This window comes from Streptomyces sp. NPDC126497, from assembly GCF_040302425.1.
In the GTDB taxonomy this organism is placed as follows: domain Bacteria; phylum Actinomycetota; class Actinomycetes; order Streptomycetales; family Streptomycetaceae; genus Streptomyces.
The window spans coordinates 1-44,461 of sequence record NZ_JBEORT010000057.1 but is presented as its reverse complement, the minus strand read 5'-3'; the positions used below and the strand labels follow the sequence as shown (position 1 = coordinate 44,461).

39 protein-coding genes, 1 tRNA gene and 2 pseudogenes are annotated in these 44,461 nt (G+C 71.7%); 36 read left to right on the top strand and 6 right to left on the bottom strand.

The genetic code is table 11. The annotated features are described in order from the left end of the window. Nucleotides 1-96 precede the first annotated feature (96 nt). The 5 genes and pseudogenes from ABTY20_RS22645 to ABTY20_RS22625 form a co-directional block, all read left to right on the top strand. Nucleotides 97-381: pseudogene (locus tag ABTY20_RS22645) on the top strand (type II secretion system F family protein); the annotation flags it as partial. Beyond that, entirely contained in the window at nucleotides 378-1,166 is a 789-nt protein-coding gene (locus ABTY20_RS22640) for a type II secretion system F family protein (protein WP_351998831.1), read from the top strand. The pseudogene ABTY20_RS22645 and the gene ABTY20_RS22640, both read left to right, overlap by 4 nt. A gap of 66 nt (nucleotides 1,167-1,232) precedes the next feature. Beyond that, nucleotides 1,233-1,442 carry a DUF4244 domain-containing protein gene (locus ABTY20_RS22635; protein ID WP_351998830.1) on the top strand — a complete coding sequence of 70 codons (210 nt, stop codon included), beginning with the start codon at nucleotides 1,233-1,235 and terminating at the stop codon, nucleotides 1,440-1,442. Beyond that, a complete protein-coding gene (locus ABTY20_RS22630) occupies nucleotides 1,429-1,794 on the top strand; it encodes a TadE family type IV pilus minor pilin (protein ID WP_351998829.1) in 366 nt (121 codons plus the stop codon). The genes ABTY20_RS22635 and ABTY20_RS22630 overlap by 14 nt, the downstream gene beginning before the upstream one ends. Continuing rightward, nucleotides 1,791-2,102: pseudogene (locus ABTY20_RS22625) on the top strand (Rv3654c family TadE-like protein); the annotation flags it as partial. The gene ABTY20_RS22630 and the pseudogene ABTY20_RS22625, both read left to right, overlap by 4 nt. Nucleotides 2,103-2,142: 40 nt before the next feature. Here ABTY20_RS22625 and ABTY20_RS22620 read toward each other — a convergent pair. Then, nucleotides 2,143-4,716, bottom strand: coding sequence for a DEAD/DEAH box helicase (locus ABTY20_RS22620; RefSeq protein ID WP_351998828.1), 2,574 nt, complete (start codon nucleotides 4,714-4,716; stop codon nucleotides 2,143-2,145). Nucleotides 4,717-4,795: 79 nt separating this feature from the next. Here ABTY20_RS22620 and bldG point away from each other — a divergent pair, with 79 nt between their 5' ends. From bldG to ABTY20_RS22565, 11 genes are all read left to right on the top strand, one after another. Continuing rightward, nucleotides 4,796-5,137, top strand: coding sequence for an anti-sigma factor antagonist BldG (bldG, locus tag ABTY20_RS22615; RefSeq protein WP_003991900.1), 342 nt, complete (start codon nucleotides 4,796-4,798; stop codon nucleotides 5,135-5,137). A 112-nt stretch (nucleotides 5,138-5,249) separates the two neighbouring features. Continuing rightward, nucleotides 5,250-5,687 (top strand): ATP-binding protein, encoded by a 438-nt coding sequence (locus ABTY20_RS22610; RefSeq protein ID WP_351998827.1) that lies wholly within the window; start codon nucleotides 5,250-5,252, stop codon nucleotides 5,685-5,687. A gap of 332 nt (nucleotides 5,688-6,019) precedes the next feature. Further along, on the top strand, nucleotides 6,020-8,425 hold the full coding sequence (locus ABTY20_RS22605; protein WP_351998826.1) for a sodium-translocating pyrophosphatase: 2,406 nt from the start codon (nucleotides 6,020-6,022) through the stop codon (nucleotides 8,423-8,425). Between the two features lie 192 nt (nucleotides 8,426-8,617). Next, on the top strand, nucleotides 8,618-9,208 hold the full coding sequence (locus tag ABTY20_RS22600; protein ID WP_351998825.1) for a small secreted protein: 591 nt from the start codon (nucleotides 8,618-8,620) through the stop codon (nucleotides 9,206-9,208). Between the two features lie 36 nt (nucleotides 9,209-9,244). Then, nucleotides 9,245-10,774, top strand: a complete 1,530-nt coding sequence (locus ABTY20_RS22595) for a DUF7059 domain-containing protein (protein WP_351998824.1) — start codon at nucleotides 9,245-9,247, stop codon at nucleotides 10,772-10,774. A gap of 270 nt (nucleotides 10,775-11,044) precedes the next feature. Then, nucleotides 11,045-11,242, top strand: coding sequence for a hypothetical protein (locus tag ABTY20_RS22590; RefSeq protein WP_351998823.1), 198 nt, complete (start codon nucleotides 11,045-11,047; stop codon nucleotides 11,240-11,242). Nucleotides 11,243-11,487: 245 nt separating this feature from the next. Next, entirely contained in the window at nucleotides 11,488-14,337 is a 2,850-nt protein-coding gene (gene topA, locus ABTY20_RS22585; protein ID WP_351998822.1) for a type I DNA topoisomerase, read from the top strand. A 170-nt stretch (nucleotides 14,338-14,507) separates the two neighbouring features. Next, complete coding sequence (gene tmk, locus ABTY20_RS22580; RefSeq protein ID WP_351998821.1) at nucleotides 14,508-17,666, top strand: dTMP kinase; 3,159 nt, start codon at nucleotides 14,508-14,510, stop codon at nucleotides 17,664-17,666. An 88-nt stretch (nucleotides 17,667-17,754) separates the two neighbouring features. Next, a complete protein-coding gene (locus ABTY20_RS22575; protein ID WP_351998820.1) occupies nucleotides 17,755-18,960 on the top strand; it encodes a DNA polymerase III subunit delta' in 1,206 nt (401 codons plus the stop codon). 122 nt (nucleotides 18,961-19,082) lie between these two features. Beyond that, a complete protein-coding gene (locus ABTY20_RS22570; protein ID WP_351998819.1) occupies nucleotides 19,083-20,672 on the top strand; it encodes an alpha/beta hydrolase in 1,590 nt (529 codons plus the stop codon). Between the two features lie 118 nt (nucleotides 20,673-20,790). After that, nucleotides 20,791-20,864: transfer RNA gene (locus ABTY20_RS22565), tRNA-Thr, on the top strand. Nucleotides 20,865-20,998: 134 nt separating this feature from the next. Here the strand turns inward: ABTY20_RS22565 and ABTY20_RS22560 are convergent. Together ABTY20_RS22560 and ABTY20_RS22555 are read right to left on the bottom strand one after the other, a co-directional pair. Further along, on the bottom strand, nucleotides 20,999-21,235 hold the full coding sequence (locus ABTY20_RS22560) for a MerR family transcriptional regulator (protein WP_351998818.1): 237 nt from the start codon (nucleotides 21,233-21,235) through the stop codon (nucleotides 20,999-21,001). Then, nucleotides 21,232-21,981 (bottom strand): hypothetical protein, encoded by a 750-nt coding sequence (locus tag ABTY20_RS22555; RefSeq protein ID WP_351998817.1) that lies wholly within the window; start codon nucleotides 21,979-21,981, stop codon nucleotides 21,232-21,234. Before ABTY20_RS22555 ends, ABTY20_RS22560 begins: the two co-directional genes overlap by 4 nt. A gap of 408 nt (nucleotides 21,982-22,389) precedes the next feature. Between ABTY20_RS22555 and ABTY20_RS22550 the strand changes: the two genes are divergently transcribed. Then, entirely contained in the window at nucleotides 22,390-23,142 is a 753-nt protein-coding gene (locus ABTY20_RS22550) for a response regulator transcription factor (protein ID WP_351998816.1), read from the top strand. 261 nt (nucleotides 23,143-23,403) lie between these two features. Here the strand turns inward: ABTY20_RS22550 and ABTY20_RS22545 are convergent, their stop codons facing one another. Next, nucleotides 23,404-24,360 carry a ScbA/BarX family gamma-butyrolactone biosynthesis protein gene (locus ABTY20_RS22545; RefSeq protein ID WP_351998815.1) on the bottom strand — a complete coding sequence of 319 codons (957 nt, stop codon included), beginning with the start codon at nucleotides 24,358-24,360 and terminating at the stop codon, nucleotides 23,404-23,406. Nucleotides 24,361-24,580: 220 nt separating this feature from the next. On the opposite strand from ABTY20_RS22545, the gene ABTY20_RS22540 reads away from it, so the two are divergent. Beyond that, nucleotides 24,581-25,222 carry a ScbR family autoregulator-binding transcription factor gene (locus ABTY20_RS22540; RefSeq protein WP_351998814.1) on the top strand — a complete coding sequence of 214 codons (642 nt, stop codon included), beginning with the start codon at nucleotides 24,581-24,583 and terminating at the stop codon, nucleotides 25,220-25,222. A 28-nt stretch (nucleotides 25,223-25,250) separates the two neighbouring features. On the opposite strand, the gene ABTY20_RS22535 is transcribed toward ABTY20_RS22540, so the two are convergent. Next, entirely contained in the window at nucleotides 25,251-25,883 is a 633-nt protein-coding gene (locus ABTY20_RS22535) for a TetR family transcriptional regulator (protein ID WP_351998813.1), read from the bottom strand. Nucleotides 25,884-26,511: 628 nt separating this feature from the next. Here ABTY20_RS22535 and metK point away from each other — a divergent pair. Genes metK through metF form a run of 3 tightly spaced genes read left to right on the top strand, consistent with a single transcriptional unit; the run spans nucleotide 26,512 to nucleotide 29,682 of the window. Beyond that, nucleotides 26,512-27,735, top strand: a complete 1,224-nt coding sequence (gene metK, locus ABTY20_RS22530; protein ID WP_351998812.1) for a methionine adenosyltransferase — start codon at nucleotides 26,512-26,514, stop codon at nucleotides 27,733-27,735. Between the two features lie 34 nt (nucleotides 27,736-27,769). Next, on the top strand, nucleotides 27,770-28,753 hold the full coding sequence (locus ABTY20_RS22525) for a carbohydrate kinase family protein (protein WP_351998811.1): 984 nt from the start codon (nucleotides 27,770-27,772) through the stop codon (nucleotides 28,751-28,753). Beyond that, nucleotides 28,750-29,682 carry a methylenetetrahydrofolate reductase [NAD(P)H] gene (metF, locus tag ABTY20_RS22520; RefSeq protein WP_351998810.1) on the top strand — a complete coding sequence of 311 codons (933 nt, stop codon included), beginning with the start codon at nucleotides 28,750-28,752 and terminating at the stop codon, nucleotides 29,680-29,682. Before ABTY20_RS22525 ends, metF begins: the two co-directional genes overlap by 4 nt. A 21-nt stretch (nucleotides 29,683-29,703) precedes the next feature. Here metF and ABTY20_RS22515 read toward each other — a convergent pair whose 3' ends face one another. Continuing rightward, nucleotides 29,704-30,573, bottom strand: coding sequence for a MarR family winged helix-turn-helix transcriptional regulator (locus ABTY20_RS22515; protein ID WP_351998809.1), 870 nt, complete (start codon nucleotides 30,571-30,573; stop codon nucleotides 29,704-29,706). Nucleotides 30,574-30,751: 178 nt separating this feature from the next. Here ABTY20_RS22515 and ABTY20_RS22510 point away from each other — a divergent pair, with 178 nt between their 5' ends. The 15 genes from ABTY20_RS22510 to ABTY20_RS22440 all read left to right on the top strand — a co-directional run. Further along, nucleotides 30,752-32,194: an MFS transporter gene (locus tag ABTY20_RS22510; RefSeq protein WP_351998808.1), complete on the top strand. Its 1,443-nt coding sequence runs from the start codon at nucleotides 30,752-30,754 to the stop codon at nucleotides 32,192-32,194. 486 nt (nucleotides 32,195-32,680) lie between these two features. Then, nucleotides 32,681-33,700: a methyltransferase gene (locus ABTY20_RS22505; RefSeq protein WP_351998807.1), complete on the top strand. Its 1,020-nt coding sequence runs from the start codon at nucleotides 32,681-32,683 to the stop codon at nucleotides 33,698-33,700. Nucleotides 33,701-33,904: 204 nt separating this feature from the next. Next, a complete protein-coding gene (locus ABTY20_RS22500) occupies nucleotides 33,905-34,276 on the top strand; it encodes a dehydrogenase (protein ID WP_351998806.1) in 372 nt (123 codons plus the stop codon). Continuing rightward, a complete protein-coding gene (locus tag ABTY20_RS22495; RefSeq protein ID WP_351998805.1) occupies nucleotides 34,273-34,854 on the top strand; it encodes a nuclear transport factor 2 family protein in 582 nt (193 codons plus the stop codon). Before ABTY20_RS22500 ends, ABTY20_RS22495 begins: the two co-directional genes overlap by 4 nt. After that, nucleotides 34,851-35,318, top strand: coding sequence for an ester cyclase (locus ABTY20_RS22490; RefSeq protein WP_351998804.1), 468 nt, complete (start codon nucleotides 34,851-34,853; stop codon nucleotides 35,316-35,318). The genes ABTY20_RS22495 and ABTY20_RS22490 overlap by 4 nt, the downstream gene beginning before the upstream one ends. 157 nt (nucleotides 35,319-35,475) lie before the next feature. Next, nucleotides 35,476-35,838 (top strand): nitroreductase family deazaflavin-dependent oxidoreductase, encoded by a 363-nt coding sequence (locus ABTY20_RS22485; protein WP_502991863.1) that lies wholly within the window; start codon nucleotides 35,476-35,478, stop codon nucleotides 35,836-35,838. Nucleotides 35,839-35,853: 15 nt separating this feature from the next. After that, nucleotides 35,854-36,438, top strand: a complete 585-nt coding sequence (locus ABTY20_RS22480; RefSeq protein ID WP_502991861.1) for an NADPH-dependent FMN reductase — start codon at nucleotides 35,854-35,856, stop codon at nucleotides 36,436-36,438. A 55-nt stretch (nucleotides 36,439-36,493) separates the two neighbouring features. Then, on the top strand, nucleotides 36,494-37,813 hold the full coding sequence (locus ABTY20_RS22475; protein WP_351998801.1) for a cation:proton antiporter: 1,320 nt from the start codon (nucleotides 36,494-36,496) through the stop codon (nucleotides 37,811-37,813). 130 nt (nucleotides 37,814-37,943) lie between these two features. Beyond that, nucleotides 37,944-38,600 (top strand): hemerythrin domain-containing protein, encoded by a 657-nt coding sequence (locus ABTY20_RS22470; protein ID WP_351998800.1) that lies wholly within the window; start codon nucleotides 37,944-37,946, stop codon nucleotides 38,598-38,600. A 92-nt stretch (nucleotides 38,601-38,692) separates the two neighbouring features. Next, on the top strand, nucleotides 38,693-39,598 hold the full coding sequence (locus ABTY20_RS22465; protein WP_351998799.1) for a MarR family winged helix-turn-helix transcriptional regulator: 906 nt from the start codon (nucleotides 38,693-38,695) through the stop codon (nucleotides 39,596-39,598). 268 nt (nucleotides 39,599-39,866) lie between these two features. Further along, nucleotides 39,867-41,057 carry an acyltransferase family protein gene (locus ABTY20_RS22460; protein ID WP_351998798.1) on the top strand — a complete coding sequence of 397 codons (1,191 nt, stop codon included), beginning with the start codon at nucleotides 39,867-39,869 and terminating at the stop codon, nucleotides 41,055-41,057. 90 nt (nucleotides 41,058-41,147) lie between these two features. Next, nucleotides 41,148-41,978, top strand: coding sequence for an SAM-dependent methyltransferase (locus tag ABTY20_RS22455; RefSeq protein ID WP_351998797.1), 831 nt, complete (start codon nucleotides 41,148-41,150; stop codon nucleotides 41,976-41,978). Between the two features lie 39 nt (nucleotides 41,979-42,017). After that, nucleotides 42,018-43,703: an NAD(P)/FAD-dependent oxidoreductase gene (locus tag ABTY20_RS22450; RefSeq protein WP_351998796.1), complete on the top strand. Its 1,686-nt coding sequence runs from the start codon at nucleotides 42,018-42,020 to the stop codon at nucleotides 43,701-43,703. A gap of 105 nt (nucleotides 43,704-43,808) precedes the next feature. Continuing rightward, entirely contained in the window at nucleotides 43,809-44,357 is a 549-nt protein-coding gene (locus tag ABTY20_RS22445; protein ID WP_351998795.1) for a flavin reductase family protein, read from the top strand. A gap of 1 nt (nucleotide 44,358) precedes the next feature. Beyond that, nucleotides 44,359-44,461, top strand: a 103-nt coding sequence (locus tag ABTY20_RS22440) for a biotin carboxylase N-terminal domain-containing protein (RefSeq protein ID WP_133888840.1), incomplete at its 3' end; no start/stop codon positions are given.

The window sequence follows — 44,461 nt, the reverse complement described above, 5'->3', positions numbered from 1 at the left end:
ACGTCACGGGCGACTCCTTCAAGCTGGCCCGGGACGCGGCCGCCCGGCCGCAGGCCGAGTACATCGTCTTCTGCGGTGTGCACTTCATGGCGGAGACTCGCGGCCGGACTCGACCGGCTGGAAGCGGCGCTGCGTGCCGAACGGGACCAGCGGGCCGACCTGCGTGCCCAGCTGGCCGGCGCCCGTGCGACGGCGGTGCTGCTCGCCGGGCTGCCGGCCGTGGGCCTGGCGCTCGGGGCGGCGCTCGGCGCCGACCCGCTGCACATCCTGCTCCACACACCGTCCGGACTGGTCTGTCTGGTGGCCGGCGGGGCCCTGGAGGGCCTGGGGCTGTGGTGGGCGCTGCGGATCATGCGGGGCGCCGAGGGGGTGACGGCATGAGCGGGGACCTGGTCCACCGGCTGACGGTGGCGTTGGGGGCGGTGTTCGTACTCGTCCGGCTGGCGGGGTGGTGGGGCCGGGCGCGGCACGAGCGAAGAGTGCGTCGGCGGCTGGCCGAGGTGCTGGCCCTGGAACGGACGGCGAGTGCCGCGCGTCCCGCGCTGCCGCGCGCCGTGCGGAGCTGGCTGCCGTACGCGGGCGTGGCGGGGGCCGGGTGGCTGCTGGCGGGCGGTCTCGCGGGAGCGGCCGTGGGGCCGGCCGCCGCGGCCGGACTGTGGTGGTGGCGCCGGCGGCGGAGCGACGCCGCCCCGTACGCGCGGAGGACGGACACCGCCGGAGCGGAGCGTCAACTACCGCTCGCCGCCGACCTGCTGTCCGCCTGCATCGCGGCGGGCGCCGGCCCGGTGCTCGCCGCGCAGGCCGTCGGCGAGGCCCTGGGCGGACCGGTCGGGGAGGCCCTGGCGCGGGGCGCGGCGGAGGTACGGCTCGGCGGTGAACCGGCCGCGGCATGGCACCGGCTGGCATCGGTACCGGGCGCCCGTCCCCTGGCCCGGCTGCTGGAGCGGGCCGATGTGTCCGGGGTTCCCCTGGCCGCTCCCGTGGCCCGGCTCGCCGCCGGGGCCCGCGCGGAGTGGGGCCGCGCGGCGACGGCACGGGCCCGGCGGGCGGCCGTCATGGTCAGCGCGCCGGTGGGGCTGTGCTTCCTGCCCGCGTTCATCGCGGTCGGCGTGCTGCCCGTGGTGATCGGACTCGCGGGCGGGGTGCTGGGAGGAGGTGGTGTGTGACGGGAGGCGGCCGACGAAAGCGATGAGGAACCAGGACCGAGAGGACTTCTCCTGATGGGGGTTGAGATGTATCAGACGGTACGGGCACGGCTGTGTGCCCTGGTGTGCAAGGCGCGTGCGGCACGGCGGGACGCCGGGATGGTGACGTCGGAGTACGCGATGGGCATCGTGGCGGCGGTGGCGTTCTCCGTCGTGCTCTACAAGGTGGTCACCAGCGGGCCGGTCGGTGCGGCCCTGCGGAACATCGTGCAGCAGGCGCTCGATGGCCGGATGTGAGCGGCGCGCGGACCGCGGGTTCGTGACGGCGGAGTCGGCCATGGTGCTGCCCGTGCTGGTGATGTTCGCGATGGCGCTGGTCTGGGGGCTGCTCGTGGTGGCGGCGCAGATCCGGTGCGTGGACGCGGCGCGCGCGGGCGCCCGCTCCGCGGCCCGGCAGGACCCTCCCGACGCCGTCGTGGGGGTGACCCGCGAGGCGGCACCGCCCGGCGCGCGCGTCACGGTGGGCCGGGAGGCCGGGCGGGTCCGGGTGGTCGTCGAGGCCAGGCCCCCGGTCCTGCGCGGTCTGCCCTTCGAACTGCGGGAGGAGGCCGTCGCCGAGGTGGAGGAGACGGTGGGGGCGGGAACATGAGGGCCCGGTCCCGGGTGCGGGGCGCGCCGGGTGGCCGGCGGCGCGCACCGCACTCCGACCGGGGCTCGGCGACCGTCTGGAGCATCGGTGCGCTCGCCGTGCTGTGCATGGTGGCCGGAGTCGTCCTCGCCCTGGGGCAGGCGGCTGTGATCCGGCACCGCGCGGCCGGCGGCGCGGACCTGGCGGCGCTCGCGGCGGCGGACCACTGGACCGAGGGCGGTACGGCGGCCTGCGCGCGGGCGGACCGGGTGGCCCGCGCGCAGAACACGCGGCTCGTACGGTGCGCGATCACCGGTGACGTGTCGGACGTGTCGGTGGCGGCGGGCCGGGGGCCGTTCGCGGCGGAGGTCAGAGCCCGGGCGGGGCCTGCGGGCCCTCCGCACCCGGGTCCGGCCCCGGCCGCTCTTCCGGGGTCCCGGTCGTCCCCGCGGCGTCCTCCGCTCCGTCCGCTCCCTCCGCTCTCTCCGGCTTCTCCACCGGAGCGCCCTCCAGCAGCACCGTGAGCAGGCGTACCGCGCCCCGCTTGTGCAGAGGCTCGTTGCCGTTGCCGCACTTGGGGGACTGGACGCAGGAGGGACAGCCGGCGTCGCACTCGCAGGAGGCGATGGCCCGGCGGGTGGCGGTGAGCCAGGCGCGGGCGGTGTGGAAGGCGCGTTCCGCGAAGCCCGCGCCGCCCGGGTGGCCGTCGTAGACGAAGACCGTGGGCAGCAGGGTGTCGGGGTGGAGCGGGATCGAGACCCCGCCGATGTCCCAGCGGTCGCAGGTCGCGAAGAGCGGCAGCATGCCGATCGAGGCGTGCTCGGCGGCGTGCAGGGCGCCGCCGAGGATCTCCGGGCCGATCCGGGCCCGGTCCAGCTGGTCCTCGGTGACCGTCCACCACACCGCGCGGGTGCGCAGCGTACGAGGAGGGAGGTCGAGCTTCGTCTCGCCCAGCACTTCGCCGGTGACGACCCGCCGGCGCAGGAAGGAGACCACCTGGTTGGTGACCTCGACGGAGCCGTAGCACAGGCGGCCGTCACCCCACGGGATCTCGGTGTCGGTCTCCAGCACGGAGACCGACGTCGTGTCCCGGGCCACCGTCGTGTACGTCGGGGTCGCCTGCTCGACCAGGGCGACGGAGTCCTCCAGGTCGAGGGAGCGGACGAGGTAGGTGGTGCCCTGGTGCAGGTGGACCGCGCCCTCGTGGACGCTGGTGTGCGCCGCGCCCGCGTCGACCGTGCCGAGCAGTCTGCCCGTGCCGGCCTCGACGACCTGGACCGGCCGGCCGCCCTGCCCCCGGATGTCGGTCAGGTCGGCGGCCCGTTCCCGGCGGGTCCAGTGCCAGGCCCTGGTCCGCCGGCGCAGCAGCTTCGCGGCCTCCAGCTGCGGGAGGAGTTCTCCGGCGGCCGGACCGAACAGGGCCAGGTCCTCCTCGGTCAGCGGCAGTTCCTCGGCCGCCGCGCACAGGTGCGGAGCGAGCACGTAGGGGTTGTCGGGGTCGAGGACGGTGGACTCCACGGGCCGGTCGAAGAGGGCCTCCGGATGGTGGACGAGGAAGGTGTCCAGGGGGTCGTCGCGGGCGACCAGGACGGCGAGGGCGCCCTGCCCGGACCGCCCCGCGCGCCCGGCCTGCTGCCACAGGGAGGCCCGGGTGCCCGGGTAGCCGGCGATCACCACGGCGTCCAGGCCGGAGACGTCCACGCCGAGTTCGAGGGCGTTCGTCGCGGCGAGGCCGAGGAGCTCACCGGAGTGCAGGGCGCGTTCGAGGGCGCGGCGTTCCTCCGGGAGGTAACCGCCCCGGTACGCCGCCACCCGCCGGACCAGCGAGCGGTCGATCTCGCCGAGGCGTTCCCGGGCGATCACGGAGATCAGCTCCGCGCCGCGCCGGGAGCGTACGAAGGTGACCGAGCGGATGCCCTGCGCGGTGAGGTCGGTCAGCAGGTCGGCGGCCTCCGCGGTGGCCGTGCGGCGGACCGGCGCGCCCTTCTCGCCGTGCAGCTCGGTCAGCGGCGGCTCCCACAGGGCGAACACCAGTTCACCACGCGGTGAGGCGTCGTCGGCCACCTCCGCCACCGGCAGGCCGGTGAGGCGGCGGGCGGCGACCGCGGGCTCGGCGGCGGTCGCGGAGGCCAGCAGGAACACGGGCGAGGCGCCGTAGCGGGCGCACAGGCGCCGCAGCCGGCGCAGCACCTGGGCGACGTGCGAGCCGAAGACGCCCCGGTAGGTGTGGCACTCGTCGACGACGACGTACTTCAGCGCCCTGAGGAAGGAGGACCAGCGGGGGTGGGACGGCAGGATCCCCCGGTGCAGCATGTCCGGATTGGTCAGCACGTAGTTGGCGTACTGGCGGATCCACTCGCGTTCCTCGAACGGGGTGTCGCCGTCGTGGACGGCGGCGCGCACCGAACGGCCCAGTGGTTGTGAAAGTTCCTTCACGGACCGGCACTGGTCCGCCGCGAGGGCCTTCGTGGGGGCGAGGTAGAGGGCGGTCGCGCCGCGGCCGTTCGGAGCCTCGGAGCCGTCCAGGAGCGCGGACAGGACGGGTACGAGGTACGCCAGGGACTTGCCGGACGCGGTGCCGGTGGCGACCACGACGGACTCGCCGTCCAGGGCGTGCTCGGCGGCGCGTGCCTGGTGGGCCCAGGGATGCTCGATCCCCGCGGCCCGCACGGCGGCGAGGACCTCCGGGCGGATCCGGTCCGGCCAGACGGCATGACGGCCCTCCCGCGGGGGCAAGTGCTCCGTATGAGTGATGCGCGAAGCCCGGCTCGGTCCGGACGCGAGCCGGTCCAGGAGCGTGCCCGGGGCCGGCCCGGACGGGGGGTCCGCCGGGGATCGATCGGATCGGTGATTCTTGGCCATCGGCACCGAGTGTGTCACCGGCGTGACGGACAATGGGGCCAAGGCGTCGTGCACGCCTGCCGGTAAGTGATTGAATGCCATCGCGGCTGGCGAACCGTCCCGGGGGCTGAGCCGAGATGCCCCAAGGGCGACCGCTCGATAGCTAGGTGCTGGAGGATCCGTGGACCTGTCCCTGTCGACCGAGACCATGGGCGATCGCACGATCGTCAGGGTCGGTGGCGAAATCGACGTATATACCGCGCCCAAGCTGCGCGAGCAGCTGGTCGAGCTGGTGAACGACGGCAGTTTCCACCTTGTCGTCGACATGGAAGGCGTGGACTTCCTGGACTCCACCGGACTCGGCGTGCTGGTCGGCGGCCTGAAGCGCGTCCGTGCCCATGAGGGCTCACTGCGCCTGGTCTGCAACCAGGAGCGTATTCTCAAGATCTTCCGCATTACCGGCCTCACCAAGGTGTTCCCGATCCACACCTCGGTCGAGGAAGCGGTGGCGGCCACCGACTGACCACCCCGTTCCCGGGCCGCTGCGCCCGGGCGGTGGAAGAGAACCACGAGGAGGGCCGGGCTTTCGGCGGCCCGGCCTCTCCACAGCACGCTCGTAGTCGCGAGGGGGATGCATGGCCACCGTCGAACTCCGCTTCAGCGCGCTGCCCGAACACGTCAGGACCGCCCGGCTCGTGGCGGCGGCGGTGGCGCGCAGGGCCGGAGTGGACGAGGCCGTCCTCGACGAGGTCAGACTCGCCGTCGGCGAGGCGTGCAGCCGTGCCGTGGGACTGCATCGGAACGTCGGGATCTCGGCGCCCGTGAAGGTGCTGCTGATCGAGGAGGAGAAGCAGTTCTCCATCGAGGTCGGCGACGAGGCGCCCCATGCGGTCGCCGGCGGTCGGGCGTCCGGCGCTGCGCCGGGCGGCGCCGACGTGGAGACCGAGGAGGACGAGATGGGCCTCGCGGTCATCAGCGGACTCGTCGACGACGTCGAGGTCAGCGCGGGGAAGCACGGCGGATCGATCCGCATGAGGTGGCCCACCGCGCCGCCGGCCACCCTCCTCGACTGACCGGTTCACCGGACCGGTTCACCCGTACGGCGACTGTTTTCCCGAAGGGCCCCCTGGTGGGGCCCTTCGTCATGTGCGGGTGCCGACGGCCGCGCTTACAGTGGTCTCGTGCGGTTGATCGCGTGAATTCGTTCACGACCTGCCGTGCCCTGGAAATGCGATCACGTAAATGCCCCGAAGGCATTACGGATTTCGGACGAGTGGCCGCCCGGAGATCATTGTGGAAAAGTGCGTGCAAGCTATTTACATTTCACGCGGTCTGTTTTGATCTGGTTCCGGTACCTACAATCCCGTCCACATCTTGAGCTCAGCCCAAGCGTCAAGGAGGACGAATGGCGGAGCTTTCCCTCACACAAGGGTCGGGCCGACCCGCATCCCTCGCAGCCGTCGTACTGACCGACGACAACCGCCTGCTCGTGGTGGTCATCGGCATCGTCGCGCTGGCGGCGCTGGTGGTCGCGGGAGTCCTGGTGCGCCAGGTCCTCGCGGCCGGCGAGGGCACCGACGGCATGAAGAAGATCGCGGCAGCGGTCCAGGAGGGCGCGAACGCCTATCTGGCCCGCCAGTTGCGCACCCTCGGCGTATTCGCCGTGGTCGTGTTCTTCCTGCTCATGCTGCTGCCCGCGGACGACTGGGGTCAGCGTGCCGGGCGATCGGTGTTCTTCTTGATCGGAGCGGCGTTCTCGGCGGCCACCGGATATATCGGTATGTGGCTCGCCGTGCGCAGCAATGTGCGGGTCGCGGCGGCGGCGCGCGAAGCGACTCCGGCCGTGGGCGAGCCGGAAAAGGACCTCACCACCGTCTCGCACAGGGCGATGAAGATCGCTTTCCGTACGGGCGGCGTCGTCGGCATGTTCACCGTCGGCCTCGGCCTGCTGGGCGCCTCCTGCGTGGTGCTGGTGTACGCGGCCGACGCCCCGAAGGTGCTCGAGGGGTTCGGCCTCGGGGCCGCGCTGATCGCGATGTTCATGCGGGTCGGCGGCGGCATCTTCACCAAGGCCGCCGACGTCGGCGCCGACCTGGTCGGCAAGGTCGAGCAGGGCATTCCGGAGGACGATCCGCGCAATGCCGCGACCATCGCCGACAACGTGGGCGACAACGTCGGCGACTGCGCGGGCATGGCGGCCGACCTGTTCGAGTCGTACGCCGTGACCCTGGTGGCCGCGCTGATCCTGGGGTCGGCGGCGTTCGGCGACGCCGGGCTCGCCTTCCCGCTGCTGGTCCCCGCCATCGGTGTCCTCACCGCGATGGCCGGCATCTTCGCGGTGGCCCCGAGGCGCGCCGACCGCAGCGGCATGAGCGCCATCAACCGGGGGTTCTTCGTCTCCGCGCTGATCTCGCTCGTCCTGGTCGCGGTCGCCGTGTTCGTCTACCTCCCGTCGTCGTACGCCGATCTCGACGGCGTCACCGACGAGGCGATCCTGGGCAAGGACGGCGACCCGCGGATCCTCGCGCTCGTCGCGGTGGCCATCGGCATCGTGCTCGCCGCCCTCATCCAGCAGCTCACCGGCTACTTCACCGAGACCACCCGGCGTCCCGTGCGGGACATCGGCAGGACCTCGCTCACCGGCCCGGCCACCGTCGTGCTCTCCGGCATCTCGATCGGTCTGGAATCCGCCGTCTACACCGCCCTGTTGATCGGCCTCGGCGTGTACGGGGCGTTCCTGCTCGGCGGTACGTCGATCATGCTGGCGCTGTTCGCGGTGGCGCTGGCCGGCACCGGACTGCTCACCACGGTCGGTGTGATCGTCGCGATGGACACCTTCGGCCCGGTCTCCGACAACGCGCAGGGCATCGCCGAGATGTCCGGCGACGTCGAGGGCGCGGGCGCCCAGGTGCTCACCGACCTGGACGCGGTCGGCAACACCACCAAGGCCATCACCAAGGGCATCGCGATCGCCACGGCCGTGCTGGCCGCGGCGGCGCTGTTCGGCTCGTACCGGGACGCCATCACCACCGGCGCACGGGACGTGGGCGAGAGGCTCAGCGGTGAGGGCGCGCCGATGAGCCTGATGATGGACATCTCCCAGCCCAACAACCTCGTCGGTCTGATCGCGGGCGCGGCGGTCGTCTTCCTCTTCTCGGGGCTGGCGATCAACGCGGTGTCGCGGTCGGCGGGTTCGGTGGTCTACGAGGTGCGGCGGCAGTTCCGCGAGAAGCCCGGGATCATGGACCACAGCGAGGAACCGGAGTACGGCAAGGTCGTCGACATCTGCACCAAGGACGCCCTGCGCGAACTCGCCACACCCGGGCTGCTCGCCGTGATGGCGCCCATCTTCATCGGGTTCACCCTCGGCGTCGGCGCCCTGGGCGCCTTCCTCGCGGGCGCGATCGGCGCGGGCACCCTGATGGCGGTGTTCCTCGCCAACTCCGGTGGCGCCTGGGACAACGCGAAGAAACTGGTCGAGGACGGCCACCACGGCGGCAAGGGCAGTGAGGCCCATGCGGCCACCGTCATCGGCGACACCGTCGGCGACCCCTTCAAGGACACCGCCGGACCGGCGATCAACCCCCTGCTGAAGGTGATGAACCTGGTGGCGCTGCTCATCGCGCCCGCGGTCATCAAGTTCTCCTACGGCGCGGACAGGAGCGTCGGGATGCGGGTGCTCATCGCGGTCCTGGCGCTGCTGGTGATAGTCGGCGCGGTGTACGCGTCCAAGCGGCGCGGCATCGCCGTGGAGGACGAGGACAACTCCGAGCCGAAGCCCAAATCGGCTGATCCGGCGGTGGTTTCCTAGCGCCGGGAGGCGGACGGCGCGCCGGGGGGGGGGGGTGCGGAGCGTCAAAACGCTCCGCACGCCCGCACCCGTGCGCGCCGTCCACGCCGTGAGCCTTCTCTCCCGTGGTGCAAATGGCTTCAAAAGCCGCCGACCGGACGTCCGGCGGGTGGTCGCAGGCCATCCGGCGTGTATGTTCCGGGGCCGAAGGCCATGGAAGGGACCAATCCGGTGAACAAGAAGCTCGCGGCCGCACTGTCCGGCGGTGCGGTACTGGTACTGGCGCTGACGGGATGCGGCGGCGACGACGGCGACGAGAAGCTGGACGCCTGGGCGAAGCAGGTCTGCGACGCGGTGAAGCCGCAGGCCGCCAAGATCAAGTCGGCCAACGCCGCGATCCAGAAGGAGACCTCGGACAACAGCACGCCGGAGGAGGTCCAGAAGGCCGACTCGAAGGCCTTCCAGGACATGTCCGACGCCTACCGGGCGATCGGCGCCGCCGTGAACAAGGCCGGGGCACCGGACGTCGAGGACGGGGAGAAGAAGCAGAAGGACGCGGTCAAGGAGCTCAACGGCATTTCCGCGTCGTACGCCACGCTGCAGAAGCAGGTCGAGGGTCTCGACACGGACGACCAGGCGGAGTTCGCCGACGGCCTGAAGGACATCGCCGCCGAGCTGGACAAGCTCGGCAGGAGCGGCAGCGACGCCCTCAGCGCGCTGGAGGAGGGCGAGGTCGGCGAGGCGATGTCCCGGCAGGCGAGCTGCCGGACGGCCACCGCGACGGCGGGGTCCACCAAGAGCTGACGCCGCAGGACGCGCCGGGTGGGGACGGCGGCGACAATGGAGGGCGTGAGTGACGCCAGCCTGCCGCCCCTGCCCTCGTCCGACCGCCCCGATGCCGCCGCCCGGCTGCGGGACGCCCTGCTCGGAGCCTCCTTCACCGCCGACGGACTGCTCGAACTGCTCGGCGCCCCCGCGTACGCGGCGCTGGCCCGCAGCGAGACCGTGCCCGCCCTGAGGGCCACCCGCGGGGACACACCGCTGGAGGCGCTCGTGCGGTTGTTCCTGCTCCAACAGCCCGTGCCGCACGCGCACGTGGCGGACGTCCTGCCGGTGGACGTCTGCCTGGAGGCCGGGTGGCTCACCCGGGCCGGGGCGGACGGGCTCACCGCGACCGTGGACGTACGGCCGTACGGCGGGCCGGGCGGCGAGGACTGGTTCGTCGTCTCCGACCTCGGGTGCGCGGTCGGCGGCGCCGGGGGCATCGGCAGCCGCGACGAAGGCGTCGTGCTGGGCGTGGGCGGGGCGTCCACGACCCTGGCCGGCATCACCGTCCGCACGCCCGTGGCCTGTGCGCTCGACGTCGGCACCGGCTCCGGCATCCAGGCGCTGCACGCGGCCCGGCACGCCACGCGGGTGACGGCCACCGACGTGAACCCGCGCGCGCTGCACATCACCGCGCTCACCCTGGCCCTCTCCGGGGTCCCGGCCGCCGATCTGCGCGAGGGCTCGCTGTTCGAGCCGGTCCGGGACGGCGAGCGTTACGACCTGATCGTGTCCAACCCGCCGTTCGTGATCTCGCCGGGAGCCCGGCTCACCTACCGCGACGGCGGGATGGGCGGGGACGATCTGTGCCGCACGATCGTTCAGGAGGCGGGGGAACGGCTGAACGAGGGCGGGTTCGCGCAGTTCCTCGCCAACTGGCAGCACGTCGAGGGGGAGGACTGGCAGGACCGGCTCAGGTCGTGGGTGCCCCGCGGGTGCGACGCCTGGATCGTGCAGCGCGAGGTCCAGGACGTCACCCAGTACGCGGAGTTGTGGCTGCGGGACGCGGGCGACCACCGCGGGGACGCGGCCGCGTACCGGGCGCGGTACGACGCGTGGCTGGACGAGTTCGAGGCGCGCGGGGTGAAGGCGGTCGGCTTCGGCTGGATCACCCTGCGCAAGTCGGGCTCCGCCGCGGAGTCGGTCACGGTGGAGGAGTGGCCGCACCCCGTCGAGCAGCCGCTCGGTGAGACGGTCCGGGCGCACTTCGACCGGATCGACCACCTGCGGACGCACGACGACGCGGCGCTCCTGGAGTCGCGCTTCGCGCTGGCCGCCGAGGTCGTGCAGGAGCAGGTCGGGCTGCCCGGCGCCGAGGACCCGGAGCACGTCGTGCTGCGCCAGAACCGCGGGATGCGCCGGGCCACCAAGGTGGACACGATCGGCGCGGGCTTCGCGGGCGTGTGCGACGGCACCATGAGCGCGGGCCGGATCCTGGACGCCATCGCCCAGCTCCTCGGTGAGGACCCGGTGCTGCTGCGCGACCGCACCCCGGCCCAGATCCGGCTGCTCGTGGAGCAGGGGTTCCTGGAGCCGGTTGACTGACGCGGGCGGTGGTCCCACGGGCGCCCCGGCCCCCTGCGCCGCGTCACCGCCCTCGCACCCCTCCCCTCCCTCCCCTCCGTCACCGCCGTCGTTCCGGCTCTTTCGCGTCGATCCGGAGCCCTCCGCGAGAGGGCCCGCGGGCCGCCTCCGGACGCCCGGTCCGGTCCGTGGCCCTCGCGTTCACCTCCGGTTCGCCCGTCCGCCGCCCGGGGGTGGCAGCGTCCCCCCGGGGCGGGCTGCGACGGACGGGAAAGAGGGCGGCGGGCGACCATGGAGAGCGGACCGGCGATCTTCGCGGGGATGGTGTTCTGCCTGTTCGGGGGCGGACTGCTGGCCTGGACCACGGCCTGCGCGCGCCGGCGGCGTCCCGTCGTCCAGGGTGTGAGCCCGGTCGCATCGGCCACCGTCGCGGGACTCGCCGCGATGATCTCCCTGACCCTCGGCGCGTGGTGCCTGACCCGCCTGTGAGGGGGCGTGGAGCCCGACGGCTCCCAGTAAGCGGTAGATCGCACTCCGCATAAGCGCGGGCGGAGTCTGGACACTCCGGGCGGCAGGAACGGCGGTAGTCGGGTTACCGTTCGAGTGGCCGTTGCGGGCTTTTCCCGTTTGACACGGGGACGGGATGTACCGTCACACTCCGCAGCGTCACCATGACCCGACCCCGGGGAGACCGCCTGGGGAGCCCCAAGCGTCGACCGGAGAGAAGAGCGAAGTTGTCCCCGACCAGCGAGACCGCGAAGGGCGGCCGCCGACTCGTCATCGTCGAGTCGCCTGCCAAGGCGAAGACGATCAAGGGCTATCTCGGCCCCGGCTACATCGTCGAGGCGAGCGTCGGGCACATTCGCGACCTTCCCAACGGCGCCGCCGAGGTGCCGGAGAAGTACACCGGCGAGGTGCGTCGCCTCGGTGTGGACGTCGATCACGACTTCCAGCCGATCTATGTGGTCAACGCGGACAAGCGGGCCCAGGTCAAGAAGTTGAAGGACCTGTTGAAGGAGTCCGACGAACTCTTCCTCGCCACCGATGAGGACCGCGAGGGCGAGGCCATCGCCTGGCACCTGCAGGAAGTGCTCAAGCCGAAGATCCCGGTCAAGCGGATGGTCTTCCACGAGATCACCAAGGACGCGATCCGCGCGGCCGTGGCCAACCCGCGCCAGCTCAACCAGAAGCTGGTCGACGCCCAGGAGACCCGCCGCATCCTCGACCGCCTCTACGGCTACGAGGTCTCGCCGGTCCTGTGGAAGAAGGTCATGCCCCGGCTGTCCGCCGGCCGTGTCCAGTCCGTCGCCACCCGGCTCGTGGTGGAGCGGGAACGCGAGCGCATCGCGTTCCGTTCCGCCGAGTACTGGGACCTGACGGGCACCTTCTCCCCCACCTCCGACTTCGCGCCGGCGGGGGGACCCCCATCGGGCCGCGCCGGCGACGCGTCGGATCCCTCGTCGTTCCTCGCCCGCCTGCAGACCGTCGACGGGCGGCGGGTCGCGCAGGGCCGCGACTTCGACTCCCTGGGACAGCCGAAGAGCGCGAACACCCTCCACCTCGACGAGGCGAACGCCCGCGCCCTGGCCGCCGCCCTGGAGAACACGCGGTTCGCCGTGCGTGCCGTGGAGTCCAAGCCGTACCGCCGCTCGCCGTACGCCCCGTTCCGTACGACGACGCTGCAGCAGGAGGCGAGCCGCAAGCTCGGCTTCGGCGCGAAGGCCACGATGCAGGTCGCGCAGAAGCTGTACGAGAACGGCTACATCACGTACATGCGCACGGACTCGACGACCCTGAGCGAGACGGCGGTCGCCGCCGCCCGGGCGCAGGTCACGCAGTTGTACGGCGCCGACTACCTGCCCCCGCAGCCGCGCACCTACGCGGGCAAGGTCAAGAACGCGCAGGAGGCGCACGAGGCGATCCGCCCCTCGGGCGACCGCTTCCGCACGCCCGCCGAAACGGGCCTGACCGGCGACCAGTTCAAGCTCTACGAGCTGATCTGGAAGCGGACCGTCGCCTCGCAGATGAAGGACGCCACCGGCAACTCGGTCACGGTGAGGATCGGCGGCACGGCGGCCGACGGCCGGGACGTCGAGTTCAGCGCGTCCGGCAAGACGATCACCTTCCACGGCTTCCTGAAGGCCTACGTGGAAGGCGCCGACGACCCGAACGCCGAGCTCGACGACCGCGAGCGCCGGCTGCCGCAGGTCGCCGAGGGCGACGCCCTCACCGCCGAGGAGATCACGGCCGACGGGCACGCCACCAAGCCCCCGGCCCGCTACACCGAGGCCTCGCTGGTCAAGGAGCTGGAGGAGCGGGAGATCGGCCGACCGTCGACGTACGCGTCGATCATCGGCACGATCCTCGACCGCGGCTACGTGTTCAAGAAGGGCACGGCCCTGGTGCCGTCCTTCCTCTCCTTCGCCGTGGTCAACCTGCTGGAGAAGCACTTCGGCCGGCTCGTCGACTACGACTTCACCGCGCGGATGGAGGACGACCTCGACCGCATCGCGCGGGGCGAGGCGCGCGCGGTGCCGTGGCTGAGGCGGTTCTACTTCGGCGAGGGCGCCGGCAACGGGGACGCGGCCGACGCGGGCAACGGCGACGGGGACCACCTCGGCGGTCTCAAGGAACTGGTGACCGACCTGGGCGCGATCGACGCGCGCGAGGTGTCGTCGTTCCCGGTGGGCGACGGCATCGTGCTGCGGGTCGGGCGCTACGGTCCGTACATCGAGCGCGGCGAGAAGGACACCGAGGAGCACCAGCGCGCCGACATCCCGGCCGATCTGGCGCCGGACGAACTGACCCCGGAGCTGGCCGAGAAGCTGCTCGCCGAGCCGAGCGGCGACCACCTCCTGGGCACCGACCCGGTCACCGGGCACGAGATCGTCGCCAAGAAGGGCCGCTACGGCCCGTACGTCACGGAGATCCTCCCCGAGGGCACCCCGAAGACCGGCAAGAACGCGGTCAAGCCGCGTACCGCCTCCCTCTTCAAGTCGATGTCCCTGGACACGGTGACGCTCGACGACGCCCTGAAGCTGATGTCGCTGCCGCGCGTGGTCGGCGCGGACGCCGAGGGCCAGGAGATCACCGCGCAGAACGGCCGCTACGGGCCCTACCTGAAGAAGGGCACCGACTCGCGGTCGCTGCAGTCCGAGGACCAGCTCTTCACGATCACGCTGGAGGAGGCGCTGGCGATCTACGCCCAGCCCAAGCAGCGTGGCCGTGCCGCGGCCAAGCCGCCGCTGAAGGAGCTGGGCACCGACCCGGTCAGCGAGAAGCCGGTCGTGGTGAAGGACGGCCGCTTCGGCCCGTACGTCACCGACGGGGAGACCAACGCGACACTGCGCTCCGGCGACAGCGTCGAGGGGATCACCCCGGAGCGCGGGTTCGAGCTGCTCGCCGAGAAGCGGGCGAAGGGCCCCGCCAAGAAGACCGCGAAGAAGGCGGTCAAGAAGACCGCGGCGAAGAAGGCGCCGGCGAAGAAGACGGCGGCCGCCAAGAAGACCGCGGCGAAGAAGACCACGACGGCGAAGAAGACCGCGGCCAAGAAGGCGACCGCCTCGAACGCCTCGGAGGACTGAGCCCTCGGTGCGCGGGTAGTCGTCGGGGGCCACGGGTCCCCGACGGGGCCCGTGCCGGTCCTTCGCCAAGGGTTCGGAATGCGAACGCCCCGGCACCACTTCGAGATCGGGGCGTGTGCATGTCAGGCGCGTCGCGCCGGGCTGTCGGCTCGGGCCGATAGGCTGAACGCATGACGCGAGCCGAGCAGCCAACGGCCCCTCGACCGGCCCCCGACGACACCCTTGCCGCGGACTCCCGCGAGCGTGCCGTCCGCGCCCTGCTGCGCCGACCGCAGCTGAAACGGCTGTGGAGCGCGCAGCTCGCGGGCGGGGTCGGTGACGTCCTCGCCCTGCTGGTGCTGGTGCTCCTGGCACTTCAGACGGCGGTCGCCGAGGGGGCCTTCGGCGGGGGTTACCGGGGCGCGGCGTTCGCAGTGGCGACCGTTTTCGGGGTGCGCATCCTGGCGACGCTGCTGTTCGGCGCCGTCCTCCTCGGTCCGCTCACGTCGCTCACCTCGCAGGACGGACCGCTGGACCGCCGCTGGACCATGGTCGGCGCCGACGGACTGCGCGCCGCGCTGCTCATCGTGGCGCCGCTGTGGATCGACTGGACCCCCGAGAACGCGCTGGCCGTCCTCCTCGTCACCGCCTTCGTGGCCGGAGTCGCCGAGCGGTTCTGGACGGTGTGCCGGGAGAGCGCCGCGCCCGCGCTGCTGCCCGCCCCGCCCCCGGAGGGCGCGACCGTACGGCCGCTGCCCGACCACATGGACGCGCTGCGCCGCCTGTCGCTGCGCACGGGCTTCGTGGCGATACCGCTCGCGGCCGTCACGCTCGTCGTCGCGGCCCTGCTCAACAACCTGCTCGGCACCGGGCTCGACTGGTTCGGCGAGCACCAGGCGGCCCTCGCCTCGTACGTCGCGGCCGGACTGTTCGCCGCGTCCCTGTCCGTCCTGGCCTTCCTGGAACTGCCCGGCACCCGCACCCCGCGCGCCCGGTCGCCGCTGGAGGGACTGCGCCGCCCGAAGAGCGCCGGCGGCCCCGAGAAGGGCCGCACCGGCGCGCTGCCGCTGCTGGTGCTTGCGTCCGCGTCCGTCGCCGCCGCCGTGTCGGCCGCCGTCGCCGTGTCGGTGCTGCACGCCAAGGACCTGGGCGGCGGCCCCGTGCTGTACGGCCTGCTGGTGGGCGCGCTGACCGGCGGCGTCGTCGTCGGCATCCGTACGGCGCCCGCCCTGCTGCCGGCGCTGTCCCGGCGGCGGATGCTCGCGCTCGCCCTCGCCTTCACGGGCGTCGCGCTGCTGGCGGCCGGTCTCGTGCCGGACGTCACCAGCGTGGTGCTGATCATGGCGCTGGCCGGGGTCGGCGCGGGGCTCGCCGCCAACACCGGGCACACGCTGCTCGACCAGGAGACCGAGGAGCAGCGCCGGGTCCGCACGACCGAGCACCTGCACGCCGTGGTCCGGGTCCTCGTGGCGCTCGGCGCGGTGATCGCCCCGCTGGTCGCCGCGGCCATCGGGCCGCACCGGCTGGAGAACGGCCGGTTCGTGTTCGCGCACGGCGGCGCCGCCTTCACCCTGATGCTGGTCGGCGCGCTGCTGCTGCCGGTGGCCGCCCTGGTGCTGGCCAAGGTCGACGACCGTTCCGGCGTCCCGCTGCGGCAGGACCTGCGCGACGCGCTGCTCGGCGGCGACGACCCGGACCAGACGCCCGCCGCCGCCGGCTTCTTCATCGCCCTGGAGGGCGGCGACGGCGCCGGGAAGTCCACCCAGGCCGAGGCCCTCGCCGAGTGGATCAGGGGCAAGGGCCACGAGGTCGTCCTCACCCGCGAGCCCGGGGCGACGCCGGTCGGCAAGCGCCTGCGGTCCATCCTGCTGGACGTCTCCAGCGCCGGCCTCTCCCACCGCGCGGAGGCGCTGCTGTACGCCGCGGACCGCGCGGAGCACATCGACACCGTCGTACGGCCCGCTCTGGAGCGCGGCGCCGTCGTCATCACCGACCGGTACATCGACTCCTCCGTCGCCTACCAGGGCGCCGGGCGCGACCTGTCGCCGACCGAGATCGCCCGCATCAACCGCTGGGCGACCGACGGACTGGTCCCGCACCTGACGGTGCTGCTGGACGTGGCCCCGGAGACCGCGCGGGAACGCTTCACCGAGGCGCCGGACCGGCTGGAGTCGGAGCCCGCCGAGTTCCACGCGCGCGTGCGGACCGGTTTCCTCACGCTGGCCGCCGCCGACCCCGGCCGCTACCTGGTGGTCGACGCCGGCCAGGAGCCGGAGGCGGTCACCACGGTGATCCGGCACCGCCTCGACCAGGTGCTGCCGCTGTCCGAGGCCGAGATCAGGGCCCGCGAGGAAGCGCGCCGCAAGGCCGAGGAGGAGGCCCGCCGCAGGGCGGAGGAGGAGGCGGCCCGCAAGGCCGAGGAGGAGCGCCTGGAGCGCGAACGCCAGGAGCAGCTCGCCCGGCTGCGCGCCGAGGAGGAGGAGCGCAAGCGGCGCGAGCTGGAGGAGGCGCAGCGGCGCGAGGCGGAACGGCAGGCGGAGGAGGCCCGGCAGCGGGCCGAGGAAGCACGCCGGCGCGCGGAGGAGGAGCGGCAGCGGCTGCTCGCCGAGGAGAGGGCGCGCGCCGAGGAGGAGGCCCGCCGCAAGGCCGAGGAGGAACGTCGCCGCAAGCAGGCCGAGGAGGAGGCGCGGCTGCGCGCCGAGGCCGAGGCACTGCGCCTGGAGAAGCAGCGCGAGGCCGAGGAGGCGCTGCTGCGCGCGGAGCAGGCCCGGCGGCTGGCCGAGCAGGCGGCGGCCGCGGCGGAGACGGGACCGAGGACGACCGTCGTCCCCGATGCCGCGCGGGAGCGGGCGGCCGACGACGCGGTGACCGTGCCGACGCCGGTGGTGACGCCGACGAACGCGTCGGGCGGACCGGTCGACGAGACGGCCGTGCTGCCCCGGGTGCCGGACGAGGACGCCGGGCGGCGGCCCGGTCGCTCCGGGGCGTCCGACGCCGAGGTGACGGCCGAACTGCCGAAGCCGCCGGTGGTGCCGGGCGCGGCCGACGAGACGGCGGTGCTGCCTCCGGTCGGGGACGGCGGTCAGGGGCCCGCGGACCGGCGGGTGCCGTCCGGCTACTTCCGGGACGAGTCCCCGGCGGGCGGCACCGACGCCGGCGACGACCGCACGCGCGAGCTGCCGCGGATCGACCCCGAGGAGTCCCACCGGCAGCGTCCGGACTGGGCCGAGGAGACCCCGCTGGACGACCTGCCGACGCTGGCCGACGAACTGCTGGGCCCGCGCGACGACGGGCACGGCGACGACGACGGGCACGGTGACGAGGACGGGGGCCGGGGACGCCGGCGCTGACCGGCCGGTCCACGGGTGCGGGCGTTGTCGGTGCCCGCCCGCACAATGGATCCGTCAAGGCGGACACGACGGAAGGACGGGCTGACCCATGACCGTGTGGGACGACCTCGTCGGGCAGGAGCGGGTGAGCGAGCAGCTCGCCGCCGCCGCCCGTGACGCCGACGCGCTCGTCACCGCGGCGGCGTCCGGCGCGCCGCCCCCCGAGGCGTCGAGGATGACGCACGCCTGGCTGTTCACGGGCCCGCCCGGCGCGGGACGCAACCAGGCGGCGCGCGCCTTCGCCGCCGCCCTCCAGTGCGTCAGTCCCGACCGCGCCCTCGGCGGGATCCCCGGCTGCGGCTTCTGCGACGGCTGTCACACCGCGTTGATCGGCACCCACGCGGACGTCAGCTCGATCGCCGCCGTCGGTTCGCAGATCCTCGTCGACGACATGCGCGACACCGTCCGCAAGTCGTTCACCGCCCCGGCGAACGGCCGCTGGCAGGTGATCCTCGTCGAGGACGCCGAGCGGTTGAACGAGAAGTCCGCCAACGCCGTCCTCAAGGCCGTCGAGGAGCCCGCCCCCCGCACGGTCTGGCTGCTGTGCGCCCCCTCCCTCGAGGACGTCCTGCCGACGATCCGCTCCCGCTGCCGCCACCTCAACCTGAGCACGCCGTCGGTGGCCGCCGTCGCCGACATGCTCGTGCGGCGCGAGGGCATCGAGCCGGACGTCGCCGCCGCCGTCGCCCGTGCCACCCAGGGCCACGTCGACCGCGCCCGCCGCCTCGCCACCGACCCCGCCGCCCGCGAGCGCCGGGCTGCCGTGCTGAAGCTGCCCCTGCGGATCGAGGACATCGGCGGCGCGCTCAAGGCCGCCCAGGAACTGGTCGACGCCGCCGCCGCGGACGCCAAGCAGCTCGCCGAGGAGAGGGACGGCAAGGAGACCGAGGAGCTGAAGGCGGCGCTCGGCGCGGCCCAGGGCGGCCGGCTGCCGCGCGGCACGGCGAGTGTGGTCAAGGACCTGGAGGACATGCAGAAGCGCCGCAGGACGCGCACGCAGCGGGACAGCCTCGACGTCGCGCTGAGCGACCTGACCAGCTTCTACCGCGACGTCCTCGCCCTCCAGCTCGGCTCCCGGGTCGCCATCGCCAACGGCGACGCCGAGGACGTACTGGAGCGCGTGGCCCGCGGCAGCTCCCCGGAGTCCACGCTCCGCCGCATCGAGGCGATCGCGGCGTGCGGCAGGGCCCTGGACCGCAACGTGGCCCCGCTCCTCGCGGTGGAGGCGATGACGATGGCCCTCAGAGCGGGCTGACCGGGCGGACGGACCGCGCGGGCCGCCCGGGGCGTCCGCCCGGCGGCCCGACGCGGTGACTCGTACGGGGCACGGCGTGTGCGCAGAGCGTCCATTGCGTCGCGCACCGTTACGCTCGCCGTATGCACACAAGGCGCACTCACCGCAGGACCCGTACCGGAGCCGGGGTCGCTCTGCTCGCCGCCGCCGCGCTGCTGATCCCGGGCTGCTCCCCGGGGAACGGCCCCAGTACGGCCAGCGCGGCGGAGGAGGAGACGGCGGCCCTCGCTCCCCTGCCCCGCTCCACACCCGCGTCCCTCACGCCCTACTACCGGCAGAAACCCGCCTGGCGTGACTGCGGAGCCCCCGGTTTCCAGTGCGCCACGTTGAAGGCCCCGCTCGACTACGCCGAACCGGCGGCCGGCGACGTCCGCCTCGCCCTCACCCGCAAGAAGGCCACGGGCCCCGGGAAGCGGCTGGGCTCCCTGCTGGTGAACCCCGGCGGCCCGGGCGGCTCGGCGGTCGGCTACGTCCAGGCGTACGCCGGGATCGGCTACCCGGCCGACGTGCGCGCCCGCTACGACGTGGTGGCCGTCGACCCGCGGGGCGTCGCGGGCAGCGACCCCGTCGCATGCCTGGACGGGCCCGGGATGGACCGGTACACGCGGACGGACATCACACCGGACGACACCGAGGAGACCGGCGCGCTGGTCGCGGCGTACAAGAGGTTCGCCGAGGGGTGCGGGGCGGACGCGCCGAAGCTGCTGCGTCACGTGTCGACCGTCGAGGCGGCCCGGGACATGGACATCGTCCGGGCCGCGCTGGGCGACGGGAAGCTGAACTACGTCGGGGCCTCGTACGGCACCTTCCTCGGCGCCACGTACGCCGGGCTGTTCCCGGACCGCGCGGGCCGTCTCGTCCTGGACGGCGCGATGGACCCCTCGCTGCCGGCGCGGCGGCTCAACCTCGAACAGGCCGAGGGCTTCGACACGGCGTTCACCGCCTTCGCCGAGGACTGCGTGCGGCGGAGCGACTGCCCGCTCGGCGGCCGGGGCACCGCGCCCGCGCGGGCCGGCAAGAACCTCGCGGCGTTCTTCGGGAGGCTCGACGCCCGCCCGATCCCCACCGGTGACGCCGACGGCCGCAGGCTCACCGAGTCGCTGGCGACGATGGGCGTGATCGCCGCGATGTACGACGAGGGAGCCTGGCAGCAGCTGCGCGAGGCGCTGACGTCCGCGATGAAGGAGAACGACGGAGCCGGCCTCCTCCTCCTCTCCGACAGCTACTACGAACGCGACGCCAACGGCGACTACAGCAACCTGATGTTCGCCAACGCGGCCGTGAACTGCCTCGACCTCCCGCCCGCCTTCGACTCCCCGGCCGAGGTGCGGCGGGCGCTGCCCGCCTTCGAGAAGGCGTCCCCGGTGTTCGGCGAGGGCCTCGCCTGGGCCTCGCTGAACTGCGCGTACTGGCCGGTGCGGGCCACGGGCGAGGCACGGCGCATCGAGGCGAAGGGCGCGGCCCCGATCGTCGTCGTCGGCACCACCCGGGACCCGGCCACCCCGTACCGCTGGGCCGAGGGCCTGGCCGGCCAGCTCTCCTCGGCCCGCCTCCTCACCTACGAGGGCGACGGCCACACCGCCTACGGCCGGGGCAGCGCCTGCATCGACTCCACGATCAACGCCTATCTGCTCACCGGCACCCCGCCGAAGGACGGAAAGCGCTGCTCGTAGCCGCTACGACCACCCCCGGAGGCGTCCGCTCCGGCCCGCCTCCGGGGCCGGTGCGAAGCACCTCCGGAAACTGTGTAGACTTACCGACGTTGCTGATCGCACCATGGGTGCGCAGCGCGCCGCCTTAGCTCAGATGGCCAGAGCAACGCACTCGTAATGCGTAGGTCTCGGGTTCGAATCCCGAAGGCGGCTCTTCGAAGAAGGCCCAGCTCCTTACCCTTGAGCTGGGCCTTCTCCGTGTTGACCGGTGGAGTCGGGTGGGTACGGCGGGACCGGGTCCCCGGGCCGGCGCGGGGCGGACCCGGCCGGGGACCCGGTCCGGTGCGTCATCGCTCCGTGCGTTCGGGGGGCTGGTCGGGCGGGGTGCGGGACGACCCGGCCGCCAGGGCACGGAGTTCGTCCAGGTCGTACTCGGCCCGCTGGGGCCCCCCGTAGCGGGTCAGCTTTCCGCGGCTGGCCCACTTCCTGATGGTCGCGGGGGAGACGCCGACGGCGAGTGCGGCGAGTTCCGTGGGGACGGTGCGCGGTCCGGAGCGTCTGCCGGAGGAACCGCCGGTACTCATGAGCGGACTTCCGCGACGGCGAGCGGGCCCCTGTCGTTCCGCGCCGTCGCGGCACTCCGGCCGCCCATGTAGCGCAGCCATTCCTGCGGAGGAAGGGCATGACCGGCGTCACAGGCGACGTGCCGGGGGTGCTGGGCCGCGGCGTCCGCCTGCCTGATGACGTGGAGCGTGCTGTGGCAGTCCGTCTCGGGGCAGACGCCGATGGGCGTGCGCTGCGCGGGGGCCGGGCCGAGCACCGTCCTGCATGATTCGAGCAGCTGGCGGACCTCCTCGTCGAAGTCCGCGGCCGCCGGATGGGCGGCCAGCCACTCGATGTGACGGCTCAGGAAGTCGACCAGGGCGACGACTTCCCGTTGGCGGGGCCTGGAGGTACGCGCCTCGTCGACGACGAGCCGGGCCCATGAGGCGAGCGTCTCCGTCATGCGCGTGCGCAGGTCCATGGCCCTCTGGTCGAGGATGATGCCCTTCGCCGTCTTCGTGCCGCCGACCCGTACGCTCGGGCGGGGCGCCGTGGGAGTCAGGGCGTGGTCGCTCTCGCGGTAGGCGTCCAGCAGTTTGCGCAGGTCGGTGCGGAGTCGGTCGACACAGTTCGCGCAGAGTCGTGCGGCGGCGGAGGCCCGCCGGCCGGCTGTGCGGGGGGGTGCACAGCGGGAGGAGACGCAGGCGCGCGACGGCGACGTGCGTAGCGGCCGGCGGAATCGCTCGGCCGTGGGTGTGGTGTGATGCCCCGGCTTATCGATCGACATGAAGATCATTCCTGATATGTGGAGAGACGGATGCGTTCTCGTGAATCAGTGCCGTACTCATGGCTGTGCGGCTGACCTGCGATGTGCGTGGGCTGTGGCCGGTTGCACGAGGTGACGGAGTCACGGGACCGGCCGTACCGCCATTCTCGGTACGCGGGAGTCGGGCCATCAACAGGGCACAGGACAAGGGCATATCAGGGCTCTGTGCGGATGCTGCGCTTCCGCACAGACTTGCTCAGCAATTTGCAAAGTCGCCGCTCTGGCAAGGCAGTTGGGCGTGGCGCCGCACCCGGGCGCCGTTGCTAACCGGCCGACCGGCTTGTATTGTGAATTTGAAAAGGACGCATCAACCGGTATGTGAGACCGGTGTCTGTTGAGCGCACTTCCCGTGTGGAAGGTGTCGGAACCGTGAACGTTCTGATCGTCGACGGCAATGATAAGGCGGCCGCCATGCTTGATCGGGTTCTGGTCAGTCATGGCTACGACACACGGCGGGTCAGCACCGGGGGAGCGGCGCTGCAACAGCTTTCGGGTGTGACCCTCGTGCTGCTGGCCCTCGGCCTGCCGGACCTGGCGGGGCACGAGGTGTGCCGCCGCATCCGGGAGAACTCCAGCGTTCCGGTCATCGCGATGAGCGACGACGGCAGCGAACTGGACCGGGTGCTGGCCCTCCACATGGGGGCGGACGACATCGTGCGGAGGCCCGACGGCCACTACGAGTTGCTGGCCCGCATCCAGGCCGTCATGCGGCGCAGCACCTCCTGTCCCATGTGCGTCACGCGACGCGCGGCGCACCCGGACGCACCGGCCCGGGAGCCGGAGCACACGCCGCCGCCCACCGGGGCGGTGGTCGGCCAGGAGATCAGGGTGGGCGAGCTGTACCTGGACCCGGCCGCGCGCCTGGTCCTGCTGGGAGGAAGGGAAGTACGCCTCACCCGCAGGGAGTTCGACCTGCTGGCAGCCCTGGCGGCGAACCCGGGCGTGGTCCTGGAGCGCCGCGCCCTCATCGCGCGCGTATGGGGTGAGAACTGGTTCGGGTCCACCCGCACCATCGACGTCCATGTGGGTTCGCTCCGCGGGAAGCTCGGCCGTTCGGAGTGGATACAGACGGTGCGCGGCGTCGGGTACAAGCTGACCAACCCCGACTCCGGGGCGGAGTGAGACATGACGTCCCGGAGCCGGTGGCCGTGCGGCGGACGGGTTCGCTCCCCCGGCCGGTCCGAGCCGGCCGGGGCCGCCACCGTCCGTGCGGGGCCGTCCGCGCGCAGCACCGGGCTGCGCGCGACCGGCCCCCGGGGGCCGGTCGGCACCCGCTGCGCGGGCCGTGCCTCCACGACCGCGCCGCCGGTGGACCCGGTACCGTCCGCCACCGGGATTCCGCGGTGCCGGATCACGTCGGGGGGACCGGCAGGACGGTGCCGTTCACGCCGCCCGGCTGTCGAGTACGGTCACCTCGCAGCTGCCGACGAGGGATTCGGCCTGGTGGAAGGTGACGGTCAGCGCGTGCCGGCCGGGTGCCTCCTCGCGCGGCGGGGACGACGAGACGATGCACGGGGCGTCGAACTCGACGTACCTGCGGAACGTGGCCGCGCAGGAGACGAGGAGGCCGTCGGGACAGCCGACCGTGAGCAGCGCGGCCTGCCGCGCGGCCTCCATGAGGACCATTCCGGGCACGTGGTCGACGGGATGGTCGAACAGTATCGGGTGGGACGTCTCGGCTCGCAGCACCCACGTTCTCTTGCCGGGGGAACGACCGAGCACGACGTCGGACGGCCTGCTCCTGCCGGCCAGTTCGTGCGGCAGCGGCGCGGGCACCTCGCCGCGGGGAACAGCCCCGAAGCGAGGGCCCCGCAGCCGCCTGTATACGGAAGGACTCACACAGTTCGCGCTGCTCCTGCCGATGCCGATGGGCTCGCCCTCGCGGAAGGCGTTGATGGAGCAGGCGAAGGACGAGACGTTCGCCCCGCGCCGCACGACGTCGTGCAGCGATATCTCCAGAAGCACGTTGGCCGGCCGGTCCGTCAGCCGCATGCCGCTCTCCAGGATCGTGAACGCGTGCGTGGCGGTGAGGAACGGATGGGTGAGCGGGATGGCCAGCGTCTGGTGGGCCAGGAGCATGCACGCCTGGCGAATGGTTTCCGCAAAGATCATGGGGTCGTGCCAGCGGCCGGCCACCGGGCCGTAGTAGCTGTGCGCCCGTGACCACTGGGCGCCCACCTGGTGGACGCCGTCGTCGCCGTGCCTGACTCCCGTCACCAGCACTTCGGACACCGCCGAGCGATGGACGAGTGCGCGCGGGACGGTCTGCTGGAACAGCTCCGCGCCGCTTCGTCTTCGGGTGGGGTCTGGAAGAAGATAAGCCTGCCGACGTGCACTCATTCCTGGGATCTCCCTGTGAGGCGCACTACCAAACGAAGGAGGGCAGGCAGGACCAGAGGTGCCAAGTCATGCATCCCCCCATGGCATCGCGACAGAGCATACTAGGCGGCTGGTTTTTTTGGTGAAGACGCGTCAGGTCCCTAGAGTGCGGGCTCCGCGGGGTGTAAAACTTCGAAGAAAGTGCTGGATCCGTCCAGCGGTACGGGGTGGTGTAAGGGTAATGGCGACGAAGGTGCGACAGGAGCGGGCTGAAGCGACGCGGCAGGCGATCCTCGACGGAGCGGCGACCGTGTTCGACCGCCTGGGGTTCGGCAGCGCCAGCTTGTCCGACATCGCACTCCAATCCGGGGTCACCAAGGGGGCGCTGTACTTCCACTTCAAGTCCAAGGAATCCTTGGCCCATGCCCTGATACAGGAGCAGTTCGCGGCGGTGAACCCGGAGGAGGCCGCCGAGCAGCAGCTGGGTGTGCAGAACGTCATCGACCGCTCCCACTACCTGGCCCGCTCCCTGTGCCGTGAGGTGCGGGTCAGGGCGGGTGTGCGGCTGGTCCTGGAGCTCGGCCTGCTCGACCGCGGCGATCCCGGGCCGTACGAGGAGTGGATCGAGCAGTGCCGTGTGTCGCTGGCGTTCGGCCAGGGCCGGGGGGACGTGAAGCCCGAGATCGACACCTCCGACGTCGCCACCTACATGGTCGGCGCGTTCACGGGCATCCAGATCACCTCCGACGTCCGCACCCGGCGCGCCGACCTCCATGACCGGGTCACCGACATGTGGCGGTTCCTGCTGCCGGCGATCGTCCCGCCCCGGCGTCTGGGCCGGTTCGATCCGGAGGGTTCGCAGGCGCTGGAGTCCTGGGGGTGAGGGGCCGCTCCTGCCCGTCGGTCCCGGGTCAGGAGCGTTCGGCCCGGTCCTCTCCCCGCCCGCCCGTCGTCTCGCCGCGGGCGGGCGTCGTCCTGATCCGCCCCGGTGCGCCGACGTAGGCCAACTGCCACAGGTGACTGAGCCACTTCTCGACGTCCGACGGAGGAAGCCCGAGCCAGACGAGTGCCTCGACGCCGGACACCGCGGCTGTGACCACCGCCCGGGCCGACACGGACCGGGCGGCGGGCAGCTCGCCGTTCTTGCACGCCTCGTCCACCAGCAGCCACAGGCGGCTGAGCCACGCCAGGTAGAAGTTGTGGGCGTGGCCGTCGTCCGCCGTCCCGGCCTGCGGGAACTCCCGGGTGATGCGGACGCTCGCGCGCAGGAAGAGATCCTCGCGAAGGAGCCGGTTGAGGGTGTGCGTCACGTCGACGATCATCTGCAGGCAGGACGTCTCGCTGGCCCGCAGTCGTGCGAAGGTCTGTTCCGTCAGCTCCAGCCCGCGCAGTTGCACGGCGTCCGCCAGGGCGAGCTTCGTCGGGAAGTGGAAGAACAGGGCACCCTTGGTCAATCCCGCCGCGTGGCTGACGTCGGACAGTGTGGCCTTGGCGAATCCATGCGTCGCGAACTGTTCGGCGGCTGAGACCAGCAGGAGTTCCAAGGTGTGCTCAGATCGCGCGTGCTTGCCCATATTCGCCCTCGCATAGGCATGAACCAGCCGGCCCGGTCCTGCGGACGGCGCCACACCTCATTGCGCTCGTCGGAGAAACGCCGATGAGGTGAGGGACCTCGCTCGTCACCACGGTACGGGTACGTGGTCATGACGGTCTGCTTGTTACGTCGAAGTTAGAAACCGGTCGATCGGCTTGTCAATAGACTTGGCAGGAGATGGCCAAAATCGGCAATCACGCGCTTGAACTGCAAGAATTTGTCCGGTTGTCGAATGTGTCGTCGACGCTCTTTGTCATGGAATAGCACACTCCGCTTTTTACGGTCAATTCGTGGGCCCGGTGGGCGAGCAGTCGGCCGTTGCCTCACGGCGCTCGTACGTGTCACACTCTTCGCGGCCCTCCCCTGCCCGGACACCGGGAAAACCCCTGACGGGGCGTGGGGAGCGAGGCCCTCAGGGCGCCGGCGTTCCGCGGCGGCCCGTTCTCCACCCCGGTCGACGGCGCGTCACGCGCCGACCGGGTGTGTCCCGCCGCTTCGCGTTCCGCGCGGCGTCCCCCTCCGGTGGCATGCGCCCGCAGCCGCCACGCCTCCCCCTGCAACGAACGGTAAGGAGTGCTGTGTCCCGACGCCTGTTCACCTCGGAGTCCGTGACCGAGGGTCACCCCGACAAGATCGCCGACCAGATCAGCGACACCATCCTCGACGCGCTTCTACGGGACGACCCCCATTCCCGGGTCGCCGTGGAGACGCTGATCACGACCGGTCTGGTGCACGTCGCCGGAGAGGTCACCACCAAGGCCTACGCGCCGATCGCGCAGTTGGTGCGGGAGAAGGTGCTGGAGATCGGCTACGACTCGTCGCAGAAGGGGTTCGACGGAGCCTCCTGCGGTGTCTCGGTGTCGATCGGCGGGCAGTCGCCGGACATCGCCCAAGGCGTCGACACCGCCTACGAGTCGCGTGTCGGTGGTTCCCCCGCGGACGAGGACCGTGACGAGCTGGGCAAGCAGGGCGCCGGCGACCAGGGCCTGATGTTCGGGTACGCCTGCGACGAGACGCCCGAGTTGATGCCGTTGCCGATCCAGCTCGCCCACCGGCTCTCGTACCGCCTGTCCGAGGTCCGCAGGAACGGCACCGTCCCCTACCTCCGTCCCGACGGCAAGACGCAGGTCACCATCGAGTACGACGGCGACCGGGCGGTCCGTCTCGACACCGTCGTGGTCTCCTCGCAGCACGCGAGCGACATCGACCTCGACTCCCTGCTCGCACCGGACATCCGCCAGTACGTGGTGGAGCCGGAACTGAAGGCGCTGCTGGACGACGGGATCAAGCTGGAGACCGAGGGGTACCGCCTGCTCGTCAACCCGACCGGCCGCTTCGAGATCGGCGGCCCGATGGGCGACGCGGGCCTGACGGGCCGCAAGATCATCATCGACACGTACGGCGGGATGGCCCGCCACGGCGGCGGGGCGTTCTCCGGCAAGGACCCCTCCAAGGTGGACCGGTCGGCGGCCTACGCGATGCGCTGGGTCGCCAAGAACGTCGTCGCGGCCGGCCTGGCGTCCCGGTGCGAGGCGCAGGTCGCGTACGCGATCGGCAAGGCCGAGCCGGTCGGGCTCTTCATCGAGACCTTCGGCACGGCGACCGTCGGCACCGACAGGATCGAGCAGGCCGTCGCCGAGGTCTTCGACCTGCGCCCGGCCGCGATCATCCGCGACCTCGACCTGCTCCGCCCGATCTACGCGCAGACCGCCGCCTACGGCCACTTCGGCCGCGAGCTCCCCGACTTCACGTGGGAGCGCACGGACCGCGCGACCGCGCTGCGCCGGGCCGCGGGCCTGTAGGCACCGACCACCAGTCGTGAGGGATGTGACCGCCATGGAAATGGCCATCACCGGTTCGCTGGCGTCCGACCACTTGATGGTCTTCCCGGGACGCTTCGCCGACCAGCTTCTGGCAGGGAGTCTTGACCGCGTGTCGCTCTCCTTCCTCGCCGACCACCTCGACGTGAGGAGGGGCGGCGTCGGGGCGAACATCGCCTTCGGGCTGGGGCTGCTCGGACTGCGCCCCGTGCTCGTGGCTTCGGCCGGCGTGGACTTCGCCGAGTACGACGCGTGGCTGCGCGCGGCGGGCGTGGACACCTCGTGGGTGCGTGTGAGCGAGACCCTGCACACCGCTCGGTTCGTGTGCACCACCGACGCCGACCAGAACCAGATCGCCACCTTCTACGCCGGAGCGATGGCCGAGGCCCGGCACATCGACCTGCGCCGGGTGGCGCGCGAAGCGGCGCCGCTCGCAATGGTGCTCGTCGGCGCCGACGATCCCCAGGCCATGCTGCGGCACACCGCCGCCGCCCATGAACTGGGCATCCCCGTGGCGGCCGATCCCTCCCAGCAGCTGGCGCGGCTGGAGAAGGACGAGGTCCGCCTCCTGACGGACGGCGCCCGCCTCCTGTTCACCAACGAGTACGAGGCCGCGCTGCTGCAGGAACGCACGGGCTGGACCAGCCGGCAGGTGCTGGCGCGCGTCGGCACCTGGATCACCACCCATGGCGCCGACGGCGTGCTGCTGTCCCGCGCCGGGGAGACTCCGGTGAAGGTGCCGGCCGTCCCCACGGAACACGTCGTCGACCCGACGGGCGCCGGCGACGCGTTCCGCGCCGGGTTCCTCGCGGGCGTCGCCGCAGGACGGTCCCCGGTGCGCGCGGCCCAGCTCGGCTGCGCCGTGGCGACCACGGTCCTGGAGTCCGTCGGAACACAGGAGTACAAAATCGTCGCCGCGGACCTGGTGGGCCGCGTGGCGCACGCCTACGGTCCCGAGGCCGCCGGCGACCTCGAGTCGAGTCCGGTGTTCGCGGGATGACCGGGAAGGCCGACGGAGGGCTGCGCGCGGCGCTCGCGCGCCCCACGCCCACGTTCTCGTTCGAGTTCTTCCCGCCGAAGACGGAAGCCGGTGGCCGCGCGCTGTGGGACGCGATCCGCCGGATCGAACCACTGGCCCCGGACTTCGTGTCGATCACCTACGGGGCGGGGGGCACGTCGCGCGACCGCACGGTGGAGGTCATCGAACGCGTCGCCGCCGAGACCACCCTGCGGCCCGTGGCGCACCTCACGGCGGTCGGGCACTCCGCGGGCGAACTGCGCCGCGTCATCGGACAGTACGCGGACGCCGGTGTGCGCGACGTGCTGGCGGTGCGCGGCGATCCCCCGGGAGATCCGCGGGGTGTCTGGTCCGCGCATCCCCAGGGCTTCACCCACGCCTACGAACTGGTCGAACTCATCCGGTCGCTGGGGGACTTCACCATCGGGGTGGCGGCCTTTCCCGAACGCCACCCGAGGTCGCCCGACTGGGACTCCGACATCCGGCACTTCGTGGCCAAGTGCCGGGCGGGGGCCGACTACGCCATCACCCAGATGTTCTTCGACGTCGAGGACTACCTGCGGCTGCGGGACCGGGTGACCGCGGCGGGCTGCGACACCCCGATCATTCCGGAGATCATGCCCGCCACCGACGTACGCCAGATCAGCCGGTTCGCGCAGCTGAGCGGCTGTGCCTTCCCCGAGGACCTGGCGCACGCCCTGGAGACCGCCCGCGACGATCCGGCGGCCGGTCACCGGATCGGGGTGGAGTACGCCACCGCCATGGCGGAGCGGCTGCTCGCCGAGGGGGCGCCGGGGCTGCACTACATCACCCTCAACCGCTCCACCGCGGCCATGGACATCCACCGCAACATCGCGCCGTCGTGGACCGCGCACCCGTCCGGAGCCGGTCGTGGCGCCGTGCCGGCGTGACCGGCTCCGGACGGCCCCCGGTCAGACCTCGGCCTCCAGCAACCTGCCGAGCAGGGAACGCAGTTCGTCCTCGCCGTCGGCACCGAGAGCCTCCCGGGTGTCCGACTGCATGCGCTCCCCCGCCTCGTACAGGGAGGGCCTCAGTGCCCGGCCGCGGTCGGTGAGCTCCAGGGCGTAGCGGCGGCGGTCGTGCGGGTCCTTCCCGCGGGACACCATCCCCGCCTGCACCAGCTCGTCGACCACCTCGGCGGCGGCGGGCTCGGTGATCGCCAGGTGCTGCGCCAGCCGCTGCTGCGGGCAGGGGCCGAGCTCGTCGATCGCGGTCAGCGGGCCGAAGTGCCTGACCCGCAGGCCGAGGCCGCCGAGGAGGGCGTCGAAGGTGCGCCGCTGGTTGAGGTGGGCCTGGGTGACGAGGTATTCGATGCTCTGGGTCGCGGGCTGCTCCGTCGCGGGCAGCAGCCTGCTGAGGAGCGTGGTCAGCCGCTGCTGCTCGTGAGGCGTCAGAGCCGCGGCGATCCGCGCGTTCCGGCGGGCCATGGCCTCGCGCATCTCGTCGAGCGCGGCGCGTCCGGCATCGGTCAGCGACAGGACGTACGACCGGCGGTTGGCCGGGTTCCTGGTCCGGGACACATGACCGGACTCCTCCAGCCGGTCGATGAGCCGGACCATGACGGTCCTGTTGATGCCCAGACGCTCGGCGAGGTCCTTCTGCGAGCGGGCGTCCCCGTCCGCCAGCACGTCCAGGAGGACGAAGTCGCGCGACTGCGGGGCGTCGTCCATCGCGTCGACGGCGAACCGGGAGAACACCCGGCGCAGCAGGTCGCCGAAGTACCCGTGCGTCGGGGTCCGCGCGATCCGGTCCTGGGCCTCCTCCGGCTTGATGACGCTCACCCTGCTGCCTCGATTCTGGTCGGCGCCTTGTCAGCCTCTCAGTCTATCAAAGGGTGATAGTTGGGTGTGTGATTAATTGGGATGTAGACAGTTTGGTTGGTGCACTGTACCTTCGCCTAGGTAACTGGGAAGGCCGGGGGAGTGGGCGTCTGGCCTCATCGAAAAAGTGGAGGAGTCCATGACTCTGAGTGAAGAACCCGAAGTGATCTCACGGGCGGGGGCCCCGTCCGGGGACGAGCCCAAACTGGGCCTCGCCCTGCTGGTCATCGCCTCGGCCCAGCTCATGCTCGTGCTGGACGCGACCATCGTCGGCGTCGCCCTGCCGAGCATCCAGAACTCCCTCGACCTCGCGGCCGGGGACCTGAGCTGGGTGATGAGCGCGTACCTGCTCACCTTCGGCGGTCTGCTGCTCGTCGGCGGACGGTCGGGCGACCTCTTCGGCCGGCGGAAGGTCTTCTCCATCGGCCTGGTCATCTTCACGATCGCCTCGCTGATCGGCGGCCTGGCCACGACCGGGGCGGTGCTGATCGGGGCGCGTGCCCTGCAGGGCGTGGGCGCCGCGCTGACCGCGCCCACCGCGCTGTCCCTGCTGGCCTCCACCTTCCCGGCGGGGCCGGCGCGCAACAAGGCGATGGGGGTGTACGGCGCGGTCGGCGGGCTCGGCTCCGTCGTCGGCCTGATGCTCGGCGGTCTGCTGACCGAGTACCTGAGCTGGCGCTGGGTGCTGTACGTCAACATCCCGATCGCGTTGCTGGTGCTGTTCGGCGTCTCCGTGCTGAGGGAGGGCGAGCGCGAGAAGGGCGGCATCGACCTGCCCGGCGCGATCGCCGTCACGCTGGGCCTCGGTGCGCTGATCTTCGGCATCAACGAGGCGGACACGGAGGGCTGGACGAGCGGGCGCACCATCGGGCTGCTCGCCGTCGCGGTCGTGCTGCTGATCGTGTTCCTCGTCATCCAGCGTCGCAGCAGCTCCGCGATGCTGCCGGGACGGATCTTCCAGGACCGGGGCAGGATCGGCGCGATCACCGTGATGCTGCTGGTGGGTGGGGGAATGGCCGCCACCTTCTACTTCCTCACCCTGTACATGCAGGTGGTGAAGGGCTACACCCCGATGGAGTGCGCCATGGCCTACCTTCCGTTCGCGATCGGCATGGTGATCTCGGCGGGCGGAGTCGGCCCGCAGCTGCTGGCCAAGATGTCGGAGCGCTCGGTGGCGCTGCTGGGGCTCGGTCTCGCCACCCTCGGCACCTTCTGGTTCGCCGCGCTCGAACCGACCACCAACGCCTGGGCCGTGCTGCTGCCCGCGCAGCTGGTCGCGGGCTTCGGCCTGGGCCTGTCCTTCGTCACCGCGACGATCGTCGGGGTGCGCGGGGTGGCTCCCCAGGACACGGGCATCGCCGCGGGTCTGATCAACACGGGGCAGCAGGTCGGTGGCGCGCTGGGTCTGTCCGTGCTGGCCGCGGTCGCCCTGGCGACGCTCGACGACGGTGAGCAGACGCCCGCGCTGCTGACCGACTCCTACACCGTCGGACTCATCGGCGCCGCGCTGCTCTACCTGGTCTCCGCGATCGCCTGGGCCGTGTGCGTCAAGCCGGCGGAACGGCAGCCGCAGCCGGCGTGAGCCGTCGCGGCCGGAACGCGTGAGCCGCCCAGTTGAATCCGCCAGCGGTGCGTCGGCACCCTGCACGGGCCAGTTGGGCGGCTCACCGCATTCCGGCGACCGGACCGCAATGCCCTGACGGCGTTGCTGCAAAAGAGCCTTGACGCTCATTCCTGAATCTGTCACGCTTCTGGTGGGGGACGAGCTGTGCCCATGTCCGGGCGGCTCCCGTTTGACTCCTCCCTCCGGCCGACACGTCACGGCCCTTTTCTTTACCGCAGTGTTTCCTGAATGATTCCGATCATTTCACCGAGCCTTAGCCGGGTCGTTTTCCCGCAGCTGTGCCGAATCGACTTCCGGCAGCTCGGCGGACGGAAACGCATTCCTTCCACCTTCGGGCCGCCGCCGGGCCCCACCCACGCGTGGTCCCGGCCGCGCAGGCGCCCGTCACCACCTCGGCACGACCCGGAGTCGTACCGGTACCGGCACTGAGAGAGGACAGATCACATGTCAGAGAACCACGACGGCGGCGTCCCGGACCTCGAGCTCTGGCGGATGGCCGACCTGGTCACCCCCATGTCCGTGCGGGTGGCCGCGACCTTCCGGGTGGGTGACCACATCGCCGCCGGCCGGAAGACGTCGGAGGCCATAGCCGAGGCGGCCGAGCTGGACGCCGTCGCCCTGGACTGCGTTCTGAAGCACCTGGTGACGGTGGGACTGCTGAGCAACGACGGCGAGGGGTACGAGCTGACGGACAAGGGCCAGGCCCTGCGCTCTGACCACCCCGGCCCGCAGCGCGCCCTGATCGACCTCGAGGGCGCCATCGGCCGCGCCGACCTGAGCTTCGTCGAGCTGGCGCACGTGGTGCGCACCGGTCAGCCGTCCCACCCCGTCCGCTACGGCGTCCCCTTCTGGGACGAGCTCGCCTCGAACAAGGCGCTCGCCGAGTCCTTCAACTCCCTGATGGCCGGGAACATCGGGGAGGACGCCGACAAGATCGCCACGGCCTACGACTGGTCGAAGTTCTCGCACCTCGTCGACCTCGGCGGCGGAAACGGCGTGCTGCTCAGCGCCCTGCTCAAGGCGCACCCCACGCTGCGCGGCTCGGTCCTCGACCTGCCCGGGACCGTGGAGCGCGCCGAGAAGTACCTGGCGGCCGCCGGCCTCGCCGACCGCGCCACCGTGCTCGGCGGCAGCTTCTTCGACCCGCTGCCCGAGGCCGACGCCTACGTGCTCTCCTCCGTCATCCACGACTGGGACGACGAGTCCTCCGTCGCGATCCTCAAGCGCTGCGCCGAGGCGGCGGGCGAGAACGGCAGGGTCTTCGTCATCGAGGAGACCGGGGTGGACGGCCAGTCGCCCGACACCGGCATGAACGTGCGGATGCTCGCCTACTACGGCGGCAAGGAGCGCACGCTGGACGACAACATCGAACTGGCCCGCGCCGCGGGCCTGTCGGTCGTCGAGGTGCACCAGGCCCCCGGACGGGTGGCCACCCGGTCGGTGATCGAGCTCCGCGTGGCCTGAGGCGGAGAGGCCGACCGCGCGGGCCGGGGACGACGAACCGGCCGCCCCGCGCGGCCGGAAACGACGTGCCCAGTTCCGGAACGGCCGTGCGCAATGCCGGCCGTTCCGCCTTTCCCGGGTTCCTTTCCCCGGCGGGCCGCGTCATTCCCACAGGCCGCGCGCACATCAGTCAGACCCGCCATTACTTCCATGGGAGTGAAGTCGATGTCCATTTCTGCTGCCCGTATCTCAGGGAAATGGGAGGGGACGGTCTCGCACGACGGCGAAGTGGACGACTACGCTGTCGTCTTCGAAGAAGACGGATCGCTGGCCGTCATCACGAAGAAAAGCGGCGGTTCCGGTACGTGGACCGCGACGGGTGACGACACCCTTGAATTCTCCTTCCGTGAAGTATTCAATTCGGATGTCGGGCAGATCAGTCCGAACGGTCATCGCGCCGCCTACATCCAGATCGACATCACGGCGGAGCTGTCCGGAACGACGTTCACGGGCGCCGGCAAGGCGGTCGTCCACGGCCCCGACGGGGTGGTGATCTACGCCACCGACGCGCAGACGACCGCCCGGCTGGTGTCATGACGGACGCGTCGGCCGCCGAACTCGACGCACGGATCGCCCGCCTGGCCGACCGCGCGGCCCTGGGCGACCTCGCCGAGCGGTACCTGGCCTCGCTCGACGAGGGGACGTTCGACGACGCGTGGGCCCGTTCCTTCTTCACGGAGGACGTCGAGCTCACCTTCCCGGTGGGCAGCCATCGAGGGCGCGCCGGGGTCGCCGCGTTCACCAGGGAGATCATGGAGCGCTGGGACGGCACGCACCACCACGGCTCTCCCCCGCTGGTCGAGCTCGACGGAGACCGGGCGACCGTGGCGTGGAGCCTGATCGCCTCCCATCTGCACTTCGACTCCCCCCGGCCGCCGGCGGCTTCGCGCTACTTCCAACTGGGCGGCCGGTTCGACACGTCCGTCCGACGCACCCCGGCCGGCTGGCGCTTCGCGCGCATGCGGCTGCGGATCACCTGGAGCACCGGTCCCGCCTCCGCGGCCGTGACATCGGTCGACGAGGGGACGCTCGGCACGGGCGCACTCCTCGACGGTCGCGGGGCGGGGGATTCCGGTTCGTACACAGACACTCATCTGGAGGGCAGTACGGCATGATCAGCGCAGAGAAGCAGCGTGAAGTGATCGAGCGGATCTACAGCGAGGGACTCAACGACGGAGACCTCACCGCCGCCGACCGCTACCTGACCCCCGACTTCCGCAACAACGGAAGCCACGACGACTCGATGAGCGGGCCCGAGGCGTTCAAGCACACGATCAAGATCCAGCGCAGCGCCTTCAGCGACATCAAGTACGAGATCCTCGACTTCATGTCGGACGGCGACAAGGCGGCCATCCGCTGGGTGATGCACGGCCGGCACACCGGCCCCTTCATCGGGATTCCGGCGACCGGTCTCCAGGTCGAGCACCACGGGATGATCTTCTTCCGGTTCGAGGGGGAGAAGGTCGCCGAACGGTGGGGCATCGTCGACAACTTCTCCCTCCAGCGCTTCCTGAAGTCCGGTGGCAAGCCGGCCGGCCCCCTCACCCCGGGCGGTCCCGGCGGGAAGCCCGCCGCCTGACGGCCACCGCGACTCGGCCGCCGGCGCCGGGCGGCCGCCCGGCCCTCTCCGGCCCGGCGGCAGCCCGGCGCCTCGCGTGCGGGCGACGAACCCCGAACACCTGCACAAGGAGGCAACCATGCCGGTCCCCAGGGGAGTGGCACGTTTCAATCGCCGGGTGGCGAACCGTTTCGTGGGCCCCGTCCTCAGTCGTATGCCCGGCTTCGGCAGGATCCACCACCGCGGCAGGAAGTCGGGGCGCCTGTACAGCACCCCGGTGAAGCTGTTCCGGCGCGGCCAGGACATCGTCGTGACGCTGCCCTACGGGCCCGGGTCGGACTGGGTCAAGAACGTGCTGGCGGCGGGGGGCTGCGAGATCACCACGCGCGGACACCGGATATACGTGGACAACCCGGTCGTGTTCACGGACGACGGCCGTACCGAGATGCCGGCGCTCACCCGGGCCATCCTGTCGCGGGTCGGGGCCACGGAGTTCCTCGCCCTCACCCCGGCGAGCGCGTCCGTCCGGACGAAGGGCTGAGGGGGAGCCGTGCCCGTGTCATCGACTCCCTCCGAGCCCGTACGCGTGGTGGTCGTCGTCGGATCCGCCCGCGACGGGCGGCTCGCCCCCGACATCGCACGGTGGCTGGCGGACCGGACCGACAGGCGTGACGACCTGGTCACCGACGTGGTCGACCTGGCGGACACACCGCTGCCGGCGAGCCTCGTCCCGGACGCCCCGCAGACGGTCGCGCTCCGCCCCCGGCTGGCCGCCGCCGACGCGTTCGTCTTCATCGTCCCCGAGTACAACCGCAGCATTCCCGGACCCCTGAAGACCCTCATCGACTCCTTCAACGCGGAGTGGGAGGCCAAGCCGGTCGCCTTCGTCGGCTACGGCCTGGGCCTGGCCGGCGGAGTGCGGGCGGTCGAGCACCTGCGTCAGGTCTTCGCCGAGTTCCACTGCGTCGGGGTGAAGGACACCGTCAGCTTCCCGCGGGTCCTGGAGCACTACGACGCCGAGGGCCGCTTCCCGGCCGACGCCGAGGCAGCCGCCGCCGCAGCCAAGGTCATGCTCGACCAACTCGTCTGGTGGGGCCGGGTGCTGCGCGACGCCAAGAGGCAGGGCCCCTACGGGGCCTGATCCGATCGGTGAGGTCCAAAGAGGGCCTGCCGCCACCACCCAAGCAGGAGTACCGATGGTCATAGCCGCTGCCGCGAGCAGTCCGCTTCCTCACCTGCTCATCGCCATCCCCGTGGTGATCCTGGCTTCCGGGCTGGGCGCATGGGCGGTGCGCAGGTTCGGCCAGCCCGCCGTCGTCGGAGAGATAGCCGTCGGAATCTGTCTCGGCCCGTCGCTCCTCGGCCTGGTCTGGCCCGACATGCAGCACCGCCTCTTCCCCGCCGACGTCCTTCCCTTCGTGGGCGCCCTCGGTGATCTGGGACTGCTCGCGTTCATGTTCCTGGTCGGCCTCGCCCTCAACCTCGGGCTCCTGCGGGGGCACAGCCGCACGGCGGTCGCCGTCAGCCAGATGAGCATCGCCCTGCCGTTGGTGCTGGGCGCGGCGCTCGCGCTCGGAATGTACGGGACCTTCGCGCCCGCGGGCGTGGACAAACTGCCGTTCGTGCTGTTCGTCGCCGTCTCCATGAGCATCACGGCCTTTCCGGTGCTCGCCCGCATCCTGACCGAACGGGACCTCTACCGCACGCGGACGGGCGCGGTGGCGATGGCGTGCGCCGCGGTGGACGACGTGACGGCGTGGTGCCTGCTGGCCGTGGTCGTGGCCGTGACCGGCAGCAGTTCCCCGGCGGCGGCCCTCGTGACCGTCGGACTGTCGGTCGCCTACATGGTCTTCATGCTGTACGTGGTGCGCCCCCTGCTCGTCCGCTGGGTCGCCCGCGCCGAGCGGAAGTGGTCGGACGGCGCGGTGCTGGTCGTGCTCTTCAGCGGCCTGTGCCTGTCCGCGCTGGCGACGGAGGAGATCGGGGTGCACGCGCTGTTCGGCGCGTTCGTGTTCGGCACGATGGTGCCGCGGGACCACCCGGTGGTCGAGCGGGCGGCCGCCCGGCTCCAGGCGGTGGCGGTCCCGATCCTGCTGCCCCTCTTCTTCGTCAGCACCGGTCTGAAGACGGACCTGGCGCTGCTGGTCCGCTCGGGTGAGCAGTGGCTGTGGGGCCTCGCGGTCATGGCGTTGGCGGTGATCGGCAAGTGGGGCGGCGGCAGCGTGGCGGCCCGGCTCGCCGGCCAGCGCTGGCGCGAATCCCTGGCCATCGGTGTCCTGATGAACTGCCGCGGGCTCACGGAACTGGTGGTGCTCAACATCGGACTGAGCCTCGGGGTCATCGGCACGGACCTGTTCACCATCCTGGTCGTGATGGCGCTGGCGACCACCGCCATGACCGGTCCGCTGCTGACCCGGATCCTCGGGGCCCGGCCCGAACCCGGGGCCGAGGCCGCTCCCGCCGCCGACGGGGCCGCACGTCCGGCCCGCTCCAAGGAACCGGCCGAGACCGCCTAGCGGGTCCCGCCCCGGCCTCCCGGAGGCGTCTTGGGGAAGCCGACGGAACCCGAGATTAATTGGCAAGTTGATGGTTTGGGTGAGTGACGATACCCTGGGTGTCACGGTCGGTGGAAGTAGGGAGACAGCTGTGAGTCACCAGTACAAGCTCGACATGACGATGATGTTCGCCATCCACGATGCCCTGCGCCGGGAACTGGAGCGGATCGCACGGATCACGGCCCGGACCGACGAGGACCCCAGGCACGTCCTGAGCACGGCCGTCGGATGGGAGCTCTTCAAGAAGTTCCTCCAGGTCCATCACAGGTCCGAGGACGCGACCGTCTGGCCCGTCATGCAGCGGGAGCTGGCCGGCCGTCCCGACGACCTCGCCCTGCTCGACGCGATGGAGGCCGAGCACGCGGTCATAGACCCGTTGCTCGACGACATCGACGCGGCCCTCGCCGATCGCGAATCGGGCCTCGAGCGGCTGGGCGGACTGGTCGACGCCCTCCACACCGGGCTGTCCGGTCACCTCAAGCACGAGGAGACCGATGCGCTGCAGCTGATGGACATGACCATGACGCAGGAGGAGTGGATGACCTTCAGCGCCACCCAGCGCGACGGCATCGGCGACTACGCGTACCGCTACCTGCCCTGGATCCTCGACGAGATGGACGCGGCCCGCGCCGCGTCCATCCTCGCGCACATCCCCGACCCGCTGCGGGCGGCGTACGAAGCCGAGTGGCGGGAGTCGTACGCGTCGCTGGACCTCTGGGGCGCGAGGAACGGCACGGCCGCGGCCTGAGCGGACCCCCGCGGCGACCGCGGGCAGAGACGGAACCGGTGTGCGGACGAACGTCCGCACACCGGTCGCGTATCCAAGGGGGAGGTACGGCGGTGCCGGGCGAGCCGGAGGACAGGCGTGAGACGGTCGTACGGCATCCGCCGGACGTCCCGGGCGCGATTCCCGACGCACTCTCGGGATTCGTGGCCTACCTGGTCCGCCGGGTGCACGCCCGGTTCTCCGCCTCCACGACGGAGCGGGACGCCGACGCACGCGACTACCTCGTGCTGGACGCCCTGGCCACCCGGGACTGGCTGTCCCAGCTCGAACTCGCCGACCGGCTCGGCATCAACCGCACCATCATGGTCGCGGTCGTCGACGCCCTGGAGCAGCGCGGTGAGCTCGCCCGCACCCGCAATCCCTGCAACAGGCGTTCACACGTCCTCTCCCTCACCCCCCAGGGCCGCCGGACCCTTGCCGTCCGGCGCCGCGCGGTGGCCGAGCGGGAGCGGCGGCTCACCGCGGCCCTGAGCCCGGCCGAGCACACCAGGCTGGAGGTACTGCTGTCCCGGATGCTGCCGGGAACGGAGCCGCTCCTCACCCGGGGCCCGGAGTACCTCGTCGCACAGGTCCACCACCGGCTGCGCCGGCTCGGCGACGAGAAGCTGGCGGACACCGGGCTGCGGATCCGGCACTACGGGCCGCTGCGCGGACTGCGGGAACTCGGGCCGTGCGCCCAGCAGCGGCTGGCCGGACACCTCGCGATCACCGGGCCCGCCGCGTCGCAGCTCGTCCGGGAACTGGTGGAGTGCGGGTCCGTGCGCCGGGGACGGGACCCCCACGACCGCCGCCGCTACGCACTGGAACTCACGGAGCCGGGACACGAGCACCTGGCGGTGGTGACGAACGCCGTGCACGTGCTGGAGGCGGAGATCGCCGAACTGCTCGGCCCCGGCGGCGCGGACGAGCTGCGCCCGCTCCTGTCGCGTCTGCTGGATCCCGCCGCACCCGCGGTGTGAGCGGACCGCCGGAACGGCCGCCACCCCCCCCGGGATCCCACGAGCCGGCTCCGCCGCACCCGGCACGGGCGCCGCCGCCCCGCCCTTCCGGCCCCGGCCGTCCCCCGGGCTCCGGCCGCGAACGGCGTACGCGCAGTCCGTTCCCGCCCGGGCCACGTATCGCCTCCGTCCGGTCCGCACGGACAACCGGATCACCGCGCAGCCGGCAGCCCCGGGCCCCTGCGCTTCGTCATGCGCAAGCGAGCGTCCAATCGGCGAGGAGATGCCCATGAACGTGCAGTCGGTACCGCGGACGAAGGAGGACGGGACCCCACGGGCGCCGGCCCTGCCCTCCCTCACCGGTCTGCGGTTCTTCGCCGCCATGGCGGTGTTCCTCTACCACGTGACCACCCCGCAGCTCACGCCGTTCGGCGGCGGGACCGCGCAGGAGGCGGGCCGCCTGCTCGGCGTGGCGGGCGGGCTCGGGGTCGCGTTCTTCTTCATCCTCAGCGGCTTCATCCTCACCTGGTCCGCCCGCCCGGACGACGCGCCCCGCCGCTTCCTGCGCCGCCGGCTGGTCAAGCTCTACCCCAACCACCTCGTCACGTTCGTCCTGGCCCTGGTGGTCTTCGCCGGCGCCACCGGCTGGGAGAAGTGGCTGCCGAACATCCTCCTCGTGCAGACGTGGTCGTGGGATCCGGCCGTCTCCTTCGGCGTCAACGGGCCGAGCTGGTCGCTGGGGTGCGAGCTCGTCTTCTACCTCTGCTTCCCCCTGCTGTACCGCTGGATCCGCAGGATCGACCCCAAGTACCTCTGGGCGTGGGCCGGCGGGTTCACGGCCGCGGTCATGGCGCTCCCCGCGTTCGCCTACGCCGCGCTGGCGGGCGGTCCGCCGATGCCGGGCCTGCCGGTCAACGCGGTGCAGAGCTGGTTCGTCTACCAGCTGCCGCCCGTGCGGATGCTGGAGTTCGTGCTCGGCATGCTGCTGGCCCGGATCGTGCTCACGGACCGCTGGATCGGTGTGCGCATCCACCACGCGCTCGTCCTCTGCGCCGTCGGCTACGTGGCAGCCCTCAACGTGCCCTTCCTCTACACCCTCTCCGCGACCTGGGCGATCCCCGTCGGCCTGCTGATCCCCGCGGTCGCCGTCGCCGACGTCAAGGGGCGCAGGTCCCCCTTCCGGGGCCGGGTGATGACATGGCTCGGCGAAGTGTCCTTCGCCTTCTACCTGCTGCAGGCCTCGGTGCTCACCGGCGGCGCCACCCACCTGGCGGACCACAGGCCCTTCGGCTGGGCGACCGCCCTCGGCCTCTGCCTGCTGGCCTGGGTCCTGACCCTGGCGCTGGCCCACGCGCTGTACCTGTGCGTCGAACGGCCGACGATGAAGCACTGGAGCAGGCCGCGGGCCGCCGGCCGCCACGGCGCCCGGACCGCCCCGCCCGTCCAGGACGCCGCCGTCGACCGCATCGGCACCAACTGACCCCTCCTCACGACCACCCGGCCCGGTTCGCCGTCCCAGGAGGACCGGGCCTTTCCACCCGTGCACCGACAGCCGACCAAGGATGTGGACATGTCTGATTCCGTCAACCCCGCTCAGGACACCGGTGCCGCCGCCGAGGAGCGCCCCCACCCGGCCCGTATCTACGACTTCTACCTGGGCGGGAGCGACAACCTCCCGGTCGACCGCGCGGCGGCCGAGGGATTCGTGAAGCTGATGCCGGGCAGTCCGGTGGGCGCCCGGGCCAACCGCCGCGTCCTGAACCGGGCCGTGCGCTACGCCACCCGCAACGGCGTCCGCCAGTTCCTGGACGTGGGCAGCGGCATCCCGTCGGCGCAGGCCACCCACGAGGTCGCACCCGACGCCCGCGTCGTCTACGTCGACAACGACCCGGTGGTGGCCGAGTACGCGCACCGGATCCTCGGCGGCGCCACGGACGGCCGGACGGCCTTCGTCACCGAGGACTTCCGCCACCCGGACGCCATCCTCGCGGCCCCCGAGACCAAGGAGCTGCTCGACCTGTCGCAGCCGGTGGGCGTGATCTTCGGCGCGCTGCTGCACTTCATCCTGGACGAGGAGGACCCGTACGCCCTGGTCGAGCGCTACAAGGAGGCGCTGGCCCCCGGCAGCATGGTGCTCCTCACGCACTCCAGCCCCGACTACGTGTCGCCCGAGGTCAGGGTCATCGTCGACGAGGTCTACACCAAGCTGCGCGTCCCCCTCGCCCAGCGCTCCCGCGAGGAGATCGAGCGGTTCCTCGCCACCCCCGGCTGGACGGTGGTCGCCCCCGGAGTGGTCTCCACCAACGAGTGGGAGACCGACCAGGAGCGGGCGACCGACGACGACCGCGCCACCACGCGCGAGGACGCCGCGGGCTACGCCGCCGTCGCCACGAAGAGCTGACGCCGCCCATCGACCGCACCCGACGACGGGAGACACCTCATGGCCACGAAGACGGCCGCAAGCACCACGGAGATCCCCAAGAAGGCGATGTACGACGTCATCATCCTGGGAACCGGGCTGGCCGGCTCGGTGGCGGGGACGATCATGGCCCGGCACGGCGCCAAGGTCCTGCTCATCGACGCGACGTCCCACCCGCGCTTCGCGGTGGGTGAGTCCATGACACCGCAGCTGGTGGAATGGATCCACATCCTGGCCGAGCGCCACCGCATACCCGAGCTCAAGAGCCTGTCCAGCATCAACGCCAGCACCCGCGACATCGCGCCCACGTTCGGCACGAAGGCCCACTTCGGCTTCATGAAGCACGAGCCCGGCCGGGAGCCCGACCCGAGGGAGGCGACGCAGCTCGCCCTGCCGAAGATCTTCCTGCACAACAGTCACATGTTCCGGCAGGACAGCGACGCCTTCATGTTCTACACCGCCGTCAAGTACGGTTGCGCGGCGAAGCAGAACTGGCGCGCCGCCGACGTCGACTTCGACGACGACGGGGTGACCGTCACGGGACAGAACGGCGAGGCCTTCCGCGGCAAGTACCTGATCGACGCGAGCGGTTTCCGCTCGCCGCTCGCGGAGAAGTTCGGACTGCGCGAGAAGCCGGCCCGCTTCAAGCACCACTCGCGCTCGATGTTCACGCACTACGTCGGGATCAAGCCCTTCGACGACGTGAGCGGACATCCCAAGGCGCTCCGTCCCCCCGCCGACTGGCACACCGGGACGATGCACCACCTCATCGAGCGGGGCTGGTTCTGGATCATCCCCTTCGACAACCACAAGAAGTCGCGCAACCCGCTGTGCAGCGTCGCCCTCACCATCGACGAGCGCACGTACCCCAAGCCCAAGGACATGACGCCGGACGAGGAGTTCGCCAAGTTCCTCGACATGTACCCGGCCGTCAAGAGGCAGTTCGACGGCGCCTCGCGCGTGCGGGAGTGGGTGTCCACCGACCGGCTGCAGTACTCGTCGAAGCAGACGATCGGCGACCGCTGGTGCCTGATGTCCCACGCGGCCGGCTTCCTGGACCCGCTGTTCTCGCGCGGTCTGTCCAACACCTTCGAGGTGGTGGACGCGCTGACCTCGCGCCTGATCGAGGCGCTGAAGGACGGCGACTTCTCCGCCGAGCGCTTCGAGTACGTCGAGCGGCTGGAACAGGGGCTGCTCAAGTACAACGACGACATCGTCAACAGCTCCTTCATCTCGTTCTCCCACTTCCGCTTGTGGAACGCGGTGTTCCGGGTGTGGGGCTCCTTCATCAGCCCGGGCACGATGCGGCTGACGCGAGCCCGCCTGAACCACGTGAAGGACGGGGACGTGCGCCACTTCCAGGACCTGGAGGACGCCCGGTACCCCGGTCTGTGGTGGCCGAACAGCGAGAAGTTCAAGACGCTGCTCGAATCGACCGCCGAGACCTGCGAGAAGTACGAGGCAGGTGCCCTGACCGGGGACGAGGCGGCCGACATCATCTTCCGGATGATCAAGGACTGCGACATCGTCAACCCCGCCTTCGGGTGGAAGGACGAGAACCAGCGGTTCGTCGCGCCCTCCACGCTGACGATGGCGCGCTTCCTCTACTGGGCGTCGTTCCAGGCCCCGGACGAGATGAACAACGTGGGCAAGGAGTTCCTCAAGGGGATTCTGAAGGCCGGCGCGAAGGTCAGGAAGCTGCTCTGAGCGAGGCCGGGCGGGTGCCGCAGCCGGATGTGCCGCGGCACCCGCCCGCCCGGTCCTGCCATGCGTGGCTTGCTCCCATCGATTCCACCCTTGAAGGGGAAGCACATGTCCGCAGCGCCCACGTTGATGCACGAACACCAGACGCACCCGATCGATTCGCGAGCCCTGCGTCGCGTGTGCGGGCTCTTCGTGACCGGAGTGACGGTCATCACGACGGCGGCCGACGGCCGGGCCGACGGCACGACGGTCAACTCGTTCACCTCCGTGTCCCTGGACCCGCCCCTGGTGCTCTTCTGCCTCCACCGGCGCTCGCGTCTGCACGAGATGCTGACGGCGAGCGGTGGATTCACCGTCAACTTCCTTTCCGAACGCCAGGAGAAGCTCGCACGGGCCTTCGCCGGACGCCGGCCGGAGGGGTTCCAGGACACGCCGTACCACGAGGGGTCCACGGGCCTCCCGGTCCTGAGCGAGGCACTGGCCTTCCTCACCTGTACGACCGTCGCCGTCCACGCCGGCGGCGACCACGACATCATCGTCGGCGAGGTCGTGGAGCTCGGCGTTCCGCAGCAGGGCGAGGCCCCGCTCGTCTTCTACGCGGGCGCGCTCGGAGCTCTCGACAGCGAGCTCGCCCCGCCCTCACGGCAGGCATCCTGACGTGCGCAGGGTGCTCATCGCCAACCGTGGCGAAATCGCTGTCCGGGTGGCCCGGGCCTGCCGGGATGCCGGGATCGCGAGCGTTGCCGTCTATGCCGACCCGG

Excerpts from the sequence above, each read along its gene's own strand:
- ABTY20_RS22640 (WP_351998831.1), top strand. The coding sequence starts at position 378 with ATGAGCGGGGACCTGGTCCACCGGCTGACGGTGGCGTTGGGGGCGGTG.
- ABTY20_RS22635 (WP_351998830.1), top strand. The coding sequence starts at position 1,233 with ATGTATCAGACGGTACGGGCACGGCTGTGTGCCCTGGTGTGCAAGGCG.
- ABTY20_RS22630 (WP_351998829.1), top strand. The coding sequence starts at position 1,429 with ATGGCCGGATGTGAGCGGCGCGCGGACCGCGGGTTCGTGACGGCGGAG.
- ABTY20_RS22620 (WP_351998828.1), bottom strand. The coding sequence starts at position 4,716 with ATGGCATTCAATCACTTACCGGCAGGCGTGCACGACGCCTTGGCCCCA.
- ABTY20_RS22610 (WP_351998827.1), top strand. The coding sequence starts at position 5,250 with ATGGCCACCGTCGAACTCCGCTTCAGCGCGCTGCCCGAACACGTCAGG.
- ABTY20_RS22605 (WP_351998826.1), top strand. The coding sequence starts at position 6,020 with ATGGCGGAGCTTTCCCTCACACAAGGGTCGGGCCGACCCGCATCCCTC.
- ABTY20_RS22600 (WP_351998825.1), top strand. The coding sequence starts at position 8,618 with ATGGAAGGGACCAATCCGGTGAACAAGAAGCTCGCGGCCGCACTGTCC.
- ABTY20_RS22595 (WP_351998824.1), top strand. The coding sequence starts at position 9,245 with ATGGAGGGCGTGAGTGACGCCAGCCTGCCGCCCCTGCCCTCGTCCGAC.
- ABTY20_RS22590 (WP_351998823.1), top strand. The coding sequence starts at position 11,045 with ATGGAGAGCGGACCGGCGATCTTCGCGGGGATGGTGTTCTGCCTGTTC.
- tmk (WP_351998821.1), top strand. The coding sequence starts at position 14,508 with ATGACGCGAGCCGAGCAGCCAACGGCCCCTCGACCGGCCCCCGACGAC.
- ABTY20_RS22575 (WP_351998820.1), top strand. The coding sequence starts at position 17,755 with ATGACCGTGTGGGACGACCTCGTCGGGCAGGAGCGGGTGAGCGAGCAG.
- ABTY20_RS22570 (WP_351998819.1), top strand. The coding sequence starts at position 19,083 with ATGCACACAAGGCGCACTCACCGCAGGACCCGTACCGGAGCCGGGGTC.
- ABTY20_RS22560 (WP_351998818.1), bottom strand. The coding sequence starts at position 21,235 with ATGAGTACCGGCGGTTCCTCCGGCAGACGCTCCGGACCGCGCACCGTC.
- ABTY20_RS22555 (WP_351998817.1), bottom strand. The coding sequence starts at position 21,981 with ATGTCGATCGATAAGCCGGGGCATCACACCACACCCACGGCCGAGCGA.
- ABTY20_RS22545 (WP_351998815.1), bottom strand. The coding sequence starts at position 24,360 with ATGAGTGCACGTCGGCAGGCTTATCTTCTTCCAGACCCCACCCGAAGA.
- ABTY20_RS22540 (WP_351998814.1), top strand. The coding sequence starts at position 24,581 with ATGGCGACGAAGGTGCGACAGGAGCGGGCTGAAGCGACGCGGCAGGCG.
- ABTY20_RS22525 (WP_351998811.1), top strand. The coding sequence starts at position 27,770 with ATGGAAATGGCCATCACCGGTTCGCTGGCGTCCGACCACTTGATGGTC.
- metF (WP_351998810.1), top strand. The coding sequence starts at position 28,750 with ATGACCGGGAAGGCCGACGGAGGGCTGCGCGCGGCGCTCGCGCGCCCC.
- ABTY20_RS22510 (WP_351998808.1), top strand. The coding sequence starts at position 30,752 with ATGACTCTGAGTGAAGAACCCGAAGTGATCTCACGGGCGGGGGCCCCG.
- ABTY20_RS22505 (WP_351998807.1), top strand. The coding sequence starts at position 32,681 with ATGTCAGAGAACCACGACGGCGGCGTCCCGGACCTCGAGCTCTGGCGG.
- ABTY20_RS22500 (WP_351998806.1), top strand. The coding sequence starts at position 33,905 with ATGTCCATTTCTGCTGCCCGTATCTCAGGGAAATGGGAGGGGACGGTC.
- ABTY20_RS22495 (WP_351998805.1), top strand. The coding sequence starts at position 34,273 with ATGACGGACGCGTCGGCCGCCGAACTCGACGCACGGATCGCCCGCCTG.
- ABTY20_RS22490 (WP_351998804.1), top strand. The coding sequence starts at position 34,851 with ATGATCAGCGCAGAGAAGCAGCGTGAAGTGATCGAGCGGATCTACAGC.
- ABTY20_RS22475 (WP_351998801.1), top strand. The coding sequence starts at position 36,494 with ATGGTCATAGCCGCTGCCGCGAGCAGTCCGCTTCCTCACCTGCTCATC.
- ABTY20_RS22460 (WP_351998798.1), top strand. The coding sequence starts at position 39,867 with ATGAACGTGCAGTCGGTACCGCGGACGAAGGAGGACGGGACCCCACGG.
- ABTY20_RS22455 (WP_351998797.1), top strand. The coding sequence starts at position 41,148 with ATGTCTGATTCCGTCAACCCCGCTCAGGACACCGGTGCCGCCGCCGAG.
- ABTY20_RS22450 (WP_351998796.1), top strand. The coding sequence starts at position 42,018 with ATGGCCACGAAGACGGCCGCAAGCACCACGGAGATCCCCAAGAAGGCG.
- ABTY20_RS22445 (WP_351998795.1), top strand. The coding sequence starts at position 43,809 with ATGTCCGCAGCGCCCACGTTGATGCACGAACACCAGACGCACCCGATC.